We start from the raw sequence: 57,671 nt of genomic DNA on the forward strand, positions 1-57,671 counted from the left end.
CTAATTTTTGAGTTTGGCTTGCGACACCATTCTCATTTTAGCATAGGAGGCTTTTTATTTATATCTTACACGCTCCTGCTTACTCCATTCTCCCCAGCATAGCTGGGGGATTAGACCTTTCATTCAAAACGTCAGAATGCTTTTAATCTCCCGGATCAGCCTCTCGTTCTCCTCCGCCGTACGCACGGCGATCCGGTACCACCCTTTCCCGAGTCCCCGGTAATCCGAACAGTCCCGGATGAGAATCCCGCGGCTCTCCAGAGCGTGAAACAGATCTTTATCGCTCCGAAAAAGAATGAAATTTGCGTCTGAAGAAACGAATTTAATTCCAATCTTCTGCAATTCTTCTTCCATGTGCCGCCGTTCTGTTCCAATCATCCGGGCCGTCCTCTCCACGCGTCCCGCCTCCGCATCCTCCAGCGCGGCAAGTCCTGCCTCCTGGGCGGGAACGGACACGCTCCACGGCTGGCGCACCTGAGAGATCTGCTCCAGCAGTCTCTCATCCGAGCTAACGCCGTATCCGAGACGCAGCCCCGGCATGGCGTGAATCTTCGTAAACGCCCGCAGGATAAAGAGCGTCCGGAAGCGGCCTGTCTCGCGGATCAGACTGCGTTTTTCCCCGTCCGGAAGAAATTCAAGGAAACATTCGTCCAGCACAAACCGGATTCCCAGTTCCTCACATCTTTCAGCCGTCCTCAGAAGAACTTCCCTTTCCGCTGCTCTTCCTGACGGGTTCGCCGGTGAGGCGAGAAACAGGATATCCGTCTCCCTGCTTAAGCGATCCGGAAAATGTTCGTCTATCGTAAACCCGTTCTCCCGCTTCGTCTCTTCATACTCCACGGTACATCCCGCCGTATTTAAAGCCTGCTCGTATTCCGAGAAGGCGGGAACCGGAAGAAGGGCTTTCTCCGGCTTCCCGGCAAGGGTGAGCGTATAGATCAGTTCCGCGGCTCCGTTTCCGAAGACCAGATGATCCGCCGGAACTTCCAATCGTTCCGCCAGACGCCTTCCAAGCGCCCGGCATCTGATGTCCGGATAGGCCGAAATGTTCGCGGCACTTCGCTTCACCGCTTCGATCACGCGCTCCGACGGCCCCATCGGATTGACATTGACTGAGAAATCCAGCATGTCCTTTTCATATGTATAAATGTCTCCTCCATGTCCGTACAACATGCCGTTCCTCCCTGAACCTTTTCATACCGTCTTTATACCGCCGCACAGATCAGCAGTTTCACAAGCCCGAAAAACAGGAGCACAAGGACTGAAGTCACATACATCAGCCGCCCGGCTCTTCTGATGTCTTCCGGCTCTACGGGACGCCGGTCATCCCCGATAAATTCCTTCTTATGCACCTTTCCGAAATAGACAGCGTCCCCTGCGAGCCGCACTCCGAGCGCGCCCGCACAGACCGATTCCGTCTGCGCCGAGTTCGGGCTTGCGTGTTTTCTCCTGTCTCTCTTCCAGATGTGTCCCGCGCCCTCTGCGTCCTGCCCGGTCAGAAACGCCGCCGCGATCATAAAGACAGCCGTAATCCGGGACGGGATGTAGTTGAACAGATCATCCATCTTCGCCGGAATCCGGCCGAAATACTCATATTTTTCATTCCGGTAGCCAAGCATGGAGTCCATCGTATTGACCGCCTTGTACAGAAATCCAAGCGGGGCGCCCCCGATTAAAAGAAAGAGAAGCGGGGCTGTCACCCCGTCGGACGTATTCTCCGCCACAGTCTCCACAGCCGCCTTTGTCACGCCCTCCGCGGTCAGGTTCTCCGTGTCCCGCCCGACGATCATGGACACGGCCTTTCTCGCCCCGTCTAAGTCGTTCTCTTTCAGTTTTTCATACACTTTCATGCTCTCGGACAGAAGACTTCTCGCCGCGACGATCTGGAAGCACCAGAAGGTCTCTGTCAGAAAATACACCGCCGGATGGATCCGGTACGCAGCCAGAAGAACCAGCGCCGGAACAGAGAATGAGAGCAGAACTGTCAGAATCCACAGGATTCCGCCTGCAAGAATCTGCATCCGCGCGGCGCTTTTTCCTTCTCCTGTACCTCTGCGCAGATGCCTTTCGAGAAACGCGGTCAGATTCCCGATGATCCGTACCGGATGGTACAGCCATGCCGGATCTCCGAAAAAGAAATCAAGAAGAAAGCCCGCTGCACAGGCCGCCAGAGAGAGCTGTGCGAGCTGCGTTATTTCTGACATTTTTTCTTCAGCCCTTCATACATTTTCTCGGACACAGGCATGTCAACCCCGTATTTTCTGCCCTCCCGGACAATATACCCGCTGAACGTATCAAGCTCCGCCTGCTTTCCTTCCCGGACGTCCCTCTGAAGAGAGCTTGTGGCGTCCTCTGCCAGTTCATAGTAAAACCGGTGTATCATCGCGTCGAGATGTTCCTGCGTGACTTTTACTCCCTTTTCCCTTGCGACCAGATATGCTTCCCCCAGAAGAGCTTCGTATTCCCTCGCTTTCACCGGATCGCTGCGAAGCTGCCCGATCGTGTTGTCGTAGTATGCACTGGCAACATTGTAGGCACAGTTCAGGATATATTTTCTCCATATCTCCCGCTGAATGTCATCCGCAGTCTTATGATCGATCCCCGCCCCGGAGAGAATCGCCGACACTTCCGAAATCTTTGCCCGCTGCTTCTCGTCCGCATTCTGAATCCCGATTCTCAAATTCGCGAAATCGCCCTGCTGGGTGATGGAAAAGTCCTCGTTCGCAAATGCAACGATATAGATCAGAGAATCCACAACAGTCCCTTTTCCGATGAGGCTTCGGATATGGTCTCCCGGATCCGCGCCGTTCATCACCGGTACGATCACCGTATTCTCAGATACCGCATGCTCCATCTCCCGGCACACTTCGTCCAGGGAATAGTTCTTCACACAGACAAAGATGCAGTCCTGCTCTTCCATCTCACTGACCGGAACAACATGTTCCGGATGCACACAGATCTCTCCGCTGTAATCACTGTGAAGGACAAGCCCGTGCTTGAGAATCGCCTCTCTCCTTGCCCCTCTCGCCGCCAGTGTCAGGTGGGGACATACTTTTCCCAGCATTCCCGCCAGGTATCCTCCCACTCCGCCGATCCCGACAACAGCGATTCTGCGGTTTAATAATTCCTTTTCTCTCTGTTCCATTATATTGTCTCTCCTTTGCTGTATCTCCATTTCACGGCATCCGTCCGCTCTCCCGGTTTCTGTCCGCCTTCTCACAGTTCAAATCTCATCCCGGAGCGCAGCCTCTTCACCCGTTCTCCCAGTTCATCCTTAAGGATCTCATATCCCTCCTGCCCGGTGCAGTGACCGGTGTACAGTATCGTGCTCCCTGTCTGCCGGAGCCCGCCGGCGAAATTCCTTATATAATTCTCAGATTTGTTGTACAGGTGGAAGCCGCCGATCAGCGCACGGACCGTCTGTCCCGGATATGCCGCCTGCACCTCCCGGATAACGTTGTCCGCTCCGGCGTGACAGCAGCTGTTGAACACGACAGGCCCCTCCGCGGTCTCAAATACGAGGCTCTGCTCATGGGCGAAGCAGTCAGTAACCCACCTGTTTCCTTCTCTTATATACATCTTCTCCCGCGCTCCCGCCTGAGCGAGTCCCGGCGTAGTATGGGGAAGGAGCCGTATCCCTTCACTGATCGTATAATCCCCTGAAACACGGATGATCCGTTCTCCGTACCGGTCGAAAAATCCTTTTCTGATCCCGATATATTTCATCCGTTCCCCGGACGTTTTGCTGTCGCTGATCCGGCAGCAGTTTTCCCCGCACGCTTCCCTGAGGTATAGTTTCGCCGTCCGGTTCCGCTCAAAAAATGTCTCCATCCCGTCCGCATGATCGTAATGTGCGTGGGAGAGAACCGCGGCGTCCACCTCTGCAAGGGAAGTGCCGAGTTCATCCGCATTGTCTGCAAAATGACCGGAGCCTCCCGCATCCAGCAGAACCTTCCGCTCTCCATATTCAATGTAGAAACTGAGCCCCCACTCGCTGTACAGGGGAGGGGTTCCCGTCCTGCGCGGAAGCCTCTCATTTCCGATATTATCGATCAGAACCGTCACTTTCATATTTCTTTATCTTCTTTTTCCTTTCTGTCTGTGTGATATAGCAAGAATCACAGCAGTGATCGCCGCAGCCCCCAGGAGTACGCTCACTGCCCCCGGAAATATCTGATCTTCCAAAACATGCGAAAGGAAACCGTCCTCCCCGGCTGCCTGCTCTGACTCACTCAGCGTAAATACAAACTCTCCTTCCGGAAGGGAATCAAACGAAAATGTATATCCTTCCTGCCTGGTCTCTCCCTCTCCCATATTGCTCTCCGTCATAAAATACGGCGTGTTCACCGATATCTCAAGTGTCCCGAACCCGTTCCACGTCTGGGCCGGTGAGAGAAGGTAAGTGTAGGTATATTCGGGCGTCTGATCCGCATCCTGCACAGCGGGATATACCGGAGCCTCCACCCGGTTCACAATCCGCTCTCCCGGCCCCAGGGTAATCTCATACTCATACCAGCGCATCAGGGAGTCCATTAGATACCGGCTGCTGCTGAAAAAGTCGCTCATAATCACGCCGCAGTCCTGCTCATATACAGTCAGAGCCTCCGTCACCGCATGGTAAAGATCCGTCTCATATGCTGGATCCGGTGAAGGGCAGATCATACGGACAAACTCTTCCATTGTAAGCTGTTCCGTCCCTGTAAGGAGCGCCTCCCCGTCAATGCGCTCCTCCATGGACCCGTCGCTGCAGAAGTACCATTCCGGCATTTCCCCGGGCTCTTCCCCCAGAACATAGACTGAGAGCGTCTCACCGTTCTGCGCCCATGCGCTGATCTCCGCCCCGTCCTCTTTCCGGGCATAACCCGACATGTTTTCAAAAAAGAGCTTTGTCCGGGTTCCGTCACCCCGGATCACTGCTCCCGCACTTGCCGCATCGTACTTCTCTTCGTCAATGCCGCTGATCTTATACGTGTACCGCACAACCGGAAGATCCGGGGAATAAAAGGAATCTCCGTCCGTCTCTGCGCGGAGTCTCTCAAGCCCCTTTTCCAGATCAAACTCCCCGCCTCCGGCCCACGTAAGGCGAAGCTTCTTTTCGATCGGAGCCCCGTTCACCGTAATCTCCAGATTCTCCGCGTCCGCCGCCGGGTATGCAGTCTCTGCCGCGTCGTCATAGGTATATCCATAATCCGGAGATTGTCCGAAAGGAAACATAAGCACCGCGCGCACCGTATCGTCCGACGGATTGTAAAACGTGTACTCGGCATTCACTCTTCCCGGATACGCAAGATATTCATCCAGACTTGAATAGTACATTTGAGGAAATTCCGAAATGTCAAAAGTCAGTTTTTCGTTTTCCACCACAACAGGGCAATCGCCGTCTCCCGAGACGACACCGTACGCGTCTGTCCCGCTCCAGTCCGACTGGGCTGAATTGGCGAATACCCTCATGATTCCGTACTTTTGCATAACGGATCACCCCCTCTTTCTCTTCCGGCTCTCAAAATAGAGAAACCGGTCGATGGAATCCAGTATATCCTGAAAATCCTCCCTCGGCGCCGCTTCAATATACTTTTCCAGTATCTCCCGCTCACACTCCCGGTATCTGCCGTAAAAGATATCGTACAGATTGTGGCCCCTCACATGGATTTTGATCTCCTCCATATGATCTCTCATGTCATCCGGCGACTCAAAGTCCCGGCCAAGCACCTGGATCAGTTTCTGTCCGCTTTTGAGACGGTGCAGATACTCCTGCCATTTTTCAAACAGGATCTCATAGAATCTCTCTTCCGACTCCACCACTTTGATCTGCGCCATCACTTTCGGATCAAGGAAATAGTTCTCAAAAGAATAGTATTTCAGAATCAGAACATTTTTCTCTGTCACCCGGGGCAGCCGGTCAATATCTTCCTCATCTCTCCGGGCATAATAGCTGCACAGCTGGTTTTTCAGCTCTTCACTGTCGCGCCCGTCCCCGTCCCGGATCATGAGGAAATTGTCTTTGATGTAAATCTGGTTCATATATTTCAGATTGGCATACGTCTTGATGTTCGTACAGCTGTTTGTCGTAATAATCGCGATCCGCGAAAGATTGCCTTCACTGTCAAACGTCTCGGAATAATATTTCCGAAGGAGAAGAGGCAGGCGGTTCTTGTCCTGTTTTCCCTCCACAATGAATACAAAGTTTACATTCATCAGATCATTTGCCGAATATCCCAGATCATCCAGCACGGCACTGATATCTGTCTTCTCCCTTACTGCCGGACGGCCGTCTTCATCCAGATAAACCTGACGGATCTGTCTGCTCGTAAAATTGGAGAGCAGATTCGGCGAGTGGGTGGAAAAGATCACCTGGCTCTTCCGCGAGAGACGGTAGAGGATGTCTCCGGAAACCTTCTGAAGTTTCGGATGGAGAAATATTTCCGGATCTTCAACAACGATCAGGTCTGCATTTCTGCGTCCCTTTTCCTCGTATGTCTCGAGGAGTGACAGCATATAGATGCTGCGCATTCCCTTTCCCATGTCAGAGACAGGACGTTTTGCCGCGCTTCCCGCCTGCTGTATCTCCGTGCGGACTGCAAGCGTATTTTCTATATCAAGATTGATGGAATAAACAATCCGGTCCCGTCCGCCGTTGCCGATGAAATTTTCGTTGACCCGCCGGGAAAACTCATCCAGATTCAGATTATACAGCTTGTATTCCAGAAGCTTTGCCGCCTCAAACGCGTTCAGCTCCTCTGTCGTTTTTTTCTGAATCAGGCCGATGCAGGAAAAACAGTGGTTGCACTCCTTCGCCATATCAAACATACAGCACCCGGCGCGCATCTGTTTGAGAAGATCATCTTCCTGCATGAGCAGAATATCCGCCTGAAACTTCTCAAGGTTTCTCTGCGTATCCATATAGTAAATATGGGGAATAATCTGCCGGATAAACCGGTTGTTCTTCTGAACGCCATCCCCGTACCGCCCGTGGCCTTCCCTGTTCACCGAATACTCGAAGGTCAGCTCTCCGTCTTTATAAGAAGGCAGCTTTTTCTGAAAATCTCTGTACCATGCCTCATATCTGCGGTAGGAACTCACCGCGCCGAACCTGTGGAAGCGACGCAGATCATCCTCCGTGATCTTCAGCGTCACCATAATCTCCACATTGGGATAGCTTTCCTGAAAATCCGCTTCCCTCACCTCATAGTCTCCGCCCACAGCGCGCAGGGCGTCGAGAACGGCGGTCTTCCCCGTATCGTTCTTTCCGACAAGTATAAGGGCATTCTCAATGTCCCGGATGTGCATATCTCTGATTGATTTAAAGTTCCGAATCCAAAGATCTGTAATCTGCATGCTTCAGTTATCTTTCTCCATCACATAATTGGTAAGCGGTTCAAGATATTCCGGATCTGTCCAGTCGCATTTCTTCCCGACAGCACTCATCAGAGCCCTCTCCCACGGTTCATACTCTGCCGGATCTTTCTTCGCCACCGCCTTCTGGAGGATTCTGCACAGGGTGCGGTCTTTAAAAGACATCGCCTCCTCATCCCATGCGCCTCTTCCGTAAAATACCGGGATCTCCTTCAGGCCTTCCTTCATGTTGTGTGCCGTCACTTCGTTCAGCGCCTTCTCATCAAAGGGAGACGCTCCCACACAGAAAACAGCTGTCCTTTTCCCCTTCAGCAGTCTCTGATTCTTCCGCAGAAATGCCAGTCCGGCAATGCCTGACGCATAGATTCCTCCGCAGAGCACAATTACTTCATGATCTCTGATCTGATCCGGCACCGCCTTTGCAGTCTGAACCGCGTCGAATCCGGTCTTATCACTGAGCCACTTTGCATATTTCTCTGCAGCGCCGTATTTTGACTGATAAAAAATAATGCCTCCGGTCATATTTCCCTCCCTGCAGCCTTTACTACTTCATCCAGACGGTCCATATCCATGAAATTCATATCAAACCACCGTGCCGCAAGGATCAGGCTTACGTCATCCCCGCGGAGTTCCTTCGGGATTCTGCTCAGCTGCATACCGAGGAACCTCATCATCAGCTTGTGTTTCAGACTCAGCTTCTTGTAGTCAAAGTTCCCTCTGAGATGAATGTACTCTGCGCGGCCGCGAAGCGCTTCGGGGAGCTGTCCTTCCACACTCTCCCTGATCTTCTCCGCCTTTCCTTCGCCCTCCGGGTTAAACATACCGACAGTAACGATGATGAGTTTTCTGCAGCGGTCTGCATCCAGCTTCTGCGCGGTCTCCTCCAGCCCAAGCGCGCGTTCCGAATAAAGCGCTCCCACGTAGATCACCGTATCATACTGCCCGGGATCTTTCACCGAGCTGTACCGTTCCGCCTTAAGGTTCATCCGCTCTGCCAGCGCCTCCGCATATTTCTTCGCAGAGCCGTACCTGCTTCCATATATAATCGCTGTTCCCATTCTCTCTTTCTCTCCTTTGTACTCCTCTGATTCCACACGCCTTTTCATACACTGACGCTGCTTTTATTATGCCAGAAATCACAGAAATTGTGAATACCGACATTCGCAGGAGCCACCCCTGGGGTTCTCTCCTCCCCGGGTTTCTGCCGTATCCGCACTGATATCTTCACTGTCAGCCGATTTTCGGGAGAGGACGGATATTTCTCAGCAGGCGGAGTCCGGAGCGCCATTCCTCCGGATGTACCTCCGCCACATATCCGCCTCCGTTTTCTGTCTGCCACCGGTAAAACTTCTCCCCGGCCTGCCCGCTGCCGTCTGTCCCTGATATTTCTTCCGCCAGGAAAGAGAGCGCCGCCATAATCGTCCCTCCGTGTACGGCAAAAGCCGCCGACTCCACTCCCTCGTCCAGCCATTTTTCAATCCAGCGTATCGTGCCCTTTACGCACCTCGCCCGGAATTCCGTCTGCGATTCCCCTCCCGGAAACGCCGTCATTCCCCCGGACTCCATCCATCGGATATATTCCGGTTCTTCTTTGAGTTCCTCGTACGTCTTCCTCTCATATGCTCCGAAATCGCATTCCCGGAGCATCTCTTCTGTCTGAATCTCCTGCCCCGGCCAGATCAGCTGCGCTGTCATAACACACCGCTTCATCGGGCTTGCAGTGATACGTTCTGCCGCGGGATAGACTCTGCCCCCTCTGCCGCTGTCACAAAATGCGTTCACCGCACGTTCTGACAGCGCCTCATCCGTTCTGCCGATATACTGTCTCTTTTCATTTCCCGGCGTGCTTAAATGCCGGACAAATATCACTTTCACCGAACCATCCCTCTCTGTAACACGCTTTTTGTACTCCACGCTCATGCGCCGGCGTCTGCCTCTGCCTTACCTGCATCACGCAGAACGGATCTCCGGGTTCCTATCCGATCATGCCATGCCGGTGAGGAAACCTGCCAGAACCACGCCCGCCAGCATGGCGAGCTCACATACCTGAAGGAAATATCCGGCCAGATCTCCTGTCGTCCCGCCGAACTCTTTCCCGCACAGCCTGTAATAGTAGAAAAAGACAAGCGCTGCTGCAAGAAGAGCTCCCGCCGCAGAAAAAACTGACAGGGAAAGCATGATTCCCGCACAGACACATACCCATATGATCAGCACCACCCGGACTCTTCCCCTGTGCGCGCCGTCCTGAAACGTCTTTAAAAGCCCGCTGTTTCTCGCCGCAGGGAAAGTCACAACCGAGATTCCGCTTAAAGACCGTGACAGCACATATGTACAGGCGATGACCGGCAGCATCTCTTTTGACACCTCACTCCACAGCGCAGCACTGGCGGTAAAATACACGCACAGCCCGATCACCGCGAAAGCCCCTGTATGGGTGTCTTTCAGTATGGACAGCTTCTTCTCCCGGTCGCCCCAGGAGCCCAGTGCATCCACAGTGTCCGCGTACCCGTCCAGATGAATCCCTCCCGTCACCGCTGCCGGAATCAGTGTCATCGCACCGGCAAAGAACAGACTCCCGGCGGATAAAACATCGAGAATCACCCACCCCGCAGCAAGCTGAATAATGCCGATTACCCCGCCGATTACCGGGAAAAAACACATAGCATACTTCATATTTTCTCCCGTCCACTCCACTCGCGGAGCCGGAATTTTAGAATACATGGATATGGCAATTGCAAATGAATTTAACAGTCGTCGCATTGTTTTCTTCTCTCTATTTCAGTTCTTCATACTGTTCCACGCTGATCTCCTCAAAGGTGGACATATTCTGGTACACGGACAGCCCCATTTCAAGGAGCGGCATGACCGCCACCGCGCCGGTCCCCTCTCCCAGATTCATTCCGCAGTCGATATACGGGGAGAGTCCAAGCTCCTTAAGGACCATCTCTCCTGCAGGTTCTTTCGAGCGGTGAGATGGAAGAATATAGTCCAGTGTATCCGGCGCCATGCGCACCGCGCAAAGGGCTGCCACAGAGGAGATGAATCCGTCAATCACTACAGGGATCCGGCAGAGCGCCCCTCCGAGGAACACGCCTGTGAGTCCGGCGATATCAAGACCGCCTACTTTCGAGAGCACATCTACCACATCCTCTCTGGCCGGGCCGTTCTTCCCGATTGCTTCCCGGATCACGCTTATTTTTCTTGCAAGCCCCTCTGAATCAAGTCCTGCTCCGCGGCCTGTAACTTCCGCCGGGTCCCTGTCAAGAAGCACGGAGGCTGCCGCGCTGCTTGTAGTTGTATTTCCGATTCCCATCTCCCCGGTAGCGAGAATACCGTACCCTTCCGCAGCGAGTTTCCTGACAATGCAGATCCCGGTAAGAACCGCCCGGGCCGCCTGTTCCCTTGTCATGGCGGGCCCGTTTTTCATATTTTCCGTCCCGTATGCCACCTTGTATTCCGGCACGGTCACACCGGGCACGTCCCTTGCCACTCCGATATCGACAGGGAAGAGATCCACCCCCGCTCTCTCGGCCATCAGACATGCGCTTGTCTCCCGGCGGGTGAAATTCTCCGTCACAATGGCAGTCACTTCCTGTCCGGTCTGAGTCACGCCTTCCGCCACCACGCCGTTGTCCGCGCACATGATGACAAGTCCTTTTTTCTCCAGAGAAAACTCCGCACTGCCGCGCATTCCCGCGATCTTAATGACAGCGTCCTCAAGCTTGCCGAGACTGTGCAGCGGTTTTGCCACCGTCCTCCAGCGCTCTTTCGCCCGCTCCATCGCCTCCCGGCCGGCAGGTTTTATCTGTTTTATCAGCTCTCTTAATTCTTCCTCCTGGCTCAACTCATATTCCTCCCTTTTTTTCGTTCCACTGTGCGCAGCTTTCTGCGAACCGCTCTGCAAACGCCGGAAGAGACGGCAGATACAGGTGAGGATATCCGGCAAAGAGATTTTTCTTAACATGGATGCACTTCCACTGTCTCCTGCCGTCCGGCTTCACTGCCAGACAGTCCCCTCCGCTGTCTGTGCTGTCCCAGTAGTGGAACTCGTGTCCCCTGATTTTCTCTCCGGGCAGGAGCCAGGGTGTCTCCTGCATTCCGCTCTCCTGTACGGCACTGACAGATATATAGCCAAATCTCACCAGTCTTCCGGCCGGATACGCGCGCCCCTTTATCAGTCCGGCCATCGGATACCTGTTTCCGTCCCCGTCTTCCAGTTCCTCGTGCAGATACATAAATCCCCCGCACTCTGCCAGACAGGGCATTCCGCTGTCCGCCTTTTTCCGGATATCCGCAAGCAGGGAGCCGTTTTCAGACAGCCGCTCTGCATAGAGTTCCGGATAGCCGCCGCCTAAGATCAGCCCGCAGACTCCATCCGGAAGCTTCTCATCCCTGAGGGGGCTGAAAAACACCGGCTCACATCCGCATCTTTCCAGCAGTTCCAGATTGTCCGGATAATAAAAGCAGAACGCCTCATCCCGCGCGACCGCCACGCGCACCATGATTTCATTCCTCCGGCCCTCACTGTTCTCCTGCGCTGACTGCTTTGCCCGTGCTGTCTGCACTGACTGCTTTGCCCGTGCTGTCTGCTCCGCCTTCCCTTCCCGGGCGCATTGAAGCAGCCGGTCAAGATCCACCGTGCGGGAAAGAATCTCCCCCGCCCGCTCCATCTGTTCTCTCAGATCCCGGATCTCCGCCGGCGTCACAAGCCCCAGATGCCGGCTTTCAAGGGCAAAAGCTCCGTCTTCCGGAAGATACCCGAGCACCGGGATCTCATACCCCATCCGCTTAAGCTCTTCCTCCAGCATCGTCTTCAGACGGGGATAGAGCATCCCGGATACCCGGTTTAGAAGAATCCCCCGGATATTGCTGTCTTTTCGGAATCCGCACATGCCGCTGACCGAAGCGGCAAGGGAAAGCGCAGCCCCTCTGCACGGGAGAACAAGGATCACAGGGAGGCCAAGCGTCCTCGCCACATCATAGGAACTGCCCCGGTCCGTATCGACAGACATGCCGTCATAATATCCCATAACGCCTTCCGTCACTGCAATATCCGCCCCCTGCACATGGCGGCGGTATGTATATGCAAGCTCCTCCGGGGAGGAAAAGAAAAGATCCAGATTCCGAGATTCCACCCCCAGCACTTCCCTATGGAACATCGGGTCAATATAATCCGGACCGCATTTCAGCCCGCGCACCTTAAGCCCGCGGCTTAAAAACGCCGACATCAGCGCGCAGGCCGCCGCTGTCTTTCCGCTCCCGCTGGCAGGAGCCGCAATCATAAATCCCGGGCTACTCATCGGCCTGTCTCTCCTTTTTCCCGTCCGGAACTCCTTTTCCCGCAGAGACAATATACACCGGGTTCTGCGCGGTCATCATATGATGGCTTCCCAGCTTTCTCGCCCTCGCCGCGCTGACACAGGTGATCTCCGGTTCTCTTAAGAGCCCCTCTTTTTCCGCTTCCATAATCTCTGCCATCGTGTCCAGCGAAATGGCGTTGATCACGATGCGGACGTCCGGATTCTTCTTCTGTACCGTTCTTAGAATCTCTTTTAAATTTCCTGCGCTGCCGCCGATAAACACATGGGTCGGCGGCTCCAGCTCCTGAAGTACATCCGGAGCCATTCCTTCCACGATGCGGATTCCGTCCGCTTTAAACTTCCTTCGGTTCTGCCTGAGCAGCTCCGCAGCCTCCGGATTTTTCTCCACCGCCCAGACACGGATCCGGCTGCCGCAGCGCGCCGCCTCCACAGAGACAGACCCGGTGCCCGCGCCGATGTCATAGACCACCGCGTCTTCCGTAAGCGAAAGCCGTGAAAGACTGACCGCGCGCACCTCTTCTTTCGTCATCGGGACATTTCCCCGGATGAACGCATCATCAGGAAGGTGGGGGGCGGCCCATTTCTCAGGCGCCGGGTTCCATATCATCGCCGCACAGAGCCCCTCCGCGTCAGACTCCTTAAGTTCTCCCGGTTTTCCGGCCAGAATTCTCTCGTCCGGATACGAAAGCCTGCTGCCGATACAGACCGTCACATGATCCATTCCATATTCCTTCAGTCTGCCAAGCATCTCTCTTCCTGAATCCCGTCCTCCGAGCAGCAGAAACGTCTTTGTATTTCTGCTGACAGTCTGGATAAAATCCGTCTCCTTCCCGTGAAGGCTCAAAAGGGCGGCGTCCTCCCACCCGGTTTTCAGCCTCGCGGCAAGAACAGCGACAGAGGAAAGACCCGGCATCACTTCAACTTCGATCCCTGCTTCCTCTTCTCTGAGCCGTTCTGTCAGCGCCTTCGCTCCGCTGTAAAATCCGGTGTCTCCGGAGAGAAGCACCGCAATATTTTTCCATTCTTTCCTGTTCTGTATATACCCGCAGATCCGTCCTGCGTCATATTCCACGAAAACCGGAACTCCCGCTGCCAGACCCGCCTCTTTCGCAAGCTCGGTCATGCGCTGCGCCCCGATCAGGCAGTCGCACTTCCTGATCCGCTCTTTCGCCTGGCAGGTAAGCATGTCCGGCGCTCCCGGGCCGATTCCGATCAGTGATACTCTCTGTTTTTCCTCAGACATCTTTATATCCTCTCGGCGTCACCATCCTGCCGTTTAACTCCTTTGTATTCGAGTTTCCGACAAACACCGTCGTAAACATATCCGCTTTCGTCTCTCTTAACTCTTCCAGAGAGAGAACCGAGTATGCCTCCCCCTCTCTTCCGATATTTCTCACCGTGCCGCATACTGTATCCGGGCTGCGGTATTGTAAAATGATCCCGCATGCTCTCGCAAGGTAATCCGCCCGCTTTCTGCTGGCCGGATTGTACAGGCAGATCACAAAGTCCGCCTCCGCGGCAGCTCTTAATCTCTGCTCGATAGTCTCCCAGGGCGTCAGAAGATCACTCAGGCTGATCACCGCAAAATCATGCATCAGCGGCGCCCCGAGCACCGCTGCGCCGCCGGACGCCGCCGTAATTCCCGGAACAATCTCAACCTCTGTCTTAGGATAGTCCTTCCCGATCTCGAGAATCAGCCCGGCCATGCCGTAAATGCCTGCGTCGCCGCTGCACACCATGGCCACGTCATTTCCCTTTTCCGCTTGCTCAAATGCCATCCGGCACCGCTCCGTCTCTTTTCGCATGGGGGTGCTCAGGTATCGCTTGTCCGGATAGTCTTCCCGGATCAGATCGATATACACTGTATAACCCACAATCACGGGGCAGTGCTCCAGCACTTTCCGCGCTTTCTGCGTCATCTGGTCCGCGGCTCCAGGCCCCAGCCCTGTCACATATATTTTACCCATCTGTCCGATCCCCCTTCCGAAATCCGGTGGTAAAGGATGGATCGTAGAGCTTCGACCGCTCATACTCTCCTTCCAGCACCCGGCCCACCACGATCAGTGCGGTCTTTGTCACACCTGCCTCTTCTGCCGTCTGCGCAAGCGTTCCGACCGTACACCGGAGCACCTTCTCATCCGGCCACGTCGCCTTGTACACGACCGCTGCCGGGGTGCCCGGGGCATATCCTCCCAGAATCAGTTCCTCTGAGAGTTTTTCAAGCATTCCGGCGCTCAAAAATACCGTCATCGTGGCCTGATGTGCGGCAAAGCTCCGGATCGACTCCCGCTCCGGGACAGGCGTCCGCCCCGCCATCCTTGTAATTACAACGGACTGGGAGACACCGGGCAGCGTGTACTCTGCATGAAGCGCGGAAGCCGCGCCGCAGAACGAGCTGACCCCGGGGCACACCTCATAGGCGATTTCCCGCTGTTCCAGCGCGTCCATCTGTTCCCGTATCGCCCCGTAAAGGCACGGATCTCCCGTGTGAAGGCGGACAGTCTCTTTTCCCTGCGCCTCTCCCTGCACCATTACGTCCAGCACTTCCTCCAGTGTCATCTTCGCACTGTTGTAAATCCTGCAATCTTCCCGGCATACCGACAGAAGTCCCGGATTCACAAGAGAGCCGGCATAGATAACGATATCCGCCTTCTTTAAAAGATTCTGTCCTCTCACTGTAATGAGATCTTCCGCTCCCGGTCCCGCTCCGACAAATGTGATCACCTGACATTTCCTCCTCTTCCGCTCTTTTTCTCTTTCACAATCAGAAGGGAATAATATCCCGCCTCATCCGGAATCTCCTCCGCAGATGAGAAGATACGTTCCCCGTCCATTCCGCAGTTTTCCACCATCACAGCGTCCATCTCTTTTCTCTTAAGCAGCTCTCTGACCACGCCGATTTTTCTGCCGGCCTTCATAAGCACCTTTGTGCCGGAGAGCTTCAGACTCTCTTCCACATCGTAGGCAGCCGGCAGGATATGAAGCTCCTGACGGTTCTCCGCAAGGGGAATGTCCAGGCGGGCCGCCGCTGCGCAGAAAGACGGAATCCCCGGCACAATCTCTGTCCGGTATTCCATCCGTTTCAGCCGCTTCAGCACATACATGCAGGTCGAGTATACGGTCGGGTCGCCAAGTGTCAGGAAGACCACAGCCTTCCCTTCCTCAAGAAGAGCAGACACAGCCTCCGCGTCTCTGTCATGGAGCGCTTTCAGCCGTTCCCCGTCCCGGATCATCGGCATCGGAAGATAGATCCTCTCCTTCTCCTGCGCCTCCGGGCAGGCCTGTACCGCGATCTGATACGCCACACATTTCTCCATGTATTTCCTGTACACCGGATGTTCTTCTCTCTCTGTCAGGCGCTCATACACCGGCTCTTTCAGCGACTCGTCCGACACCGGAACCGCGATCACCGCGCACTGCCGGATTGCGTTCACCGCCTTGATTGTCATAAGTTCCGGATCTCCCGGCCCTACGCCTACTCCCGTAAATATTCCGCTCATGCTCTGCCCGCTCCTTCTTCTGTCTTCTTTTTCTGATCTTTCTGCTCTTTCCGGATCAGAGGGAGCAGCTTTTCCGCCTCCGCTGCCCGGATCAGGATTCCTTCGGACTCCGAAAATACGAGAGCGCCGATTGTCAGGCCGCTTCCGGCTCTCTGTTTTAAATAAAATCCGATCCTCTCTCCCACCGTCTCCATAACCGGCTCCAGCAGATGACGTTCTTTCAGAATGCCGACCGCCTGGGAAGTGTTGATGCATTCCATAATCCGCCGCACCGTGTCCGTATCCGCCCCGGCCATGGCAGCGTGGGCGGAGAGCACTTCCATCCTGCAGTCCGCCTGGGCGGAATGGGTATTCATCACTCCTGCCGCAAGTTTGACAAATTTCCCGATATGGCCGATCAGAAGCAGCCCGCTCATTCCCAGATATTTCGCATCGTCAATGGTCTCTCCGATATAGTTGCTGCACTTTACCGCCTGCCCCGCATCCAGGCCAAGTCTGTCCCTTAAGAAATCGCTTCCGTAGTTTCCCGGAACCGCACAGCAGCAGCGCCTCCCCTCATCCTTTAACATCTTCATTTCCAGGTAAATCGTGTCTGTGAGCGCCTTTTCACTCATCGGCTCCACAATTCCCGTCGTCCCGAGCACCGAGAGTCCTCCCTCGATTCCAAGCCGGGAATTCATCGTCTTCTCTGCGGTCTTTTCCCCGTCCGGGATGAATATGGTCACTTTCACAGTGCCGCAGAATCCGTACTGCCCGCATATCTCTCTGACCGCTTCTCTGATCATACGGCGGGGCACACGGTTGATGGCCGCCTGGCCCACCTTTTGTTCCAGTCCCGCCCTCGTCACGCGCCCGACGCCGGCGCCCCCGTCGAGAAGAACAGCCGGAGAATTTCCGTCAGGGGAGACTTTCTCCACACGGGCAAAGATCAGAAGCCCGTCCGTCACATCCGGATCATCCCCGCTGTATTTCCGGACTGCACACTGTACATACCCGGATGTCCGCTCTGTCTCCTCCACGTCGAGATACAGTTCGATCCCCTTCGGCGTCATAAGCCGCACATGCCGGACCTCCGTCTCTGAGAAAAGCATCTGCGCGGCTGCCTTCGCCGCAGCTGCAGCGCAGCTCCCCGTCGTGTATCCGAGCCGGAGCCCGGACCTTGTCCTTCCAATCTCCGGAGCCATCTCTGCATTTCTCCTCTCTACAGTTCTCCCAGCATCTGCGCCGGATTGTCCGCCGCCTTCACTTTTCCGAACGCCTTAACGATAATCCCCTCTTCATCGATGAGATACGTCGTTCTCACTACACCCATCGTCTTTCTGCCGTACATATTTTTTTCCTTCCACACGTCGTACGCCTGAATGCATGTCAGTTCTGTGTCGGAGAGAAGGGTAAACGGAAGTCCGTACTTCTCCTCAAACTTCTTGTGGGAAGCAACGCTGTCTTTGCTCACGCCGAGCACGACCGCCCCTTTTTCCATGAACTGGGGATACAGCTCCCCGAATCCGCACGCCTGCTTTGTGCATCCCGGCGTATTGTCCTTCGGGTAAAAATACAGGACAACTTTCTTTCCTCTGTACTCCTCAAGTGTGTGCATGTCTCCGTTCTGGTCCGGCAGCGAAAATGCCGGTGCTTTTGTTCCGATTTCAAGCATGTTTTCTTCCTCCTTTTGCTTTCTTTGTACGTTTCAGACAGCCGCAGCTTCGATATGCTCTTCCAGTATTTTCCGGATTCCCTCAAACTCTCCGAGCCCCTTCATGATAACCCGAACCTCGTAGCCCTCTTCCTCCAGCTCGCTCTTCCAGGAATCTTCTTCCCCTGCCATGTCGTTTTTCGCGTGGTCTCCCGCCACAAACATAAACGGCATCAGGGCGACTTTCTTCTCTCCGGTGATGGCGAGTTTTGCCATCACATTTCTGAGCTCCGGGAAACTCTCCACCGTCCCCACAAGCACCTGGCTGTAGCCGAGAGCATGGAACGTATACTCCAGTGTCGGATAGGCGGAATTTGCATGATGGTCTGTTCCGTGTCCCATGAGCACAAGCATCTCCCCATCTGCAAGAGGCGTCTCCGCCATCACTGCGTGAATGGATTTCTTATAGTCGTCCACACTGCTAAGAAGCGGTTTTCCCACACGGATCCTGCGGAACAGTGACATATTTTCCATAAGGTCTGCCATCATCCGGTCATTTTCAATCCCGTTTATGATGTGCGTCGGCTGGACGATCACGTCCTCAATGCCGTCCCCCGCCATCCGGCGCATAGCCTCCTCCACGGTATCGATCTCAATCCCGTTCACGCTCTTCAGTTTCCGGATAATCATCCGGCTCGTGAAAGCGCGGTACACCGGACATTCCGGGAATTTCGCCGCGATATCTTTCTCCATCACCGCGATTGTCTTCTCCATTGTATCAAGGTGGCTCGTCCCGAAACTCACCACAAGAATTCCTTTTTTCATTCCGTCTCCTTCCTGCTGCCGGACGCTGCTCGTTTAAGAAGCCTCCGCAGTCTTCCCCTTTCCTGTCAGCCGCTTTCTGTCATCCTCTCGCTATAAGAGCTTCCAGCTCTTCGATGCTTTTCGGCGGTTTCTCCCGGAGCTCAATGAATCCTTTTTCCGCCATCTTTTCGTAAAGTCTGAGCACGGCAGGCCTGACAAGCCCCGCGGCTTTCAGAAGCGCTTCATCCGAACACACTTCCTCCGGCGTCCCCTCTTTCAGAATACGCCCGTTTTTCATGAGAACAATCTGATCCGCCCACCGGTATGCATAGTCGATATCGTGGGTCGCCATAAGCACAGTGATTCTTCTCTTTGTCAGATCTTCCACAATCCGGTGCACCTTTTCCGTGTGAGTTACATCCAGCGCCGCGGCAGGCTCATCGAGAATCATCACCTCCGGATGCATCACGAGAATGTCCGCGATAGCCACCTGTTTTTTCTGCCCTCCGCTCAAAGCATGGGCCGGCCGGTCCCGAAACGGCGTGATATCCAGCTCCTCCATCACCCGCTCCACCTCCCGGCGGGCGGTCTGTTCCTCCACACCCAGATTCATAATTCCAAATGAGATCTCCTGATATACGCTTGCCAGAAAGAGCTGGCTGTCCGGCTCCTGAAAGACAATCCCCACCTTTTTTCTCACGTCGAGCAGGCCTTTTCTCGTGTAGGTGATCTTTTCTCCGCCGATAGATATTTCCCCGGAATCCGGCCTGTGTATCCCGTTCAGGCAGAGGAAAAGCGTGGACTTTCCGGAGCCGTTGTCACCCATGAAAGCCACTTTATTTCCTTTTTCAATTTTAAGATTTACGCCGTCCAGAGCTTTTATCCCGCTGCCCTCGTACGTGTAGGAAAGACCGGCAAGCTCCACGGCAGGCTTTTTTCCCTGATTCATCTATTATACTCCATCTTCTGAAAATCATCTACTCATGTCAGCAGGGTCAGAGCGATCAGTATGGTTTCAAAGGCGGCGATTCCCGCAATCTCCCGCTTTCTCGCCGGATGTTCCTCTGCAAGCACGCGCAGCTCTCCGTCATAACAGCGCGACTCCATCGCATCATAGAGTGCATTCGCCCGTTTCATGGCCCGGATAAACAGTGCGGACGCCATGCCGCCGAATGACCGCACTCTTACGGCAAAGTTCCGGTTTCCCAGCCTTGACTCCTGGGCAGTCATAATCGCAGACGCCGTCTCAAGCAGTATAAAGAGAAAACGGTAGATCAGCATCATCAATTCGATCAGAAGAGACGGCAGATGCATCCTGCGAAGCACCCCGAGTATATCCGTCATCGTCGTGTTCAGCGACAGAAAGTAAAGGCATGACACGGAGGCAAATGCAGTGGCGCACAGATTCAGCCCCCAGAGGATGGACGCCCTGCTTCCGGTGAGATACCATTCTCCCACGGAGAGGGCGAACGCATCCATCGGGTTTCGGGACAGATTCACAATGACCGCCGCCGTCCCGACGATAAGAAACACTGCCGGAACAAGGAGCAGCCTGAGATAGCGCAGAAGGGGAATTTTCCCCTTCCATACCGTCAGAACACCGTTTGCCGCAAACGCAAACACCGCTGCCGTCCACGAACGCCCTGCAACGCAGATGCACAGAGTCAGTACGGCATACACGAACTTCTCCGCAGCATTTGCATAACGCAGAGCGGACTGGCAGCACAGTTTGTCAATGGACAGCATCCGGCGCTCCTTCCTCCGCCTCTTTTCCGGTCAGTTTCATCCACTTTTTTCTCTCCACAAATCTTCCCATAAAGAATGCGATCACGCCCACGCCGATTCCGGTCTGAACGCAAAATATCAGGCTCTCCACCTCGCCCGGAATTTCTCCTCCGAGGGCTGTTTCCAGCACAGGCGTAAACCAGGGTTCATATTCCCCGTGTATCTCTTCCACCATTACGCTTCCCGCGTCGTCCGATCCGCCAAACTCCGCTCCTTTTAAGGCGAAAAGAGGGATAAGGGCGATCAGCACGGCGGCCGCGAGAAGCAGAATCACTGTTCTTGTATTTTTGGACATCTCAGTATACCTCCTTCTTTCCGCTTAAAAATCCGATACTTCTAAGTTCCGGCACCGCGTACGTCTCCATCCCGATCACAATCACAACTGTCAGTATTCCTTCAATCACGGCGAGAGGCAGCTGAGTCGGCGCGAACACCCCGAGGAATTTCACAGCGGAGGCCGCCACGCCTCCTGCCTCGGACGGGTAAGCAAGCGCCAGCTGCACACTGGTCACACAGTATGTAAAAAGGTCGCCCGCACATGCGGCAAGAAAGACTCCGACTCTTCTGTTTACTTTTGTTTTTTCACACAGTTTATAGATTCCGTAAGAGACAAGAGGCCCTGCAATCGCCATGGAAAACGTGTTCGCCCCGAGCGTCGTCAGACCGCCGTGGGCTAAAAGCACAGCCTGAAAAATCAGAACGATAATTCCAAGCACACTGACGGCTGCCGGGCCGAAAAGGATTGCCCCAAGTCCCGTTCCCGTCATGTGTGAACAGCTCCCCGTGACAGACGGAATCTTCAGTGAAGATATCACGAAGATAAACGCGCCTGACATGGCGATCAGTGTTAAATTTCTCCGGTTTTCTCTTGTCTTGTTCCTCAGTGAGATAAATCCTGCAATCAGAAACGGCAGGCAGACGACTCCCCACGCCACGCAGTAACCCGCGGGCAGGTAGCCTTCCATGATGTGCATCGCATTGGATACAGGTGCGACGGCAAACATTGCAGCGAATGCAATGGACGCCTTCAACAGTAACTTTTCTTTTTTTGTTTTTGGCATTTTTTCTCTCCTTTTGATTATATTCCCGTAATCCCCAGATCCATTTAAAAGTGAATATTCTGACTTAGGCATCAACGCAGACGCTTCGCCTTCCCACAGTCTTATGGACCGCAGTGACATTATGAAACGCCGCTCCTCCAATACAGCAACGGGTATTGTGCAGGATTCTCACCTGACTTCCTCATGACCTGTCGGTCATTGATCTTTTAAATGTATGCCGGATCTGGTCTGCAAACCGGCCCTTGCGGGCCGGGAAGCATGCTTGTCCTAGTATTCAATCCCTCTTCTCGCCGGAATCCCCCGGTCAAAGGGATGTTTCACCTTGCGGATTTCCGAGACATAATCCGCAAGATCCAGAAGTTCATCGGAAGGATTCCGCCCGGTGAGGACAACCTCCAGTCTCTCCGGCTTCTCTTTCAGAAAACGGAGCGCCTCCTCCCGGCCGATCAGCCCGTAATTATACGCAGCCATGAACTCATCCATGACAAGTATATCATAAACATCCCCCGCAGTCATCCCACAGATCTGTTCCCACAGATCCCGGTACATCCTCCTCACTTCCTCTTTTTCTCTGTCCGTAAGCGTCTGAAAAAAGCCGTAGGATTTATTCAGATGAAGTACTTCAATCTCCGGGACAGCATCCAGGATTTTCAGTTCTCCCGACTCTTCATTCTTGAGAAAACGGGCAAACAGCGTTTTCCTCCCGCATCCCGCCGCTCTCACGGCAAGCCCGATGGCCGCAGACGTCTTTCCCTTTCCGTCCCCGCAGTATATATGGATCAGTCCATTCCTCATCGCAATGATTCCTCCTTTTGTCACGTTCATGCAGACTGGCTCTGTCAGTTGTTCTGTACTTGTGAAACAGTATAACACAGCCTTCTGAAACTGCAACTAAAAAGCGTTGCTTTTTTTGTTTCATAATGTTTCATTTTGTTTTATGAAACATTATGTTTCACATATTTCATATCGTTCTTGCCAATACGAGATCATTTTAGTATCATATTTACAGAGCCATCTGACCTTATCACAATTTTAGCACGAATTTCAGTCATTCAGATGCAGTTGGCACAACAATTGCTTATATTTTTTTATTAAAAGCACAAAAAAGGAGAGATGAGTATGAACACGAAACCAGTACTTGGAATTATGCTTGGTGACGCTGCCGGTGTCGGACCGGAGATCATAGCAAAAGTCGCTGCAAGCGGATTCCTCACAGAACAGTGTGATCCGATTATTATCGGAGACGTTCGCGTACTTGAGCGCGCCCTTAATGTCACAGGGGGAAATGTTGCACTTCAGGTGATCGACAATGTGGACGACGCAGACTGGTCTAAAGGAATCCCGGTTCTCGACCGCAAAAATCTTGATCCTGAGAAAGTTCCTTTCGGCACACAGACAACAGAGAGCGGTGCCGCATGTCTGGACATGCTTGACACAGGAATCGATCTGTATCAGAAAGGCAAAATCGAAGGCTTCTGCTTTGCACCGCTTAACAAAGCAGGCATGAAAGCCGCAGGATGCCACTATGAGAGCGAGCATCACTACATGGCGCACCTGTTAAACCACACAGATCCGTTCGGTGAGATCAACGTTTGCGAAAACGTATGGACAACAAGAACAACAAGCCACATCCCGATCAGCGAGGTCAGCAACAATCTTACACTCGAGAGCATCGGAAGAGCAATCCGCCTTTCCAACTACACACTGAAAAATGCGGGAATCGAAAAACCGAGAATCGCTGTAGCAGCTCTGAATCCTCACGCAGGTGAAAACGGAACATGCGGACGCGAGGAGATCGACGTAATCAAACCGGCAATTGAGGCTGCAAGAGAAAACGGCATCGACGCCAACGGCCCGTTCCCGTCAGATATCCTTTTCATCAAGGCATTCCGCGGCGATTACGACGGAGTTGTGACAATGTATCATGATCAGGGACAGATCGCTCTTAAGTTAAGAGGATTCGATCAGGGAATTACAATCGCAGGAGGATTCAAGCCTCCGATCGTGACATGCGGACACGGAACAGCTTACGACATCGCAGGAAAGAATATCGTAAAGACATCCGCATTTGAAAACGCTGTCAAGATGGCCGTAAGAATGGCAAACGCAGCGAGAAACAAATAAGAAAAAGTCACCAGACCCAATCATACATATCCCGGCCCCAGGGAAACCAGGGAACCGGGACCGCTCCGGGACAGGAGGGCAAAACGCCCTCCTGTCTCTGTCTTTTTGCCCTCCTGCCTTTTCCACTCCTCTCTCTTCGCTCTTTCCGCTTTGTCTATCCGCCGCCCATACGAACTTTCTCTTTCCCGCCGCCGGCAAAGATGCTATACTGATTTTGCCGCCGATCCGTCAGCGGCATTATAATCACCCATAAAACCTCAGGATTAAGGAGACACTGTTTATGAAATTTACATTTGCACACAACAATCTGAACGTCTATGACCTGCAAAAATCGCTTGCGTTCTACAAAGAAGCGCTCGGCCTCACCGTAACCCGCACAAAAGAAGCAGATGACGGCAGTTTCACGCTTGTGTATCTGGGAGACGGCACAACACCGCACCTTCTCGAGCTCACATGGCTCCGTGACATGAACCGTCCCTACGATCTCGGCGACAATGAGATCCATCTCGCCTTTGAGGCCGATGATTTCGATGCCGCTTTTGCGAAACACAAAGAGATGGGCTGCGTCTGCTTTGAGAACCCGAAAATGGGGATTTACTTTATCTCTGATCCCGACGGGTACTGGCTGGAGATTGTGCCGGCGAAAAACTAAGGGACCGGCACGTTCATTTTTAAATTAATGGAGCGGCACGCCGTATTCGGTCAGAAGGCCATCTTCTTTCCCCGGCGTGCCGTATTTTTATCTTTCATTCAGGTCTTCACTTTTCCGCTTTTCTTCCTTCCACTCTTCTGCCAGCCGAAACACCTCTTCCGGATCAAGAGCCAGGAATTCCGCAATCTCTTCCGGGGAACTTCCTCTTTCCAGGTTTCTTCCAACAAGCTTCAGAATCGCAAATCCCTGACAGCCTTTTCCCTCAGTTCATACTCGATCTTCTTCTGCTCATCCAGGCTCAGCTTTTTCAGCTCGTCGTATGCCTCTCCGATATACTCGTCTCTCTCTGCCATATGCTCAAACTCCTCCAATCGATTGAATGTGCTCACAATATCACGCAGCCCCTCCTCATGCAATACCTGAAAGCAAGAAAACAGCGTTATCAACAAACTTACGTGAGTTGTAAAAAGTTATCCCCACGAAAGGCAATCATCCCGGCCTCTCAGGGCATTTTCTTCAGATACTCTGCAATTTCTTCCATCCGTTTCCCGCATTTATCGAAAAACATGCGGTATCCCTCGCAGAAATAACTCCTGTATGTATCCGTGTCCTCTTCCCTGACACGGCTTCTTCTGCATCCGCCCCGGCACAGTGCGTAGTGGGGGCACTCCAGGCACACACGGCTGATCTTTTTTGACTCCTGCACGAATCGTTTCGCCGTTTCCTCCGCGAAGAAATCTGTAATGCCACCGTCGTTAAAATTCCCAAGCCGGTATTCATCCACCGCATAAAAGTCGCACGGGTAAACGCTTCCGTCCGCTTCTGTCACACACTGAATGCTGCACACACCGCTCTGCTCGCACGCTTCCGGCGGATACCCCATAAGGATTCCGATATAATTCTCAAACTGGCGGATATAGGGCGCTCTTTCCCTGCGCCAGTCCTTATACCAGAGATCAAAAAGTCCGGTCAGAAACTTCCCGTATCCTTCCGAAGTCAGGGAATATTCCCGCCCTCCCCACTGTTCCCCCAGAGGGTCGAGGCAGGCGATATACTGCTGATAGCACCAGCCATTTTTCTTATACTCGCTGTAAATCTCCCGGATCGCCTCTGCCGTCTGCCTGTTTACAACGGTCAGGATATTGTACTCCACACCATGCTTTTCAAACATGCGGATCGTCTCCCGGACCCGCTCATATGTGGGCTCGCCGCCCCGGTCATGACGGTAGCGGTCATGCAGCACTTTCGTCCCGTCAAGAGAGACGCCGATGAGGAAGTTGTTGTCGTGGAAAAATCTGCACCAATCCTCATTCGTCTCCAGTCCATTCGTCTGAAGCGTATTCATCACCTGTACCCCGTTTCGGTTGAACCGCTGCTCAAACTCCAGCACTTTTCTGTAAAATTCAATTCCCCGCAGTGTCGGCTCCCCTCCCTGGAACGCGAAACAAACGCTCCCCTCTGCCTGAAACAGGACTTTTCTTATCACCTTCCGTATCGTCTCCTCCGACATCATTCCATAAGATTCTGTCTCCCTCTTTGCAATTTCATCGCAGTAGAAACAGTAGTCGCAGTGCATATTGCAGAGACCGGAAGCCGGTTTGATCAGTATTGTCTGAAGCGGCATCATTTTCCCTCCCATTTCGCGCACACAGTCTGCAGCCGCCTGACATACAGCGGCCTTTCTTCACACATGCATGCAGTTTCCTGTCCTTAAGAATAGCATATATCCGATTGTCCCCGCAAGTTCAGCGTTCTCCTCTACTCTCTGCAGGAATTCTCTTGATTTTCTTTCTTCTGTTTTCTACAATAAAATCATCCTTTATCGGAACGGAGGCGTATACCATGCAGTACATCAGTCATTATGAATCCCCGCTCGGCAGCATCCTGCTGGCAGCGGATGATACCGGTCTGACCGGATTATGGTTTGAAGGGCAGAAATATTTCGCCCTTCACCTGGACAAAGAACACGAAGAGAAAGAGGTTCCGCTGTTTGAGACAGCAAAGCACTGGCTTGACATTTACTTTTCCGGCCGGGAGCCTGATTTTTCTGTGCCGCTTCACTTTACAGGCACGGCATTTCAGAATGAAGTATGGGCAATCCTCTGTACGATTCCTTACGGGAATACAATGACTTACGGGGAGATCGCCGGAAAGATTGCAGCAAAAAAAGGGCTGCCGCACATGTCCGCACAGGCAGTCGGCGGAGCAGTTGGACATAACCCCATATCCATTATCGTACCCTGTCACCGTGTTGTCGGAACAAACGGGAGTCTGACCGGATACGCCGGCGGAATCGATAAAAAGGTGAAGCTTCTGACACTTGAAAAGACGGATATGTCATCGTTTTCTGTCCCGAAGAAAGGGAGCGCACTGTAGACGCTCCCTCACTTTTACAAAATCCCCTGCCGAATTATCCGGGTAAAGTATTCTTCGTCACTCAGGACTTTCTGCTTCACCATACTGTTTTCCCGTCTTCCACTCTTCCGTCAGCCGGTACACTTCTTCCGGGTCAAGCTCAAAAAGCTCTGCAATCTCTTCCGGAGAGAGACCTCTCTCAATCTTCTTTCCGACAAGCTTCAGAATCGCAAGATGCTGTCCCTTCTCTATTCCCCCGTGGGAAGCATGATAAAATTTTCATTCGTTTTCTCATCGATACTCGTCATATCTTCTTCCTCCCTATTTTAACACGAGACTCCTGTATGCGAAACACCACATCGATAAAACATCTGTTTATCCAGTCGCTTGAATGTACTCACCATATCACGCATCGATTTCTTCTGCAATACGCGAGAGCGAAAAAACAGCGTTATCAACAAACTTACATGAGTTGTAAAAAGTTATCCTCCGGAAGGCAAAACGCATACAGAAAAAAGCAAAACGCATGCAGAAAAAATCCCGCGGCCAAAACCGCGGGATTTCTAATTTCAATTCATTCAAATTTCAAACTGTTCTGTTTAGTAGCGAACATAGATCATACCGCTCTGTACCGGTCCGATCTTTACAACATCACCGCTCTGCGGAGCATGTATCATCTGTCCGTTTCCTATGTAAATACCACAGTGGGTGGAGCTTGTACAAATATCACCGGGCTGCGGATCGCTCACCTGAGGCCAGCCCATGAATGTGTACGTCGTACCAAGTCTTGTGTAACTTCCTGTCAGGCAGTAGCTTACAAGTCCTGAGCAGTCGAACGTGTCCGGTCCGCATGCTCCCCATACATAAGCGCATCCAAGCTTGCTGTATGCCCTGTCAACAATCGCATTTCCCGTCACAGCGTCATACCCGGAATCAGAAGAACCCGATGATCCGTTGTCTGCAGAACCCCCATCGGTTGTTCCGCCGCCTGTCGTACCGCCGTTATTTGTCGTTTCTCCGCCAGACTGAACTTCTTCCGCAGCAGCTGCAGCAGCTGCAGCCGCCGCTTCCTCCGCTGCTTTTCTCTCAGCCTCTTCCTGAGCCTTTCTTGCCGCTTCCTGAATCATCTCATCCAGATTAGCGATTTCGTCCTGCTTGGATGAAATTGTATTGTTCAGTTCTGTCTGCTGCTCCTGATACTGAGTTTCCAGAGACTCAAGATTCGACTTTTCTTCCTCAAGTGTCTGCTGGAGATCTTCAATCTCATTGATCGTGTTGACATATTCATCAAGCTGGTTGCGGTCATACTCCTGTACCTGCTGCGAATACTCAACCTGTGTCAGTATGCTTGTAATATCTCCGGATTCCATCACCTTCTCCACCGCAGCAGTTCCAGTTCCGGATTCATACATGTATTTGATGCGAAGCTTCATCGCTTCATACTGCTCTTCCTTCTTGGCGTTCGCCGCCTCCAGATCCGCCTCAGCCTGTGTAATCTGCTCACCTACGTCAATCAGCTGAAGCTCCAGTTCATTCGCCTTTGTGATCAGATCATTCAGCTGTGTCTGAAGGTCACTCAGCTCGCTCTGCGCATCCGCTTTCTGATCTTCCAGATTCGCCTGATCCTCAGCAGGTGTCGCAAAAACAGGAGTAACTGTAAGCGAGCACGCAAGCACTGTCGCTATAAATGCACTATGTACTTTTTTTAACTTCATCTCGTCACCTTTCCTCAAATATTAATTATTCAATTCCCCACATATATGCATAATACAACAGAAATGCATCTTTTTCAACAGCATTTCCCCTAAAAATTGCATTTGCGGGGCCGAACAGGCGCTTTCCTCAATCAGCATGTAAAAATTATAATAAATTTTGCCCGAAATTTCAATACATTTTTAACATTTCTGTAATATTTCACAAATCTGTCTTTGTCACAGAGACATTCCTGAAGCAGATAAAACGGATTGTTAAGCCATTCGCTTCGGCAAAGCAGCTTTCGGTGCAGGACAGACTGCCGGGAATTTTCCTCAGACGGCACCTCCCTTTGCTCCGCAGGAAAACAGAGTCGAAATAAAAAGCTACATATTTGAAGAAAGAAGATGCCCGCCGAAACTGTGTTGCATGAACGGCGAGTGGAGCGCGTACGCGCGACTTTGAGCAAGGGAATGCAATCACAGTTTCGGTGGGCATCGCAATATAAGCCACATTTTGTTTTTTATTCTTGATGTATTTTATCTGCCGGACAAAGCCAGCTTTCTTCTTATTGAATTGTCAGATTCGTATATCCCATCAGGCTCTCGTCCACCTCTCTGGCAGCCTCCCGCCCCTCGCGGATGGCCCACACGACAAGCGACTGTCCTCTGTGCATGTCTCCGGCTGTGAATACATGCTGTACATTGGTTGCATATTTTCCGGGCTCTGTCTTCACGTTTGTGCGCTCGTTGACGTCCACGCCGAACGATTTTGTCACATAATCCTCACTGCCGAGGAAGCCCGCCGCGATCAGCACAAGGTCCGCATCCACGGTGTACTCGCTGCCCGGGATTTCGGCCATCATCATCCTTCCGGTCTTCTCGTCCTTTTTGCTCTCAAGCTTCACAAGCACAGCCTTGCACAGCTTTCCTTTCTTGTCCTTTACGAACTCTTTCACTGTTGTCTGGTAGACTCTCGGATCGTGGCCGTACAGCGCAATTGCCTCCTGCTGGCCGTAATCTGTCTTGCAGACACGGGGCCACTCCGGCCACGGGTTCATGGCGGTTCTCGCATCCGGCGCCTTCGGCATCATCTCAAGCTGAAGCACGGATTTCGCTCCGTGACGGATGGACGTTCCCACACAGTCGTTTCCTGTATCTCCGCCGCCGATGACAATGACATGTTTCCCTTTTGCGGAGATATATGTCCCGTCCTTTAACTGCATGTCATTGGCCCAGAGCGCCTTTGTCGTCGACTTGAGGAAATCAACCGCAAAAAAGATTCCTTCCGCCTCGCGTCCCGGCGCCTTGATGTCGCGCGGATTGGAAGCGCCGCACGCAAGGATCACCCTGTCGTACTCTTTCAAGAGCTCTGCGGGTTTCACGTCTTTTCCCACATTGCAGTTCACCCGGAACTCCACGCCTTCCTCTTCCATAATTTTTAACTTGCGGTCAATATACTGCTTCTCCAGCTTCATATTCGGAATGCCGTAGCGCAGCAGTCCTCCCGCCTTGTCCTCCCGCTCAAAGACCGTTACCGTATGTCCCCTTCTGTTTAAGAGATCCGCAGCGGCAAGTCCGGACGGACCGGAACCGATAACCGCCACCTTTTTCCCGGTGCGCACCTTCGGAGGCCGCGCTTTCGCATATCCTTTCTCATAGGCGTTCTCTATGATCGCGTATTCGTTGCTCTTGCTTGCAACCGGGTCTTCATTGAGTCCGCATGTGCAGGCATTCTCACAGAGAGCCGGGCAGACTCTGGAAGTAAATTCCGGGAAGTTGTTCGTCTTCGCCAGCCGGTAGTATGCTTCCTCCCAGTTGCCGTTATAGATCAGGTCATTCCACTCCGGCACAAGATTGTGAAGCGGACATCCGCTGGCCATCCCCATCAGGTTTAAGCCTGACTGGCAGAAGGGCACGCCGCACGCCATGCACCGCGCGCCCTGGAGTTCCTGCTCTTCCTTGGAAAGAGGCGTATAGAACTCATTAAAATGTCTGATTCTCTCAAGCGGCTGCTCTGCCGTCTTGTCTTTTCTCGCATAATCCATAAATCCTGTCGGTTTTCCCACTTTTCACGCCTCCTATCTTCCGTTTTTGATCTTGTTGAACGCCTCGATCTGCGCCTTTTCCCTGCTCAAGCCTTTCTCTTCCATCTGGAAGATCGCCGCCATCATCTTCTCGTAGTCTTCCGGGATAATCTTTTTGAACTTCGGAAGATATTCTTCAAAATGATCAAGAATCCGTTTTCCCACCTCAGAATTTGTGTAGGATACGTGCTCCTGAATCATTCCCTTTAATTCCTGTACATCATATTTATCCGTCACGCGCCGGATCTTCACCATGGCCTTGTTCACTCTCGTATAGAGCGTGCTGTCCATGTCGAGCACGTATGCAGTACCGCCGCTCATTCCGGCCGCAAAGTTCTTGCCGACCTGGCCCAGGATGACAACGCACCCTCCGGTCATGTACTCACATCCGTGGTCTCCTACGCCCTCTACGACCGCGCGGGCGCCGGAGTTCCTCACACAGAATCTCTCTCCTGCCACGCCGCCGACGAATGCCTTGCCGCTCGTCGCGCCGTAGAACGCAACGTTTCCTATAATAATGTTCTCATCGGACTTAAACTTTGTGCCGTTCGGCGGGCATACGACGAGCTTTCCTCCGGAAAGTCCCTTTCCGAAATAGTCGTTGCTGTCGCCGACCAGCTCCAGAGTCAGCCCCCTCGGGATAAACGCGCCGAAACTCTGTCCGCCCGCGCCCTTGCACTTGATCACAAAGCTGTCTTCTTCCAGTCCGTCCGGATATCTTCTTGTGATCTCAGATCCGAAGATCGTGCCGAAGGTCCGGTCCACGTTGCTTACATCTACCTCAATACTTCTCTTCTGTCCCTTCTCAAGGGCAGGCAGAAGCTGTTTTACAAGAACCCTCTCGTCCAGCGTCTTTCCAAGTTCAAAGTCATAGACTTTCTTCGGATTGAAGATCATTCCTTTCTTCTGTTTAGCGTACGGATTATAGAGGATTCCGCTCAAGTCAAGCGTCGCTGCTCTGTCCGATGTAGGAACATCCTTCACCTTCAGAAGATCCGTGCGGCCTACCAGCTCGTCCACCGTGCGCACGCCCAGCTTTGCCATATATTCTCTTAACTCCTGCGCGATAAACCGCATGAAGTTGACAACATACTCCGGTTTTCCTGCAAACCGTTTTCTCAGCTCCGGATTCTGTGTTGCAACACCCACCGGGCACGTATCCAGGTTGCACACGCGCATCATCACGCACCCCATCGTCACAAGCGGAGCCGTCGCAAATCCGAACTCCTCCGCGCCGAGAAGGGCTGCAATCGCCACATCACGGCCGCTCATAAGTTTTCCGTCCGTCTCGATGCGGACACGCTCGCGCAGTCCGTTCTGAATCAGTGTCTGGTGCGTCTCCGCCAGTCCAAGCTCCCACGGAAGTCCCGCGTTCTGGATGGAACTTCTCGGCGCCGCGCCGGTTCCCCCGTCATATCCGGAGATCAGGATCACGCCCGCGCCTGCTTTCGCAACACCGGCCGCCACAGTTCCAACTCCTGCTTCCGATACCAGTTTCACCGAGATTCTCGCGTTTTTGTTCGCGTTTTTACAGTCATAAATGAGCTGTGCCAGGTCTTCAATGGAATAGATGTCGTGGTGCGGCGGCGGTGAGATCAGGCTCACGCCGGGGGTAGAGTGTCTCGTTTTTGCGATCCACGGGTATACCTTTCCTCCCGGAAGGTGTCCGCCCTCTCCGGGCTTCGCTCCCTGGGCCATCTTGATCTGAATCTCCTGGGCGCTCACAAGGTAGCGGGACGTCACGCCGAAACGGCCGGATGCCACCTGCTTGATTGCGGAGCAGCGGTCCGTGTCAAGGCGTTCGATATCCTCGCCTCCCTCACCGGAGTTTGACTTTCCGTGAAGCCGGTTCATGGCGATGGCCAGTGTCTCGTGGGCCTCCTTTGAGATCGAACCGTAGGACATGGCTCCCGTCTTAAATCTCGTCACAATGGAGTCCACGCTCTCCACCTCGTCAATGGATACGCCTTTCTTCGGATAGTTGAACTCAAGCTGTCCTCTTAAGTTGATCTTCTCTCCCTCTGCGTCCACCATCTGCGTATACTGTTTGAACATGTCATAGTCGCCGCGTCTCGTGGACTGCTGGAGCATATGAATGGTCTGCGGGTTGTACAGATGTTCCTCCCCGCCGCTTTTGTATTTGTGTCTTCCCACGCTGTCAAGCGTCATATCCCCGTCCAGTCCGAGCGGATCAAACGCCTGTGTGTGGAACGCCGTATAGTCCTCGGCGATCTCATCGATTCCGATTCCGCCCACACGGCTCACTGTATCGGTAAAGTACCGGTCGATAAACTCCTTCTTCAGTCCGATCGCCTCAAAGATCTTCGCGCCCTGGTACGACTGGATCGTTGAGATTCCCATCTTGGATGCAATCTTTACGATTCCGTGAATCACCGCGCTGTTATAGTCATTCACTGCCGCATAGTAATCTTTGTGAAGCAGTCTTGACTCGATCAGCTGGCGGATGGACTCATGCGCCAGATAGGGGTTGATCGCGCAGGCCCCGTATCCGAGCAAAGTCGCGAAATGATGAACTTCTCTCGGTTCGCCGCTCTCCAGAATCATGGCCACGGAGGTTCTCTTCTTCGTGCGGACAAGGTGCTGCTGCAGTCCGGAGACAGCCAGGAGCGACGGAATCGCCATATGGTACTCATCCACATCGCGGTCCGTCAGAATCAGAATATTCGCGCCGCCGCGGATCACTCTGTCGACTTCCACGAACAGGTACTCGATCGCCCGGGAAAGACTCGTGTTTTTGTAATAGGTAATCGGAATCTCCGCAACCTTGAACCCGTCCACCTTCATATTTTTGATCTTTAACAGGTCCGTGTTCGTCAGAATCGGGTTGTTCACCCGGAGCATCTTACAGTTTTCTTCCTTTTTCTCAAGCAGATTTCCGTCTTTTCCCACGTAAATAACCGTGGATGTCACAATCTCCTCGCGGATCGCGTCGATCGGCGGGTTTGTCACCTGTGCGAAAAGCTGTTTGAAATAACCGAACAGCGGCTGGCGCTTCTTTGAAAGCACGGAAAGGGGCGTGTCGATTCCCATGGCCGCGATCCCTTCTCCGCCGTTCTTCGCCATCGTAAGAATGGAAGTCTTCACATCCTCGTACGCATAGCCGAACGCTTTCTGAAGTCTTGTGCACTCTTCCTTTGTATACTTCGGAATATCCTTGTTCGGAATCGGCAGATCTTTCAGCTGGATCAGGTTGCTGTCAAGCCATTCTCCGTAAGGCTCCTCGTTTGCATATTTCTCTTTCAGCTCCTCGTCGTCGATTACTCTTCCGGCAACCGTGTCCACGAGAAGCATCTTGCCCGGATGCAGCCTCTCCTTTACAAGGATTTTCGACGGGTCAATATCCAGCACGCCGACCTCAGATGAGAGAATCAGGTTGTCGTCATCCGTGATGTAATATCTGGACGGACGCAGTCCGTTTCTGTCCAGAACCGCTCCCATCACGTCTCCGTCAGAGAAGAGGATGGACGCAGGACCGTCCCACGGCTCCATCATCGTCGCATAATACTGATAGAAATCCTTCTTATTCTGGGACATGCTGCGGTTGTTCACCCACGGCTCGGGGATGGCGATCATCACTGCCAGCGGAAGCTCCATACCGCTCATGACCATGAACTCGAGCGCATTGTCGAGCATGGCCGAGTCGGAACCGGATGTGTTGATGGCCGGAAGTACTTTGTGAAGTTCGCCTTTTAAACATCCCGCCTCCATCGTCTCCTCTCTGGCCAGCATCTTGTCCGCGTTTCCGCGGATCGTGTTGATCTCTCCGTTGTGCACGATGAAGCGGTTCGGATGCGCCCTCTGCCAGCTCGGCGCTGTGTTGGTGCTGAAGCGGGAGTGAACCATGGCAATGGCGGACTCATAGTCCTCGTCCTGCAGGTCACCGAAAAACTGTCTCAGCTGGCCTACAAGGAACATACCCTTGTACACGATCGTCCGGCTCGAGAGAGAAACAACATAGGTATCGTCACTGCTCTGCTCAAACACACGGCGCACAACATAGAGCCTGCGGTCAAAATCAATCCCTTTCTCCACCTTCTTCGGTCTCTCGATGAACGCCTGCATGATGCACGGCATACAGTCCAGCGCCGTCTTTCCGAGCACGTCCGGATGCACCGGAACTTCTCTCCATCCGAGGAAGTTAAGTCCTTCTTTCTTTACGATGACTTCAAATATGTTTTTCGCCTGATTGCGCTTTAACTCGTCCTGGGGAAGGAAAAACATGCCCACGCCGTAATCCCTCTCGCCCCGGATATTGATACCGAGCGGTTTACAGACTTTCTGGAAAAATTTATGCGAGATCTGCAGAAGGATTCCGACACCGTCTCCGGTCTTGCCTTCCGCGTCTTTTCCTGCCCTGTGCTCCAGGTGCTCTACAATCTCAAGGGCCCCGGCGACTGTGCTGTGGCTCTTTACGCCTTTAATATTGACGATAGCGCCAATACCACAGTTATCATGTTCAAAACTCTCCCGGTACAGTCCCTGCGGATTCTCATTTGCTCTTCTCATGGTCGCTGTCCTCTCCTTTTCACTTTATGTTCAAGACTATACACGATTTCAGAAGATTTGTAAACAGGAAATTCTTTTAAATTGTCAGATAATTAGATTATATGATATTTTTAATATTATTTTCAGATAATTATTCGTTTTTAAAAACAAAAAGAATGGTTACTAAAATAGCGGAATATGCCTTTATTTCCATACTTTTATCAGTAAATCAGGCAGTAAAAAGCGGCAGGATCAACATCCTGCCGCACACAATTCAAATCCGTTTTTTATTTATTTTTTTGACTCTCAGTGCCTCTTCTCCCACCTATTTCAGCGGAACATATCGAGCGTACTGTTCTTTTCCTCCGGAGGATTCTCTTTTTCCTGTCCCGGTATTCTCTGAATCACAACAAACACCGCTGAACAGACAAACGCTCCTGCAATTGCCGCGACTCCCAGCCGGAAGGCGTCTGATCCGAGCCACGCGAACACGCCCAGTTCGGTAAAGACAAGGGAGCATATATTCATCACCGCATGGAGAAGAACAGGAGCCTTGATTGTTCCAAACTTCTCATACAGATACGAGAGCATGAGTCCGAGGCAGAACGTATAGATCACCTGCGTCATGCTCGTATGCATCATCGAGAAAAACACGGATGACCAGATCGCGGAATACCAGAATCCCTGCCGTTCCCGATAGCGCTTGTACATGATTCCCCGGAACATCATCTCCTCCGCAAGGGGAATGATAATACCAAGTCCGATGATCTGAACCGGAAGGCTCGCCGCGTACATGGACTCAGCCGCCTGCTCATACCGGATATCATAAAACGCCATCTGCGCCATCGCCATCAGACAGGTTGCCGCAATGCTCCCCACCGCGCCGAACACCAGGATCGTCCAGTATTTTGACGCCGGAGCCTTTACCGCGGGCGGAATCCCGTACTTCTTCTCCAGTTTCCGGTCCCCGGAGAAGAGGACTCCCGTCAAAGCCAGTGTTCCCAGGCTGGCTGCAGACGCGATTTCCACCTGGTACCGGACAAGCGACTCGAACGCCGGTCCCAGCACATTGATATAGGCTTCCGTGACCGCTTCCATCGTCGGTTCAATCACACCGTTCACCATATCCGAATAGATCTGCATCACGTAAGGAATCTCGATTCCCAGCTGGATCACAAACTGGATGGCGCCCCGGATCACGAGATACCCGAGCAGCGGTCCCGCCAGACTCCAGAAGGGTCTTTTTCTGTATATCTGATTCATTCTGTCTCCTCCGCCTTTTCAAGAATCCATGAAGTGATCGCATCCTCAGAGCCGGACACCGTTCCCTGTACCATCTCCGGGCGTCCGCCGCCCTTGCCGCCGAACGCTTCGTTGAACGCTTTCGCCAGAGGCCGCATGTTCTTTGTCCTGCTTCCGATCACGTAGCGGTACCCGTTTCCGCTGTCTCCGTGGAACACGGCGCAGAGCGAGTGTCCCGCTTCCAGCACACGGTTCATCAAAAGCCGCATGGACTCTCCGCCCAGATCTTCCGTAAAAATGCACACGGCGCCGGGTCCCTCCGGCACTGCCGCAGCCCTGCACTCGATCAGGCGTTTCTCCTTCTCTCCCAGCTCATACTTAAGAGCCGTATTTTCCTCTTTCAGGTGGCGCACCGCCTCTGCGGTCTCATTCACCTTTGCGCAGAGCATCGCCGAAACCTCCCGGGCCTGCCTCTGCTTCACCGCATAATCCGACAGCGCTCTCACTCCGCAGAGCATCGACACCCGGACGCCTCCCTTATACCGCTGAACCCCGGTCAGCTTAATAACGCCGATCTCCCCGGTCCGCTCCACATGGGGCGCACAGCAGGCGCAGGTGTCATATCCCGGAATCACGATGATGCGCACCTGGCCCTCGATCTCGATCTTGCTCCGGTATCTGATCAGAGAGAGTTCTTCCTCCGACGGCCAGAGGGTCTTCACTTCCAGGTTTTTCCACACCGCACGGTTGGCCTCCAGCTCAATCTCCGAGAGTTCTTCCTCTGTGATCTCCCCGCTGAAGTCCATCGTACAGTCCTCGCTTCCGAGATGGAAGCCCACGTTGTTGTACCCGAACCGGCTGTGGACAAGGCCGGAGACAATATGCTCCCCGGTATGCTGCTGCATTTTCATAAAGCGCTCTTCCCAGTCGATCCGGCCCTTCACCTGCGTTCCCGGTTCAAGAGGCTCCTCCGTAATATGGAGAATTTTCTCCCCTTGCTCCTGCACGTCAAGCACTTTCACGCCTCCGAGGACACCGGTATCCGCGTACTGTCCTCCGCCCTCCGGGAAAAAAGCAGTGCGGTCAAGCTCTGTCTCAAAGCGGCTGCCGTTCTGCACGCATGACAGAACGCAGGCGTCGAACTCTTTCATATGACTGTCCCGATAATACAGTTTCTCCGTCATCGCAATTCTTTACATCCTTTCCGGCGCTTCAAATCCGAGCAGGTCAATACACGTTTCAAGCACACGCTTGGACAGCGAAAGAAGCGCGATGTAGCCCGCCTTTTTCTCCTCGTCTTCCTCAGAGAGGATCTTTGTCTCATGATAGAACTTGTTAAACTCATTTGCCAGCTCGTAAATGTAGGCGCAGAGTTTATGCGGCGCCGTCTCCTCGCAGACCGCGTCGAACACGTCGTTGAATTTGAGCACCTGAAGCATCAGCGCCTTCTCGTACTCATTTTCCGCCGGGCGGATGACAAGTCCGTCCGGATTTCCGCCTGCTTCCCGGTATTTATTCAGAATGGACTTGATACGCACAATCGTGTAGAGGATATACGGGCCGGTATTTCCCTCAAAGGACGTAAAGCGGTCCACGTCAAAGACGTAATCCTTTGATGCCTGGTTGGAAAGGTCGCCGTACTTGATCGCCGCAAGTCCCACGATCTGAGCCGTGCGCTCCGCTTCTTCCTCCTCCACGGTGCGGTTGTCCATAATCTTTCTGTACATCTCGTCATCGATCTCGCGGATCAGGTTCTCAAGGCGCATCACACCGCCTTCACGCGTCTTAAAGGGCTTTCCGTCCTTTCCGTTCATCGTACCGAATCCGAGGAAGTCAAGCTCCGTCTCCTGCGGCATAATTCCTGTCTTCTTCGCGCAGCGGAACACCTGGATAAAGTGCAGCTCCTGACGCTTGTCCACCACATAGATAACCTGATCCGGGTGATAGTCTTCCTCCCTCTGCACAAGGGTTGCCAGATCTGTCGTATCATAGAGAGCCGCTCCGTCGGATTTTAAGATCATGCAGGGCGGAACCTCTTTGTTGTCTGTTTCCTCCTGCACATCCACCACAAGAGCGCCCTCGTCATAGCGGGCATAACCCTTGTCCTTCAACATCTGCACCATATCCGGAATGTATTTCTGCGCGTCCGCCTCTCCTTTCCAGAGATCGAACTCCACGTTTAAGTTCTCATAGTTTCTCTTAAGATCTGCCACGGACACGTTCATGATATGGTTCCAGACCGCCCGGTATCCCCGGTATCCGTTCTGGAGCAGATAAGTCGCATGCAATGCTTCTTCCCTGTAATCCTCGTGTTCTTTCGCATATGCGCTTGCCGTAGGATAGATCTCTTCCAGCTCTCCGATTGTAAACGGCGCCTCCTCCGGGTACTCCCCCTCATATGACTCGTCAAAATAGGGAAGCTCCGGCTTTCTCTTCTTAAGTTCCGTGATGATCAGTCCCATCTGGTATCCCCAGTCGCCCAGATGGATATCGCCCGTGACGTCATGGCCTTTGTACCTTAAGATCCGCTTGATGCTCTCTCCGATGATGGCGGAGCGCAGATGCCCCACATGGAGCGGCTTTGCCACGTTCGGCCCGCCATAGTCGATAATGATTTTCTTCGGCTTCTCCGCCTCCGAGACTCCCAGCTTTTCCTCCTTCGCCATATCGTTTAAGTAGGACGCCACGCACTCCGCCGAAAGCTTCAGGTTGATAAATCCGGGTTTTACTACGTCCACTGACTCGAAATATTTACTGTCATTCAGATTCGCGGCCACATCCTCCGCAATCACAAACGGCGCCTTTTTATATTTTTTCGCACCCGCAAGCGCCCCGTTGCACTGGTATTCGCACAGATCGGGACGGTTTGAGAGAGTCACTTTAGCAAGCTCTTCGTCATATCCGGCCTTCACAAACGCCTCTCTCATCTCTGCGGTGATCAGTTCCAGCAATGTCTTCAATTCTTTCCACTCTCCTTTAAGTTTGCCTGTTCACTCCTGCACAGTGACAGCGCCGGCATGCAGGCGGACTTTCCCCGTCTGCGCGCCGACGCCACTATTTTACCATGTATCATGGGCCACGGCAAGTTTTAGTAGTATTTCGTATTCACCGTTCTGCCCATCTCCTCCGCCGTGCGGATCAGCTGATCCACAAGATTCTGCCTCATACTCAGGTCAAAGTTCAGTTCCGACTCGGTGTGCGCCGCGTTGACCGCCGTTCCCACAAAGAGATTTAACTCCGTACACTCCTCGATGAGAAGCTTTGCCAGTTTTGAAGCGCCGTTGTCTTTATCCAGCTCCTCAAAAAATTCCGCGTCAAACTCATCCCGCACATATTTTTTCAGAAGCTTCAGGCTCTTGCCCAGAGTAAGGACTCCTTCTGTCACAAGATCAATCCCTTCAATCGTCGCCATGGGCGGCACGTCCGGGTTCCGGCTGTCAATCTTTGTCACGATCTCTCTGCCGAGCACGCGCGCCGCAATGTTGGCGCTCGTTCCCCCGGCCACAACCTTCTTTCCTTCCGCATGCATGAAGTCGTACATCAGCCGCTCGTCATCCGCCTTCTCCTTCGGCGGGCCAGTGAAAATATTCACCACTCTGCGCTCGATCACCCTCACCACAGCGACCGTGGTGTCGTCCCCGGGTTTCTCCTCGTAGAGCTCGTCGCAGGCCTGGCTTAACATGACGGCAAGCCGGGATGCAGAGAGCGTTTTTTTCGTGCATTTCAGCGTATATTCCGCCATGGCGTCCCACGTCCATCCCTGCAGGTTCAGAATCGATCCCGCACCTGCATAGATCACGCCGTCGCTCATGAGCACAAAGCAGTCGTTCTTCTTCACCGTGAAGCGGTACTCATGGATCTTCTTTCCTTCAATCTCGCGCACCTCATACGGATAGTTTACGATCTTTCCTTCCCGCACAAACACACAGGACGGATTGTCGAACTCTACAAGATACGCCTCCCCGCTGCGCGAAATCTGAAGAATGGAAAACGTGGCATAAGCGACTTTCCTCACCTTGCAGATGGGAAGCGTCTTTGCGACCGTCTCCACACACGACTCGATCGCCGCCCCCTCGTGGAGCATCGTACCCAGAATCTTTGACGTCAGCGTGGCGAGAATGTTGGCTTTCACACCGCTCCCCATCCCGTCCGCCAGAATCACAATATCCGAGTCCGCAGTCTTTATGATCTCCACTTTGTCGCCGCACAGTTCTTCCTCATGTTTATTCAGGCTTTTCCATGCCGCATCGATACTAAAACTCATAGGCTTAATCCTCCTCGTTCAGAATCGAATCACGCAGCTTCGTAAGCGTCACCTTCGTCTCCGCCGTCGTCTCCCCGAGCAGTCCCGCAATCTCCTGGGCCACCATCATCTGCTTCTCAATGACTTTCTGGGCCATCTCCACGGTTTCCACCTTGAGATTGTAGTGCTGCTCTTTTACCTTTTCCTCCCGTGTCACATCCTGGAAAGTGACAAGCACTGCGTCGAGATTCTCAATGTACACGATGGTCTCCTCCGCAATGATCTTTCCGCCTTCCAGCTCGATTTTCTTATGGAGCACAGGCTCTCTCGTGAGAAGCGCCGTCTCGATATCGTCTGCCTCGATAAACTCAAATATGTACCGCTGCACCGCCTCCTCGCGCCCAACTCCGAGAAGATCCTGCCCCTTCCGGTTGCAGTCCAGTATCTTCATGTCGCTTCCAATGACAAAGATCATATTCGGCGTCACATCCATAACCACATTGGACATGGACTCCGCCTGGGTCAGAGCATAAGGCATGCACATGGACAGCTCCGCCTTGCCCTGGAATACGGCGATGGCCTTCTCCCGGCATGTGGAATATCCGCAGGCCCCGCAGTTTAGCTCATCTTCCTTTGAATATTTTCCGGTAGACCTTAAAATTCTCTGAATCTGTTCTTCCGACGGCATCGGATCGGTCAGACTGCGGTCTCCAAACTGCTTGTAAAGCTCCTGCGTTGTCATATCCGGCAGATCTCTTGCCGCTTTATAAGAGACAATATTTTCGATTTTCACTTTCGTCTTCACATAGGAAGTATTCCAGTGCGCCGAGGCAGGTCCCTTCGCGCATCCGCCCTCGCACACGTTCGCTTCGATAAAGCAGTGATCCAGTTCTCCTCTCCGGAGACACTCCAGCATCTCCATACAGTTCTCAAGACCGTCCACGAACACTTTGTGATACCCGTCCGCATCTTCCTCCGTAACGACAGACTGAATCACGCCTCCGCTGACCGGATAGAGACGGTTGATCTTCGGATCCGGATTTCCCATCGGCCTGTCTTCACAGGCGCGCAGATCAATTCCCGCTTCTTTAAGCCATACGGCAAGCTCTTCAAATGTAAGAATCGCATCGACCGCTCCTCTCACCCGCTCGTCCCCAATGGCCTCCTGCTTCTTCGCAATGCAGGGGCCGAGAAAGACGACCTTCACGTCCGGTCCGTAGATCTTCTTAATGTAACGGCCGTGTGCAACCATCGGAGATACAACAGGAGCCATCAGCTTCGCGCAGTCCGGATAATACTTTTCGATCAGGTCGTTCACGCTCGGACAGCACGTAGTGATAATGTTCGGCATCTCCCCGCTTCTCACCAGCTTCTTGTACTCGTCCGTCACAAGAGCGGCGCCCTCCGCCGTCTCTCTCACCTCATAAAACCCGAGCTTTGAAAGCGCGTCCACCACCTGACCGGGGCTGTCGAACTCCAGCACTCCCGCATAGGACGGAGCTATAGATATGACAGTCTTAAGCCCCTGGGCGAGATACCCTTTTACCCGCTCCAGATCACTGGCGAACGTCTTCGCATTCTGGGGACAGACTTCCAGACACCGCCCGCAGTTAATACAGTGATCCACGATAATACGCGCCTGCTCATCCTTGACCGATATGGCCTTCACCGCGCAGTGGCGCACACATTTGTAGCAGTGACGGCACTTTGCATCCTTAAAGTCAATAACTCTCATCCGGCAAACCCTCCTGTAAAATTTTCATTTCCGCCCGCTAAAACTGACGGGCCGCAATCTCCTGCATGCTCTCCCATTTTTTCTCCATGTCCCCGACCAGCTTAAACTGCGTGCGGCACCGGTCCAGGTTATGGCCGTCTCTGTGGATCTTAAAATACTGATCTCCTTCCAGGTAGTCTGTGAGGAAACGCATTCCGCACTCGAACGTCATAACCTTCGCTCCCATCGGCAGAAGCTCCGTCTCCTTCTTCGTCAGCTTTCCTCCGCAGCCTTTTAAGAATCCCCGCGTATAAGTTTCAAACAGTCCGAGGTCGAGCTCTACCCTGTCCAGATCTCTTTCATCCTCCGCTCCTGTGCTGGCGCCGAACCGGATGGAATCCCCGAAGTCATTTACCGCGAGTCCGGGCATCACCGTGTCAAGGTCGATCACGCAGATTCCTTTTCGTGTCTTATTGTCAATCATAATGTTGTTCAGTTTTGTGTCATTGTGCGTAACCCGCAGAGGGATCTCCCCCTTCTCCTGAAGGTCCCCGAGCACGTGAGCCACGTCTTCGTGAGCCAGCACAAAATCAATCTCCTTCTGCACATGCGCCGCACGCTTGCACACATCCCGCTCCACTGCTTCCTTAAACACGCGGAATCTCGCCTTCGTGTCATGGAAGCCCGCAATCGTCTCATGAAGCGTATCCGCCGGAAAATCGGCAAGCAGTCTCTGGAACCGTCCGAAAGACAGCGCGCTCTCGTAGAAATCTTCCGGCCTCTCCACCTTATCATAACACGTTGCGTCCGTAATAAAAATATAAGAACGCCAATATTCTCCTCTGTAATCAACAAAATACGGCCTTCCGTTCCGCGCGGGAATGACATTGAGCGTCTCCCTGTCCGGATCTCCGCCGTTCTCCACAATCTTCTTTCTCAGATGTGACGTGACGGCGATGATATTTTCCATCAGCTCTACGGGCTGTCGGAAGATCTCCTTGTTCATCCTCTGAAGGATCACCTTCAGATTCCCCATCTCCCGGATTTCAAACGTCAGCAGGTACGTGTCATTGATGTGTCCGTTGCCAAACGGCCGCACATCCGTCAGGCGCCCTTCGTATTCAAAGTTTTTGATTGCCTCGTTAAGCTGTGCCTCAGATACTCGATTCATAAATAATTCCTCCCTCTGTTTCATATATTGACCGCCGCTTCTATGATGCGGCAAGTCCGAATTTCACCGCGTTCCATATATTGATCGCCACAATTACCGCCATAAGAGCAATGAACAGCTTGTTCACGCTCTCGTCATCAATCTTTTTGTTAATTCTGCTGCCGAGCATGCCGCCCAGCATTCCTCCCGCCACCATAAACACGAGATAGACTGCCTTCACATCCGGTATCGTCCCTGTCACGCATGTCTGCGCAAGACTCGTTATCTGCGAGAGCATAATAATATACAGGGAGCTTAAGGCAGCCTCTTTTGTGGACATGGAGAAAAACCACGCCAGGACAACAAGATTAATGGGTCCGCCCCCGATTCCAAGGAAACTGGACATCACGCCGAGCAGCAGCCCGATTACAACACAGAGCCACACGCTCTCGTATTTTCTTGTGCGGATGTGCTTCTGATTCAGTGTGTAGACAAGCGTTCCGAGCGTGATGAATATAAGCACCACAGCCTGCGTCATTCCGACCAGGTTATCGTTTCCGACCGCGGTTTTGAGCGCCTGGAACATACTCTTCCCCGCGACGCCTCCGGCCGCCGCACCCAGCGCGAGAAAGGTCGCGATCTTTACATTGAGCTTCGCGGCCCCTGCCCTGATATTTTTGTACACTGACACAACCGACATGGCCAGCACCGTACACCCCGACAGGAAGCTGATGCTGCTCACATCCATAATCCCCGTAGCATCCAGAACCGGTTTGATGATCACTCCGCCGCCGATCCCACAGATCGACCCGATGATCGATGATAAAATGCTGACTGTGAAAAATATTCCAACTGTTGCCATTCTTCCATTCCTCTTTTGCTTTTTCTTCTGCTGCTTCTCTAAATTGTCTCCCGGTTTTCCGGCATAGGGTTCCTGCTCTTTGCGAGATCTTCTCTTGCTTTTCTTTCTGCCTTGTATTATCGTGTAAGTATCACACAAAGGAGCAAAAAACATGGACAGACCAAAACAGCCCAATATCATACTCATCATGACAGACCAGCTCCGCTGGGACTGCCTCGGTTACGCCGGACATCCGGACGTCAAAACACCGTATCTGGACACCCTTGCCTCCCGCGGGGTTGTCTTTGATTCCGCTTACAGCGCGTGCCCCAGCTGTATCGCTGCCCGCGCAGCGCTCCATACCGGCAGGGAGCAGAGCCATCACGGCCGGGTCGGGTACGAGGACAACATTCCGTGGAACTATCACCACACCATGGCGGAAGAGCTTTCCCGGGCGGGATACTACACACAGTGCGTCGGAAAGATGCACGTCCACCCGCTCCGTAATTATCTCGGCTTTCACAACGTGGAACTGCACGACGGATACCTTCACAGCGCGAGATACGCAAGCGTCCCCTACCGGGAATCCCAGTTTGTCGCAGACGATTACTTCTACTGGCTCAAGGAGAACCTGGGAGTCAGCGCAGATGTCACCGACACCGGAATCGACTGCAACAGCTACCTGGCCCGTCCCTGGATGCACGAGGAAAAATATCATCCGACCAACTGGGTTACAGACAGGAGCCTCGATTTCCTGAGAAGAAGAGATCCGCGCAGGCCCTTCTTCCTCATGGCGTCCTACCTGCGTCCCCATCCGCCCTTTGACGCGCCCGACTACTACTTCCGTCTCTACCGGGACATGGAGCTTCGTCCGCCGTTTACAGGGGACTGGGAGACAGACGAATACCTGAGACGGGACGGCCGCATCTTCGACTCAAAAACAGGTCCCGCCGATCCGGAACTGGCCCGTCAGGCACAGATCGGCTACTATGCATGCATCACTCATCTCGACCATCAGATCGGACGGCTGATCATGGCGCTCGTCGAGCAGGAGCTCTACGACGATACGGTGATCCTGTTCACTTCCGATCACGGGGAAGAACTCTGCGACCACCATATGTTCCGCAAATCCCGTCCGTACGAGGGAAGCTGTCATATCCCCCTGCTGATCAGCGCGGGGAAAAATGTGCTTCCCGGGCTTAAGCCCCACAGCGTCTGCCGCAGCATTGCGGAACTGCGCGACGTCATGCCCACGCTTCTGTCCATCGCGGGAGCAGACATCCCGGAGTGCGTGGACGGAATGAACCTGCTGCCGCTCGCGGAAAACCCGGAGAAAACCGGCCGTTCCTGGCTCCACGGAGAACACTCCTACGGCGAGTTTTCCAACCACTGGATCGTGACCGGAAAGGATAAATACATCTGGTACTCCCAGACCGGGGAAGAACAGTACTTCCGTTTAGACGACGATCCGCACGAGCTTCACAATCTGATCGGCTCTGACTCCTGCCGGGAGAGAATCGGGTACCTCCGTTCCCTCCTGATTAATTCTCTGACCGGCCGGCCCGAGGGATTCACCGACGGAACCCGGCTGATTTCCGGACGCCCGTATCCTCCCACGCTTCCGAACGCCTCCGGAATCTGAAGGGCCAGTGCTTCTGCACAGACGCGGAATACTTTCCGGCTGATATACAAGACTCCCGCCGTATATCGAAGATATGACAGCGGGAGTCCTTTTTGTATACAGATCTCTCATGTATACGAGTCTCTTATGTGTGCCCGTTCCTCACTTATATCTTCTGTTATAGAGATACAGCAGGACAAGCAGTCCGGCCAGACCGGCCAGCTCCATTCCAAGCCCGGCAGCGCTGATATTCTTCTGTCCCATTATAACAAGGGCGAGGCAAACAATAAAGACAACAACCATAATGATATTTCTCACTGCACTGTTCATTACTATTTCCTCCTATCCTTTCAGTCCGCCAAGCGTCATGCCCTTTGTCAGCTGCTTCTGCAGGCAGACGTAGAGCACTAATACAGGTATCATAACGATGACAAGTCCGGCGTACATGATACCATAGTTCGTCGCCGTTCTCTCGACTGCCATCAGGTTTTTCAGTCCCACAGCAAGCGTGCTGTGCTCATCCATGAGAGTGAAGGCGATGATATACTCGTTCCAGAAGGAAAGGAACTGGAACAGGATAACGGTCAGAATACTCGGCTTCGCCATCGGTATCATGATCTTTACCATCGTCTTTAAATATCCGCAGCCGTCAATGTAGGCCGCCTCCTCAAATCCTTTCGGCAGCGTCTTAAAATAACTGCTCAGAAGGTAGATGGAGAACGACAGGGAACTTGCCGCATATACAAGCGCCAGTATAAACCTGTTGTCCAGGAAAAAGTCCACTCCCAGCGCACGGTTCGCGCCGCTTAACATCAGGAAGATCGGAACTACAATATAGCTGATATTCACGAACAGCCCGGCCATAAACGCCGCGTTTAATATCTTCTTTCCTCTGAACTCAAAACGGGACAGCGCATAGGACGCCGGCAGAGCAAAGAGAAGCAGAAGCACAAGCGCCAGTGCGGTCACGATCACGGAATTCAGGAAAAACTTGCCGATCTCCGCATCAATGAATGCGGTGATGTAGTTCTGATACTGCAGCTGTTCCGGCAGCGCCCAGGGATTGACCCCTTTGCCGATAAATTCGGCATTGCGCTTAAAACTTGCCATAAACACCCATGCCACAGGCACGATAATGGAGATCGTCATTGCGATCAGGGCGATATAGATGACAATTTTCAAAATAATGCCTGATACTTTTACATCTTTTTTCATACTGTCTCCGCCCCCTTTAGAATTCCAGAACTTCTCTGTCAGTGATCTTATTTACGATCGCCGCCAGCGCAAACGAGAAGACAAAGATCACAACGCCTATCGCCATACCATAGCCGTACACGCTCGCTCCGTATGCCTGTTTGTACATATAGTTCAGCACAACTTCCGAGTGTCCGTTCGGTCCTCCGTTGGACATGATCTGTACAAACTGGAAGCTCAGGTTAATCGTACTGATAATGTAGAATGTCAGCGTTGTCCGAATATTGCTCCAGATCAGCGGCAGAGTCACCTGGAAGAAGATCTTCATCTCCGAAGCTCCGTCCAGAGACGCGGCCTCATACAGATCCTCCGGGATCGCGGCCATGCTGGCCATATACATTACCATATAGTAACCGATCGCCTGCCACACAAGCGCGAAAATAATCGAGTACAGTACAATCCTCTGGTTTCCCATCCACTGCTGCGTAAGAAAATCAAGTCCGATGGCCTCCAGAAACGTGTTCAGAAGACCGGTGCTCGGATTGTAAATCGCACCGAAAATACCCGCGATAACTACAATACTCAAAATATTGGGGATGTAGAAAATCACGCGGAAGAAGTTTTTCCCTTTTACATTGCTGCGCGACAGAATCGCCGCAAACAGCACCGCGAAAATAATCGTACAAATTGTTACCAGAACGATAATCGCAATTGTATTCTGCATTGCCTGCAGGAAATTCGTATCGTTAAACAGCGACTTGAAGTTATTCAGCCCGACAAAAGTCTTCCTGTTCGTGATCCCTCCCATACGGTACAGGGACATTCTGAATACATTGATCGTCGGAATAAATACAAAAAGCGTAACCAGTATAGCCGCCGGGGCTATACAGAAAAAGACAAATCTGCCCTGTGCCCGTTTTCTGTTCATAATCCCTCTCCTTTTCTTAAAAACGGTGAGCTTAATAAACTCACCGTTTCCCGTAACACTTTCCTCTTACTTTTTTATTCAAGTGCGCCAGCACACTGCTCCCATACTCCTACGAGCTGCTCCTGCCACTCTTCAACACTCATATCGCCTGTGCTGATGGAGTCGATCGGTTTGTAAACCGCGTCTTTCATGTTCAGACCTTCGATCGGAGCCGTTGTTGCCCATGTACCTGTGACAGCTACAACATCATCTGCTGTTGATGCAGCGTAAGAATCTTTTGTCACGCCTTCCGGAAGCTTGTCAGCAGCGCCCTTTACAGGAACTACGATCGGAGCGTCAGACTCTTCGCCTGTCTCTGCATTCGTTGTCTTGTTAGCGAGGCAGAGATCAACTACTGTATCAGAGTACATAAACTTAATAAATTCTTTTGCAAGATCAATGTTCGGAGCATCTGCCGGAATCCACATCTGCTCTGTGAATGTGTAGACAGCCTGTGTCTCGTCTGCGCTCCACTTCGGAACACCCATCATTCCCCACTCGTAATCTGACGGTGTGGAGTTTGCCATCTCACCAATTACCCAGTTTCCGTTCGGCATAAACAGAGCATCGCCGTCGATAACCGCCTGCTGATTGATCTTGAATCCGCCGTCTGTGTTCGCGTTGGATACTGTATCAGCGAAGAGATAATTGGATACAAGCTCTGAGATTGTCTCAAGCACTTTTGTTCCCTCTTCGGAAGTCCATGTATCCGCATCGTACTCAAGCGCGCTGTTGTAGTAATCCAGTCCGCCTGCCTGAGCCAGCATCGCGTAGATTGTTGCGTCAAAGTAACCCGGCTGCGGATATGTGAAGAGCGATCTTCCGTCCGCCTTCGCCTGCTCACCCAGTGCGAAGAACTCGTCCCATGTTGTCGGAAGCGCATACTGTTTTCCTTCACCTACCAGAGTCGCATTGTACCAGAATCCTGTCGGTGTATAGAAGATCGGTGCAAGATAGATCTTGCCGTCTCCGTAAGGCTGTGCGTCTGTACCGTCGAGGATACCGTCCAGCATCTTGCCTCTCAGTTCATCGTCGAACACATCAGAGATATCAGCTACAGCCTGCTCCTTGAGCATTGTCTCTGTGAATCCGCTCTCCTGTCCCAGGTTGTAATAAACAACGTCCGGAACATCTCCGTTCTGAATGTTCTTTGTCAGTACCTGGTCAAGCTCGGATGATAATTCAAGCTCAACCTCACAGTCATACTCTTCTTCAAACGCTGCTGTGATCTGCTTCCAGATCTCTGCGCCGTTACCGCCCTCGAAAGCCGCAACCTTCAGCACGTTGTCGCTTGAACCGCCGTCCGAGCTTCCACCGTCTGAGCTTCCGCTGCCCGAGTCACTTCCGCACGCTGCAAGCAGTCCCACTGTCATCGCAGACACGAGAGAAACTGCCAGCACTTTCTTGACTACTTTCCTTTTCATAAATTTTACCTCCTTTATTGATATGTTCATCATCTCTCTTTTCCTGTTGATTTTCTATACATTTATTGTCTTTTCTTTTATAAATATTGCTATTTTCTCCATTTTGGGGTTAATTTTTATATATTTTTTCATCACAAATAACTAATTTCACATCGGAGATTCCGCTTTTCATTTATGGATTATTCACAATATTTTCCTTCCAGCACTCTTTCCACCGTTAAAAAGACAGTTTTTTATATTTGTTGTTCCCCTGTCCGCTTTTGTACTATAATATCTTATAAGGGATTCCTGATTTCATGCAGAAAAGGAGAAAAATACACGATGAGCCACCGCCATTACTCGATCGGAGATACAGATATTGAAAAACTGAACGTACATCTGCTCTATGTCTCTCTGTCAAAATACGAAAAAGACTGGAGCAGTCTGCTGCACACCCACGAATTTACCGAACTGTTTTTCGTTGCAAACGGCAGCGGCAGTTTCCGCTTCCGTGACGAATCCCGCCCGATCAAAACCGGAGATCTCGTCATCATTCCGCCCTATCTCGAACACACGGAGCAGTCCTCGCCGGAAGATCCTCTGGAATACTATTCTCTCGGGATCGGCGGGGTCACCTTTCTGCCGGAAGACCAGCAGAAAGGCCCGCAGATTTTCTGCAATATCGAACACCGTTCTTTTTTCGCCGAACTGTTCGACCAGATGCTGTATGAGATACGGAACAACAAATACGGCGCGGACAAGATCTGCCAGAATTTCCTGGAAATCGTGATCCTGCGTCTTATCAGAGCCCAGCATCTCGTCCCGGTCCCGATCCGTTCCGGACATATGTCCAAGGAATGCGCGCAGATCAAATCTTATCTTGACGCCAACTATTCAAAGCATATCACCCTGGATACGCTGGCCGAAATGACGCACATGAACAAATACTATATGGCACACTCATTCACGCGGTACACCGGACTGTCTCCAATCCAGTACCTAAATCAGCGCCGGCTGGAAAACGCCTGTACTTTATTGAAAGATACCGATCACTCCATCTCAAACATCGCCGTTTCGACCGGTTTTTCTTCTCAGTCGTATTTCACACAGATATTCCGGAAAAAATACGGCGTCACCCCAATGAAGTACAGACAGACACATTCGAGGAAACAGGACTCCTAAATCTCATACCAGTAGATTCCGTTGGCCTCAAGGTCCAGGTCAAAGCTGCTTCCGTCTCCCCTGTACACCGTGGTCGACTGGGGCACATATGTGTTGTTGACCACACAGAATTTATTATTTTTCACATATGCGTGGACTTCCACATTAACGTTCGTACTGAACCATCTGTTCAGATTCTCCTCGTCGTGGGATGACCAGAGAATCGAGCGGTACAGAATGCGGCTGTTTTCAAAGCTGTAGGGAAGGCCGCTGATGTAAACGCATCTTCCCTTTCCGAACTCGTTTACCGCAAGCTGTACTTCCCTGTCTCTCTGTACAAGAACCGTCGTTCCGTCAAGCGCATAGATGTTTTTCTTGCCCTCTCCGAAGTCAATCTCGCCCTCACAGTCCGCCGTGATAAAGTGATCGTGCTCTTCCCAGTTGTATTTGTCCACATTCAGTGTAAATCCTGTCTCTTTTTCCACTCCCATTACAGTGGCAAGCTGGAAGAAGTGTCCCTCGTACTGGTGCGCCGCAGGCTCGCCCACTCCGATATATCCGCCGCCGTTGTAGATAAATTCTTTCACGGCTGTGACGATTCTCTCATCCGTCCACTCTTTTCCGCCCGTATATGCTGTGTCTGCGTCGCCGATATTCAGCACAACATCCACATCGCTTAAAATCTCCGGATTTTCACGGATATCGTCAAAACTGATAAATTTCACATCAAACGGAGCGCCGCTGAGCGCCTCGATCACTCCCGCATAGGAGTAATTCTGTTTGTAGTAGATCGCGTGGTGAACCATATGATTTCCCCATGCGCGCATTTTGCCCCAGCAGTTGAGGACAGCCACTTTCCGGATGCAGTACGGCGTCGTTCCCTTGATGTTTTCATACAGAGTGCGGAATTCCCCGCACACACTCTCCACATAATCGATGAAATCCGGGAACTGCATTGCCAGTTTCAGGTATCCGCCGTAACCGATGCGGTCGATCGGCTTTCTCAAAATCGCCCTTCTTGCCGTCACCCAGTTCACTTTGGCCTCCTTCACCGGATCGCCGCCCTCGTGGAACGTATCCGGGAAGAAATAGGGAAGAAGACGTCCTTCCGTGTATTTCACGCCTTCGATGTCGCTGATCAGGCGCAGCGTCGATCCGTTTCCGACGCTTCCCACAACCGCGTCCAGGCCGATCTTCTTAAATTCATCCATAAACGGCTCCATGCCGATCCAGTGGTCGCCGAGGAACATCATCGCCTCTTTTCCGTATTCATGGGTGATATCCACCATCTCTTTGGCAAGGCGCGCCACCTCACGTCTCTGGAACGCCTGAAAATCCAGAAACTCTTTGGAGGGAATCCGATACGGATTGTTCATATATCCCTGGTCGATGATAAATTCCGGACGGAACTTATATCCCGCTTCCTGCTCGAACTGCTCCAGAATATACGGGCTCACTGATGCGGAGTATCCGTACCAGTCCACGTATTTTTCTCTTGCCAGTTCATCAAAAATAAGTGTAAACTGATGGAAAAAAGTCGTAAAACGGATCACATCCACATGGGGATTCTCCTCCAGATATCTGCGCAGGCGTTTCATGGAATATTCCCGCGTCTTCGGCTGGCGCACATCGAAGGTGATCTGTTTCTCAAAATTTGTCCAGCCATTTGTCACCGCATTGTACATATGCACCGGATCCCACATGATATAAGCCAGAAAACTTACCGTATAGTCATGGAATTTCTTCGCACGATGGATGGTTACGTCGCCTGTGCCCGCGTCGTAGCTCCAGTCGGAACACGGAACCGTCCCGCCTGTTGTACGGTCTGTCACTTCCCACCATCTCTGAATGTCATCCCTGTCGTTGACTTTCAGCATGTCCGGATACAGATGGTTCATAAGGTGAATGGAAAGTTCATCATCCACCGCCGTGTAAAACGGAGTCATGATGTACATCTGCTGGATCTCGTCCGGATTTGCCTTCGCCCACTCGTTGTCCTTGCGCGTTGTATAATAGGTAGAATATACTTTCGCGTCTACATTTTTCAGTTCCTCCGGATAGTCCGTTCCGTCGCAGTCGCGGATCGCGTCCGCTCCCCAGCGTTCCACAAGTTCCAGTGTCTCCGGTACTACGTCAACATCTGTCGGTATGGTCACTCTTCCTCTCGTACACTCTTTCACAATGATTCCCCTTTCTTCCAAATCGAATTGCACCGCTTTATTTATTTACAGCATACGTGAAAACAGAACTATCGTCAATTTGCATTTTGCTCATATTTTTAGAATTCTTGCTTAAGCAAAAGCAAAAATAAAAGGAGGCATTCCGCCTCCTTAAACTTCTCTGTCTGTTTCATTTCCCGCGGTTTCAGGCAGGTTTTTTTCTTTTCTGGGGAACTGCATTTCAATCCGTGTTCCCCTGCCGGGTTCACTGTCCACACTCACTTTCGCTCCGTGAAGCAGAGCGCCGTGCTTTACAATGGAAAGTCCCAGTCCGGTGCCTCCGCGCTCCTTGGAGTGGCTTTTGTCCACTCTGTAAAACCTCTCGAAAATCCGTTCATGATGCTCCCTGGGAATACCGATTCCGGTATCTCTTACACTCACCTTCGGCCCTTCCAGTGTGTCTCCCACCCAGACAGACACCCGTCCGCCGTCATTATTGTATTTGATGGCGTTTTCGCACACATTGTATATCATCTCATCGAGAATCTGACGGATCCCGACATAGATAACCGGCTCACCGGAGATCTCCATCCGGATATTTTTCTGCAATGCCTGAGGCGCCAGACGGCTGATCGTCTCCCGTGTCAGATCGTAGAGATCCACCTCTTCTTTTTCCAGTTCCACAGATTCCTCGTCCAGCTTGGAAAGCTTGATAATATCTTCCACAAGAGTAATCAGACGGCGCGCCTCTTTATAAATCCGTTCTGAAAATACCGGGATATCCGCCGGACGCACCATACCGTTTTTCATAATCTCCGCATAGCCGGAGATGGAGGTAAGAGGAGTCTTCAGCTCATGGGAGACATTTGCAGAAAATTCCTTGCGCATGTTCGCGACAGCTTCCTTCTCCTTATTCTGACGGTCCATGGCCTCGAGGAACGGGGTCAGTTCCTCATAGACTGTATTTTCCAGCGGATGTTCCAGATCCAGTTCATTGATCGGCCGGATCAGTTTCTTTGTCTGCCACTTTGCGAGGAAAAACGCGACAAGAAGCATCACAGCCGCAAGTCCCGCCATCACCGGCAGGATATCCAGCGCGGTTCCGGCGAGGCTGTCCATGGATCTGGCAGCGCGCAGAATGGTACCATCGTCCAGAAGAATCGCATAGTAATACATCTCCTGCCCGAGTGTATCCGACATTCTGACATCTTCTCCTTCTCCGTCAGCCAGCGCCTCTTTTACTTCTTCTCTCTCACTGTGATTGTCCAGCTCACTTCCGTCGCGCCCGGTATCATAGAGTACTTCCCCGTCTTCCGTAATCCGGGTTACACGGGTATCCCAGTCTACTCCGTCCATCACATCCAGATACTGGGGTCCCGATATATTCACCGCCGTCTGAATATACCGCGCCTCCTGGCGGACCTCCGACTCCAGAATCGACAGGTTCCTGTTATACATAATCACTGTCAACATTATAAAAGAGAGAAGCAGAGTAACCGATAATATCAGCACCATACTTCTCTGAATTTTCTTTCTCATGCAGCCCCTCCGACACGATATCCGACGCCGCGCACAGTCTGGATAATCTCGCCTTTTTCTCCCAGCTTCTGCCGCAGAGTCCGGATATGCACATCAACGGTTCTTGTCTCTCCGTCAAAGTCGTACCCCCATATCTCCGTCAGGAGCTGATCTCTTGTAAGAACAATTCCCTGGTTCCGCATCAGCTTTTCGAGAAGCTCAAATTCCTTAAGCGTAAGCGCAACTGCCTTTCCGTCCACCGTAACCTCATGTTTTTTCACATCCACATGAACTCCCGACGTCTCCATATCCATCCGGTCCTCGACTTTTCCGCTCCGCCTTAAGACCGCCTTAATTCTGGATACAAGTTCCATCATACCGAAAGGTTTTGTCACATAGTCATCCGCACCGGAATCCAGCCCTACCACCTTATCGTACTCGGATCCTTTTGCCGTCACCATAATCACCGGAATCCCTTTTGTCTTGGGTGAGGATTTCAGCTTTCTTAAAAGCTCCAGCCCGTCGTCTCCCGGCAGCATGATATCCAGCAAAATAAGCTCCGGCGTATCAAACGCCAGAGCCTCCATAAAAGCAGAACCGTCTGCAAACCCTCTGGCCTTAAGCCCGGTTGTTTCCAGTGTATATATTACAAGCTCTCGGATGTTGTCGTCATCTTCCACGCAATATATCATGCTCTCAGTTCTCCTTCATCTGTTTCCTTAACTTTCGTGTATCACTGCGCTGTCTTTGTGAACGCCTGTGATGGAAAATTCCACCCACTCGGCAATATTCGTCGCATGATCGCCGATACGCTCCAGATATTTTGTAACCATGATCAGGTCGAAAATTCTCTTGCCGTTCTCGCCTTTTTCTTCCTTGATAAAGTCAATCATTTCATCGCGCACTTCGTCGAAATACAGGTCGATCTGATCGTCCGCCTTCATGACACTTCTGGCCAGTTCAAGATCTTTGTTTACATAGGCAGTCACACTGTTGCGGACCATCTTGCTGACCTCGGAAGCCATGTTTCCGATCACGTGGATCTCATCAGTCGCTGCGACTCCTTTTGACGAGATAATGATCTCCGCGATATCCGAAGTCTGATCGCCGATCCGTTCCATATCCGTAATCATCTTAAGCGCGGCGGAAATTCTTCTTAAATCCTTTGCCACCGGCTGCTGCTGGAGCAGAAGCTTTAAGCACAGTCTCTCAATATCTTTCTCGATCTGGTCGATCTCCTCATCTTCCTCAATAATAATTTTCGCCTGCTCGATGCTGCCGTCTTTAAGCGCCTGAGTCGCCTTGGAAATTGCAGTCTCGCAGAGTTCTCCCATATGTGTGAGCTGCACTTCGAGAGAATGCAGCTGCTCATCAAATCTGTTGCGCATAATTTAACCGAACCTCCCTGTGATATAGTCTTCTGTTCTCTTATCAGACGGTATAGAGAATAATTTTTCCGTATCATTGTACTCTACCACTTCTCCGAGAAGGAAGAAGGCCGTATTGTCGGATACACGGACTGCCTGCTGCATGTTGTGTGTAACCATGACTATAGTATAGTCTTTTTTCAGCTCCATCGCAAGATCCTCGATTTTGGATGTGGAAATCGGGTCAAGGGCAGATGTCGGCTCATCCATCAGAAGGACTTCCGGCTCCACCGCAAGCGCTCTCGCGATGCAGAGTCTCTGCTGCTGTCCGCCGGACATGCCGAGCGCGCTTGTCTTAAGACGGTCTTTGCACTCGTCCCAGATTGCCGCATTTCGAAGAGAACGCTCTACGATATCATCCAGCTTTGCCTTGGAACGGACACCGTGTGTTCTCGGTCCGTATGCAATATTGTCATAAATGCTCATGGGGAACGGGTTCGGCTTCTGGAACACCATTCCGACACGTTTCCTTAACATGTTTACGTCCATGCCCTTGAAAATATTCTCGCCGTCCAGCTCAATCGTACCCTCGATCCGGCAGCCTTCCACCAGGTCGTTCATACGGTTGATGGACTTGAGCAGAGTCGATTTACCGCATCCGGAAGGGCCGATGAACGCGGTGATCTTGTTCGCTTCGATTTCAAGATTTACATCTTTGAGAGCCTTGAAATCTCCGTAATATAAATCAAGATTCCTGATACTTATCTTTGACATATCCTTTACCTTTCTTCATTTTGGGACGTACCCAAATTCAATTTCACTACGTCCCCTTTCACAGTTTTTTCACAATTTATACAGTTGTAAGCTTTCTCGCAATCACACTTGAAATCGCGTTGATTCCCACGACAAGCACAAGCAGGATCACCGCTGTCGCATAGGCCTGGTCCATGTAAAGTCCTTCACTCGAAAGCACATACATGTGAAGCGCCAGGGTACGCCCGGATCCGAACACACTGTCCGGGATCTGCGCGACGGTTCCCGATGTGTACATCAGAGCCGCCGTCTCGCCGACAATACGTCCGATTGCCAGGATCACGCCGGCCAGGACGCCCGGGATCGCGGACGGGAGCACGATGCGGAACACGGTACGCAGTTTTCCCGCGCCCAGTCCGAAGCTTCCCTCGCGGTAGGAGTCCGGCACAGCTTTTAATGCCTCTTCCGTCGTCCTCATGATCAGCGGAAGAATCATAATTGCGATTGTGAAAGCGCCTGCCAGAAGGGAGAAGCCCCAACCCAGCGCGTTTACGAAGAACAGCATACCGAAAAGTCCGTATACGATGGACGGAATACCGGAAAGCGTTTCTGTCGTAAGACGGATCACTTCCACGAATTTATTTCCTCTCTTCGCGTACTCCACAAGGAAGATCGCGGAGAAGATTCCGAAAGGTACTGCAATGACCAGTGAGAGCAGTGTCATCACGATCGTGTTGACGAAGGCCGGCACAACCGATGCGTTCTCCGAGCTGTACTCGAGTGAGAAAAGCGACGGTGTGATATGCGGCACGCCGTTTACAAGAATATAGGCGATCAGGAAGATCAGCACTGCAAATGTGATGAACGACGCCAGCATCACGAGCAGCATCATGATAAATGAGCCCGGATGCTTCAGATAAGTCTTCAGCTTATCCTGAAAAGTTGTTTTATTCACCATCTTTTCCTTATTCATGATCTGCCCCCCTCTTCAGCAGCGCAACGCTGAAATTGATGATAAGGATAAATACGAAGAGAACAACTCCCGTAGCGATCAGCGCTTCCCTGTGGAGCCCTGTTGCATATCCCATCTCAATTACGATGTTTCCGGTCAGTGTACGGATTCCCTGGAGGATGCTGCCTGTCAGCCGCGCCTGGTTTCCGACGATCATAATAACCGCCATGGTCTCGCCGATTGCACGGCCGATTCCGAGCACGATGCCGGCGATCACACCGGACTTCGCAGCGGGGATGATAACGCGGAAGATACTTCTCTCCTTTGTCGCCCCCAGAGCAAGAGAACCTTCATAATAATGTGCGGGCACTGCGCGCATGGCGCTCTCTGTCGTACCGATGATGGTCGGGAGGATCATCATTCCGAGGATCAGGGAAGCGGTCAGGATACTGTTTCCGTTTCCGGGATTGTCCACAAGCCCCGCTCTGTACAGCATCGTACCAAACTGACGGAT

The 57,671-nt window shown here is 52.3% G+C and carries 52 protein-coding genes and 1 riboswitch (1 of these 53 running past the window's edge); of the genes, 5 read left to right on the forward strand and 47 right to left on the reverse strand.

Annotation, left to right across the window (positions count from 1 at the left end):
* Window positions 1–123: 123 nt before the first annotated feature.
* The 24 genes from LKD70_RS10925 to LKD70_RS11040 all read right to left on the reverse strand — a co-directional run bounded on the left by LKD70_RS10925 (window position 124) and on the right by LKD70_RS11040 (window position 22,252).
* Window positions 124–1,173 carry a pyridoxal phosphate-dependent aminotransferase gene (locus LKD70_RS10925; protein ID WP_227708065.1) on the reverse strand — a complete coding sequence of 350 codons (1,050 nt, stop codon included), beginning with the start codon at window positions 1,171–1,173 and terminating at the stop codon, window positions 124–126.
* 32 nt (window positions 1,174–1,205) lie between these two features.
* Window positions 1,206–2,204: an adenosylcobinamide-phosphate synthase CbiB gene (cbiB, locus tag LKD70_RS10930; protein WP_227708066.1), complete on the reverse strand. Its 999-nt coding sequence runs from the start codon at window positions 2,202–2,204 to the stop codon at window positions 1,206–1,208.
* Window positions 2,192–3,145, reverse strand: a complete 954-nt coding sequence (locus LKD70_RS10935; RefSeq protein WP_227708067.1) for a ketopantoate reductase family protein — start codon at window positions 3,143–3,145, stop codon at window positions 2,192–2,194. Before LKD70_RS10935 ends, cbiB begins: the two co-directional genes overlap by 13 nt.
* Before the next feature lie 71 nt (window positions 3,146–3,216).
* Window positions 3,217–4,071, reverse strand: coding sequence for an MBL fold metallo-hydrolase (locus tag LKD70_RS10940; RefSeq protein ID WP_227708068.1), 855 nt, complete (start codon window positions 4,069–4,071; stop codon window positions 3,217–3,219).
* 6 nt (window positions 4,072–4,077) lie between these two features.
* The gene (locus tag LKD70_RS10945) at window positions 4,078–5,469 is read right to left on the reverse strand and encodes a hypothetical protein (protein ID WP_227708069.1); all 1,392 of its coding nucleotides are present in this window, start codon (window positions 5,467–5,469) and stop codon (window positions 4,078–4,080) included.
* A 6-nt stretch (window positions 5,470–5,475) separates the two neighbouring features.
* A complete protein-coding gene (locus LKD70_RS10950) occupies window positions 5,476–7,335 on the reverse strand; it encodes an ATP-dependent nuclease (RefSeq protein WP_227708070.1) in 1,860 nt (619 codons plus the stop codon).
* A 3-nt stretch (window positions 7,336–7,338) separates the two neighbouring features.
* The gene (locus LKD70_RS10955; RefSeq protein ID WP_227708071.1) at window positions 7,339–7,875 is read right to left on the reverse strand and encodes a flavodoxin domain-containing protein; all 537 of its coding nucleotides are present in this window, start codon (window positions 7,873–7,875) and stop codon (window positions 7,339–7,341) included.
* On the reverse strand, window positions 7,872–8,459 hold the full coding sequence (locus LKD70_RS10960) for a flavodoxin domain-containing protein (protein WP_227708072.1): 588 nt from the start codon (window positions 8,457–8,459) through the stop codon (window positions 7,872–7,874). Before LKD70_RS10960 ends, LKD70_RS10955 begins: the two co-directional genes overlap by 4 nt.
* A gap of 124 nt (window positions 8,460–8,583) precedes the next feature.
* The gene (locus LKD70_RS10965) at window positions 8,584–9,273 is read right to left on the reverse strand and encodes a histidine phosphatase family protein (RefSeq protein WP_227708073.1); all 690 of its coding nucleotides are present in this window, start codon (window positions 9,271–9,273) and stop codon (window positions 8,584–8,586) included.
* Window positions 9,274–9,336: 63 nt separating this feature from the next.
* A complete protein-coding gene (locus LKD70_RS10970; RefSeq protein WP_227708074.1) occupies window positions 9,337–10,113 on the reverse strand; it encodes an adenosylcobinamide-GDP ribazoletransferase in 777 nt (258 codons plus the stop codon).
* 13 nt (window positions 10,114–10,126) lie between these two features.
* Entirely contained in the window at window positions 10,127–11,197 is a 1,071-nt protein-coding gene (gene cobT, locus LKD70_RS10975) for a nicotinate-nucleotide--dimethylbenzimidazole phosphoribosyltransferase (protein ID WP_227708075.1), read from the reverse strand.
* Window position 11,198: 1 nt separating this feature from the next.
* The gene (locus LKD70_RS10980) at window positions 11,199–12,653 is read right to left on the reverse strand and encodes a cobyrinate a,c-diamide synthase (RefSeq protein WP_227708076.1); all 1,455 of its coding nucleotides are present in this window, start codon (window positions 12,651–12,653) and stop codon (window positions 11,199–11,201) included.
* Window positions 12,646–13,917 (reverse strand): precorrin-6y C5,15-methyltransferase (decarboxylating) subunit CbiE, encoded by a 1,272-nt coding sequence (gene cbiE / locus LKD70_RS10985; protein ID WP_227708077.1) that lies wholly within the window; start codon window positions 13,915–13,917, stop codon window positions 12,646–12,648. The genes LKD70_RS10980 and cbiE overlap by 8 nt, the downstream gene beginning before the upstream one ends.
* Window positions 13,910–14,641, reverse strand: a complete 732-nt coding sequence (gene cobJ / locus LKD70_RS10990) for a precorrin-3B C(17)-methyltransferase (protein WP_227708078.1) — start codon at window positions 14,639–14,641, stop codon at window positions 13,910–13,912. The genes cbiE and cobJ overlap by 8 nt, the downstream gene beginning before the upstream one ends.
* A complete protein-coding gene (gene cobM / locus LKD70_RS10995; protein WP_227708079.1) occupies window positions 14,634–15,398 on the reverse strand; it encodes a precorrin-4 C(11)-methyltransferase in 765 nt (254 codons plus the stop codon). The genes cobJ and cobM overlap by 8 nt, the downstream gene beginning before the upstream one ends.
* A complete protein-coding gene (locus tag LKD70_RS11000) occupies window positions 15,395–16,174 on the reverse strand; it encodes a precorrin-2 C(20)-methyltransferase (RefSeq protein WP_227708080.1) in 780 nt (259 codons plus the stop codon). The genes cobM and LKD70_RS11000 overlap by 4 nt, the downstream gene beginning before the upstream one ends.
* Complete coding sequence (cbiD, locus tag LKD70_RS11005) at window positions 16,171–17,358, reverse strand: cobalt-precorrin-5B (C(1))-methyltransferase CbiD (protein ID WP_227708081.1); 1,188 nt, start codon at window positions 17,356–17,358, stop codon at window positions 16,171–16,173. Before cbiD ends, LKD70_RS11000 begins: the two co-directional genes overlap by 4 nt.
* A gap of 17 nt (window positions 17,359–17,375) precedes the next feature.
* Window positions 17,376–17,828: a thioredoxin-dependent thiol peroxidase gene (gene bcp / locus LKD70_RS11010; protein ID WP_227708082.1), complete on the reverse strand. Its 453-nt coding sequence runs from the start codon at window positions 17,826–17,828 to the stop codon at window positions 17,376–17,378.
* 33 nt (window positions 17,829–17,861) lie between these two features.
* Window positions 17,862–18,632: a sirohydrochlorin cobaltochelatase gene (locus LKD70_RS11015; RefSeq protein ID WP_227708083.1), complete on the reverse strand. Its 771-nt coding sequence runs from the start codon at window positions 18,630–18,632 to the stop codon at window positions 17,862–17,864.
* Between the two features lie 79 nt (window positions 18,633–18,711).
* Complete coding sequence (locus LKD70_RS11020; protein WP_227708084.1) at window positions 18,712–19,560, reverse strand: energy-coupling factor ABC transporter ATP-binding protein; 849 nt, start codon at window positions 19,558–19,560, stop codon at window positions 18,712–18,714.
* Between the two features lie 32 nt (window positions 19,561–19,592).
* Window positions 19,593–20,357 (reverse strand): cobalt ECF transporter T component CbiQ, encoded by a 765-nt coding sequence (gene cbiQ / locus LKD70_RS11025; RefSeq protein WP_227708085.1) that lies wholly within the window; start codon window positions 20,355–20,357, stop codon window positions 19,593–19,595.
* Window positions 20,344–20,691, reverse strand: coding sequence for an energy-coupling factor ABC transporter substrate-binding protein (locus tag LKD70_RS11030; RefSeq protein WP_227708086.1), 348 nt, complete (start codon window positions 20,689–20,691; stop codon window positions 20,344–20,346). The genes cbiQ and LKD70_RS11030 overlap by 14 nt, the downstream gene beginning before the upstream one ends.
* A 1-nt stretch (window position 20,692) precedes the next feature.
* Entirely contained in the window at window positions 20,693–21,457 is a 765-nt protein-coding gene (locus LKD70_RS11035; protein WP_227708087.1) for an energy-coupling factor ABC transporter permease, read from the reverse strand.
* Between the two features lie 32 nt (window positions 21,458–21,489).
* Window positions 21,490–21,680, reverse strand: a riboswitch (cobalamin riboswitch).
* Between the two features lie 44 nt (window positions 21,681–21,724).
* A complete protein-coding gene (locus tag LKD70_RS11040) occupies window positions 21,725–22,252 on the reverse strand; it encodes a cob(I)yrinic acid a,c-diamide adenosyltransferase (RefSeq protein WP_227708088.1) in 528 nt (175 codons plus the stop codon).
* A 324-nt stretch (window positions 22,253–22,576) separates the two neighbouring features.
* On the opposite strand from LKD70_RS11040, the gene LKD70_RS11045 reads away from it, so the two are divergent.
* Window positions 22,577–23,581 carry a PdxA family dehydrogenase gene (locus tag LKD70_RS11045; protein ID WP_227708089.1) on the forward strand — a complete coding sequence of 335 codons (1,005 nt, stop codon included), beginning with the start codon at window positions 22,577–22,579 and terminating at the stop codon, window positions 23,579–23,581.
* A 280-nt stretch (window positions 23,582–23,861) separates the two neighbouring features.
* Entirely contained in the window at window positions 23,862–24,233 is a 372-nt protein-coding gene (locus tag LKD70_RS11050; protein WP_227708090.1) for a VOC family protein, read from the forward strand.
* Window positions 24,234–24,463: 230 nt separating this feature from the next.
* Here LKD70_RS11050 and LKD70_RS11055 read toward each other — a convergent pair whose 3' ends face one another.
* Both LKD70_RS11055 and LKD70_RS11060 read right to left on the reverse strand, forming a co-directional pair.
* Entirely contained in the window at window positions 24,464–24,622 is a 159-nt protein-coding gene (locus LKD70_RS11055) for a hypothetical protein (RefSeq protein ID WP_227708091.1), read from the reverse strand.
* Window positions 24,623–24,735: 113 nt separating this feature from the next.
* The gene (locus LKD70_RS11060; RefSeq protein ID WP_227708092.1) at window positions 24,736–25,857 is read right to left on the reverse strand and encodes an anaerobic sulfatase maturase; all 1,122 of its coding nucleotides are present in this window, start codon (window positions 25,855–25,857) and stop codon (window positions 24,736–24,738) included.
* 218 nt (window positions 25,858–26,075) lie between these two features.
* Between LKD70_RS11060 and LKD70_RS11065 the strand changes: the two genes are divergently transcribed.
* Window positions 26,076–26,609 (forward strand): methylated-DNA--[protein]-cysteine S-methyltransferase, encoded by a 534-nt coding sequence (locus LKD70_RS11065; protein ID WP_227708093.1) that lies wholly within the window; start codon window positions 26,076–26,078, stop codon window positions 26,607–26,609.
* A gap of 578 nt (window positions 26,610–27,187) precedes the next feature.
* On the opposite strand, the gene LKD70_RS11070 is transcribed toward LKD70_RS11065, so the two are convergent.
* The 10 genes from LKD70_RS11070 to LKD70_RS11115 all read right to left on the reverse strand — a co-directional run bounded on the left by LKD70_RS11070 (window position 27,188) and on the right by LKD70_RS11115 (window position 44,083).
* Window positions 27,188–28,303, reverse strand: a complete 1,116-nt coding sequence (locus tag LKD70_RS11070) for a coiled-coil domain-containing protein (protein ID WP_227708094.1) — start codon at window positions 28,301–28,303, stop codon at window positions 27,188–27,190.
* A gap of 545 nt (window positions 28,304–28,848) precedes the next feature.
* The gene (locus LKD70_RS11075) at window positions 28,849–30,348 is read right to left on the reverse strand and encodes a glutamate synthase subunit beta (protein WP_227708095.1); all 1,500 of its coding nucleotides are present in this window, start codon (window positions 30,346–30,348) and stop codon (window positions 28,849–28,851) included.
* Between the two features lie 12 nt (window positions 30,349–30,360).
* Window positions 30,361–34,893 carry a glutamate synthase large subunit gene (gene gltB / locus LKD70_RS11080; RefSeq protein WP_227708096.1) on the reverse strand — a complete coding sequence of 1,511 codons (4,533 nt, stop codon included), beginning with the start codon at window positions 34,891–34,893 and terminating at the stop codon, window positions 30,361–30,363.
* Window positions 34,894–35,202: 309 nt separating this feature from the next.
* Window positions 35,203–36,135, reverse strand: a complete 933-nt coding sequence (locus LKD70_RS11085) for a CPBP family intramembrane glutamic endopeptidase (RefSeq protein WP_227708097.1) — start codon at window positions 36,133–36,135, stop codon at window positions 35,203–35,205.
* Entirely contained in the window at window positions 36,132–37,298 is a 1,167-nt protein-coding gene (locus LKD70_RS11090; RefSeq protein ID WP_227708098.1) for an alanyl-tRNA editing protein, read from the reverse strand. The genes LKD70_RS11085 and LKD70_RS11090 overlap by 4 nt, the downstream gene beginning before the upstream one ends.
* Window positions 37,299–37,307: 9 nt before the next feature.
* Window positions 37,308–39,074, reverse strand: a complete 1,767-nt coding sequence (gene argS, locus LKD70_RS11095; RefSeq protein WP_227708099.1) for an arginine--tRNA ligase — start codon at window positions 39,072–39,074, stop codon at window positions 37,308–37,310.
* A gap of 128 nt (window positions 39,075–39,202) precedes the next feature.
* A complete protein-coding gene (locus LKD70_RS11100; RefSeq protein WP_227708100.1) occupies window positions 39,203–40,378 on the reverse strand; it encodes a SpoIIE family protein phosphatase in 1,176 nt (391 codons plus the stop codon).
* A 4-nt stretch (window positions 40,379–40,382) separates the two neighbouring features.
* Window positions 40,383–42,092: a [Fe-Fe] hydrogenase large subunit C-terminal domain-containing protein gene (locus LKD70_RS11105; protein WP_227708101.1), complete on the reverse strand. Its 1,710-nt coding sequence runs from the start codon at window positions 42,090–42,092 to the stop codon at window positions 40,383–40,385.
* 37 nt (window positions 42,093–42,129) lie between these two features.
* Window positions 42,130–43,242 carry a phosphotransferase enzyme family protein gene (locus LKD70_RS11110; RefSeq protein WP_227708102.1) on the reverse strand — a complete coding sequence of 371 codons (1,113 nt, stop codon included), beginning with the start codon at window positions 43,240–43,242 and terminating at the stop codon, window positions 42,130–42,132.
* A 40-nt stretch (window positions 43,243–43,282) separates the two neighbouring features.
* Window positions 43,283–44,083: a sulfite exporter TauE/SafE family protein gene (locus LKD70_RS11115; RefSeq protein ID WP_227708103.1), complete on the reverse strand. Its 801-nt coding sequence runs from the start codon at window positions 44,081–44,083 to the stop codon at window positions 43,283–43,285.
* Window positions 44,084–44,234: 151 nt separating this feature from the next.
* On the opposite strand from LKD70_RS11115, the gene LKD70_RS11120 reads away from it, so the two are divergent.
* Entirely contained in the window at window positions 44,235–45,704 is a 1,470-nt protein-coding gene (locus LKD70_RS11120; protein ID WP_227708104.1) for an arylsulfatase, read from the forward strand.
* A gap of 141 nt (window positions 45,705–45,845) precedes the next feature.
* Here LKD70_RS11120 and LKD70_RS11125 read toward each other — a convergent pair whose 3' ends face one another.
* The 4 genes from LKD70_RS11125 to LKD70_RS11140 all read right to left on the reverse strand — a co-directional run bounded on the left by LKD70_RS11125 (window position 45,846) and on the right by LKD70_RS11140 (window position 49,268).
* Complete coding sequence (locus LKD70_RS11125) at window positions 45,846–46,013, reverse strand: DUF6903 family protein (RefSeq protein ID WP_227708105.1); 168 nt, start codon at window positions 46,011–46,013, stop codon at window positions 45,846–45,848.
* 12 nt (window positions 46,014–46,025) lie between these two features.
* Window positions 46,026–46,898, reverse strand: coding sequence for a carbohydrate ABC transporter permease (locus LKD70_RS11130; RefSeq protein WP_227708106.1), 873 nt, complete (start codon window positions 46,896–46,898; stop codon window positions 46,026–46,028).
* A 16-nt stretch (window positions 46,899–46,914) separates the two neighbouring features.
* Window positions 46,915–47,805 (reverse strand): carbohydrate ABC transporter permease, encoded by an 891-nt coding sequence (locus tag LKD70_RS11135; protein ID WP_227708107.1) that lies wholly within the window; start codon window positions 47,803–47,805, stop codon window positions 46,915–46,917.
* Between the two features lie 74 nt (window positions 47,806–47,879).
* Window positions 47,880–49,268 carry a carbohydrate ABC transporter substrate-binding protein gene (locus LKD70_RS11140; RefSeq protein WP_227708108.1) on the reverse strand — a complete coding sequence of 463 codons (1,389 nt, stop codon included), beginning with the start codon at window positions 49,266–49,268 and terminating at the stop codon, window positions 47,880–47,882.
* Between the two features lie 321 nt (window positions 49,269–49,589).
* Between LKD70_RS11140 and LKD70_RS11145 the strand changes: the two genes are divergently transcribed.
* Window positions 49,590–50,429, forward strand: a complete 840-nt coding sequence (locus LKD70_RS11145) for an AraC family transcriptional regulator (protein WP_227708109.1) — start codon at window positions 49,590–49,592, stop codon at window positions 50,427–50,429.
* On the opposite strand, the gene gnpA is transcribed toward LKD70_RS11145, so the two are convergent.
* The 7 genes from gnpA to pstC all read right to left on the reverse strand — a co-directional run.
* Window positions 50,426–52,588: a 1,3-beta-galactosyl-N-acetylhexosamine phosphorylase gene (gene gnpA / locus LKD70_RS11150; protein WP_407690962.1), complete on the reverse strand. Its 2,163-nt coding sequence runs from the start codon at window positions 52,586–52,588 to the stop codon at window positions 50,426–50,428. The two genes, LKD70_RS11145 and gnpA, sit on opposite strands and share 4 nt — an antisense overlap.
* 150 nt (window positions 52,589–52,738) lie before the next feature.
* Window positions 52,739–54,106, reverse strand: a complete 1,368-nt coding sequence (locus LKD70_RS11155; RefSeq protein WP_227708110.1) for a sensor histidine kinase — start codon at window positions 54,104–54,106, stop codon at window positions 52,739–52,741.
* Window positions 54,103–54,777, reverse strand: coding sequence for a response regulator transcription factor (locus LKD70_RS11160; protein WP_227708111.1), 675 nt, complete (start codon window positions 54,775–54,777; stop codon window positions 54,103–54,105). Before LKD70_RS11160 ends, LKD70_RS11155 begins: the two co-directional genes overlap by 4 nt.
* Before the next feature lie 27 nt (window positions 54,778–54,804).
* A complete protein-coding gene (phoU, locus tag LKD70_RS11165; protein WP_227708112.1) occupies window positions 54,805–55,473 on the reverse strand; it encodes a phosphate signaling complex protein PhoU in 669 nt (222 codons plus the stop codon).
* Window positions 55,474–55,476: 3 nt separating this feature from the next.
* Window positions 55,477–56,226 carry a phosphate ABC transporter ATP-binding protein PstB gene (gene pstB, locus LKD70_RS11170; RefSeq protein WP_227708113.1) on the reverse strand — a complete coding sequence of 250 codons (750 nt, stop codon included), beginning with the start codon at window positions 56,224–56,226 and terminating at the stop codon, window positions 55,477–55,479.
* 76 nt (window positions 56,227–56,302) lie between these two features.
* The gene (pstA, locus tag LKD70_RS11175) at window positions 56,303–57,163 is read right to left on the reverse strand and encodes a phosphate ABC transporter permease PstA (RefSeq protein ID WP_227708127.1); all 861 of its coding nucleotides are present in this window, start codon (window positions 57,161–57,163) and stop codon (window positions 56,303–56,305) included.
* Between the two features lie 7 nt (window positions 57,164–57,170).
* Window positions 57,171–57,671, reverse strand: partial view of a phosphate ABC transporter permease subunit PstC gene (pstC, locus tag LKD70_RS11180; protein WP_227708114.1) — the 3' portion only. Its footprint extends 393 nt past the window's final position; 501 of the gene's 894 nt are visible here — the last part of the coding sequence; its start codon lies beyond the right edge, outside the window — the gene reads right to left on this strand; it ends in the stop codon at window positions 57,171–57,173.

Origin of the sequence: Ruminococcus turbiniformis (assembly GCF_020687545.1) — a bacterium.
GTDB lineage: Bacteria > Bacillota > Clostridia > Lachnospirales > Lachnospiraceae > Mediterraneibacter > Mediterraneibacter turbiniformis.

Excerpts from the sequence above, each read along its gene's own strand:
- cbiB (WP_227708066.1), bottom strand. The coding sequence starts at position 2,204 with ATGTCAGAAATAACGCAGCTCGCACAGCTCTCTCTGGCGGCCTGTGCA.
- LKD70_RS11045 (WP_227708089.1), top strand. The coding sequence starts at position 22,577 with ATGAACACGAAACCAGTACTTGGAATTATGCTTGGTGACGCTGCCGGT.
- LKD70_RS11060 (WP_227708092.1), bottom strand. The coding sequence starts at position 25,857 with ATGCCGCTTCAGACAATACTGATCAAACCGGCTTCCGGTCTCTGCAAT.
- LKD70_RS11110 (WP_227708102.1), bottom strand. The coding sequence starts at position 43,242 with ATGAATCGAGTATCTGAGGCACAGCTTAACGAGGCAATCAAAAACTTT.
- LKD70_RS11070 (WP_227708094.1), bottom strand. The coding sequence starts at position 28,303 with ATGAAGTTAAAAAAAGTACATAGTGCATTTATAGCGACAGTGCTTGCG.
- bcp (WP_227708082.1), bottom strand. The coding sequence starts at position 17,828 with ATGCTTGAAATCGGAACAAAAGCACCGGCATTTTCGCTGCCGGACCAG.
- cobJ (WP_227708078.1), bottom strand. The coding sequence starts at position 14,641 with ATGGGTAAAATATATGTGACAGGGCTGGGGCCTGGAGCCGCGGACCAG.
- phoU (WP_227708112.1), bottom strand. The coding sequence starts at position 55,473 with ATGCGCAACAGATTTGATGAGCAGCTGCATTCTCTCGAAGTGCAGCTC.
- cbiQ (WP_227708085.1), bottom strand. The coding sequence starts at position 20,357 with ATGCTGTCCATTGACAAACTGTGCTGCCAGTCCGCTCTGCGTTATGCA.
- LKD70_RS11065 (WP_227708093.1), top strand. The coding sequence starts at position 26,076 with ATGCAGTACATCAGTCATTATGAATCCCCGCTCGGCAGCATCCTGCTG.
- LKD70_RS11090 (WP_227708098.1), bottom strand. The coding sequence starts at position 37,298 with ATGACGGAGAAACTGTATTATCGGGACAGTCATATGAAAGAGTTCGAC.
- LKD70_RS10960 (WP_227708072.1), bottom strand. The coding sequence starts at position 8,459 with ATGAAAAGGCGTGTGGAATCAGAGGAGTACAAAGGAGAGAAAGAGAGA.
- LKD70_RS10940 (WP_227708068.1), bottom strand. The coding sequence starts at position 4,071 with ATGAAAGTGACGGTTCTGATCGATAATATCGGAAATGAGAGGCTTCCG.
- LKD70_RS11040 (WP_227708088.1), bottom strand. The coding sequence starts at position 22,252 with ATGAGGAATGGACTGATCCATATATACTGCGGGGACGGAAAGGGAAAG.
- LKD70_RS11115 (WP_227708103.1), bottom strand. The coding sequence starts at position 44,083 with ATGGCAACAGTTGGAATATTTTTCACAGTCAGCATTTTATCATCGATC.
- LKD70_RS10970 (WP_227708074.1), bottom strand. The coding sequence starts at position 10,113 with ATGCGACGACTGTTAAATTCATTTGCAATTGCCATATCCATGTATTCT.
- LKD70_RS11035 (WP_227708087.1), bottom strand. The coding sequence starts at position 21,457 with ATGCCAAAAACAAAAAAAGAAAAGTTACTGTTGAAGGCGTCCATTGCA.
- LKD70_RS10965 (WP_227708073.1), bottom strand. The coding sequence starts at position 9,273 with ATGAGCGTGGAGTACAAAAAGCGTGTTACAGAGAGGGATGGTTCGGTG.
- LKD70_RS11120 (WP_227708104.1), top strand. The coding sequence starts at position 44,235 with ATGGACAGACCAAAACAGCCCAATATCATACTCATCATGACAGACCAG.
- LKD70_RS11030 (WP_227708086.1), bottom strand. The coding sequence starts at position 20,691 with ATGTCCAAAAATACAAGAACAGTGATTCTGCTTCTCGCGGCCGCCGTG.
- LKD70_RS11015 (WP_227708083.1), bottom strand. The coding sequence starts at position 18,632 with ATGAAAAAAGGAATTCTTGTGGTGAGTTTCGGGACGAGCCACCTTGAT.
- LKD70_RS11145 (WP_227708109.1), top strand. The coding sequence starts at position 49,590 with ATGAGCCACCGCCATTACTCGATCGGAGATACAGATATTGAAAAACTG.
- LKD70_RS11140 (WP_227708108.1), bottom strand. The coding sequence starts at position 49,268 with ATGAAAAGGAAAGTAGTCAAGAAAGTGCTGGCAGTTTCTCTCGTGTCT.
- LKD70_RS11085 (WP_227708097.1), bottom strand. The coding sequence starts at position 36,135 with ATGAATCAGATATACAGAAAAAGACCCTTCTGGAGTCTGGCGGGACCG.
- LKD70_RS10925 (WP_227708065.1), bottom strand. The coding sequence starts at position 1,173 with ATGTTGTACGGACATGGAGGAGACATTTATACATATGAAAAGGACATG.
- LKD70_RS10935 (WP_227708067.1), bottom strand. The coding sequence starts at position 3,145 with ATGGAACAGAGAGAAAAGGAATTATTAAACCGCAGAATCGCTGTTGTC.
- LKD70_RS11000 (WP_227708080.1), bottom strand. The coding sequence starts at position 16,174 with ATGAGCGGAATATTTACGGGAGTAGGCGTAGGGCCGGGAGATCCGGAA.
- LKD70_RS11105 (WP_227708101.1), bottom strand. The coding sequence starts at position 42,092 with ATGAGAGTTATTGACTTTAAGGATGCAAAGTGCCGTCACTGCTACAAA.
- pstA (WP_227708127.1), bottom strand. The coding sequence starts at position 57,163 with ATGGTGAATAAAACAACTTTTCAGGATAAGCTGAAGACTTATCTGAAG.
- LKD70_RS11020 (WP_227708084.1), bottom strand. The coding sequence starts at position 19,560 with ATGAATCAGGGAAAAAAGCCTGCCGTGGAGCTTGCCGGTCTTTCCTAC.
- cbiD (WP_227708081.1), bottom strand. The coding sequence starts at position 17,358 with ATGGCTCCGGAGATTGGAAGGACAAGGTCCGGGCTCCGGCTCGGATAC.
- LKD70_RS10980 (WP_227708076.1), bottom strand. The coding sequence starts at position 12,653 with ATGAGTAGCCCGGGATTTATGATTGCGGCTCCTGCCAGCGGGAGCGGA.
- LKD70_RS11135 (WP_227708107.1), bottom strand. The coding sequence starts at position 47,805 with ATGAACAGAAAACGGGCACAGGGCAGATTTGTCTTTTTCTGTATAGCC.
- gltB (WP_227708096.1), bottom strand. The coding sequence starts at position 34,893 with ATGAGAAGAGCAAATGAGAATCCGCAGGGACTGTACCGGGAGAGTTTT.
- LKD70_RS11125 (WP_227708105.1), bottom strand. The coding sequence starts at position 46,013 with ATGAACAGTGCAGTGAGAAATATCATTATGGTTGTTGTCTTTATTGTT.
- LKD70_RS10950 (WP_227708070.1), bottom strand. The coding sequence starts at position 7,335 with ATGCAGATTACAGATCTTTGGATTCGGAACTTTAAATCAATCAGAGAT.
- pstB (WP_227708113.1), bottom strand. The coding sequence starts at position 56,226 with ATGTCAAAGATAAGTATCAGGAATCTTGATTTATATTACGGAGATTTC.
- LKD70_RS11160 (WP_227708111.1), bottom strand. The coding sequence starts at position 54,777 with ATGATATATTGCGTGGAAGATGACGACAACATCCGAGAGCTTGTAATA.
- LKD70_RS11050 (WP_227708090.1), top strand. The coding sequence starts at position 23,862 with ATGAAATTTACATTTGCACACAACAATCTGAACGTCTATGACCTGCAA.
- LKD70_RS11100 (WP_227708100.1), bottom strand. The coding sequence starts at position 40,378 with ATGAGTTTTAGTATCGATGCGGCATGGAAAAGCCTGAATAAACATGAG.
- LKD70_RS10945 (WP_227708069.1), bottom strand. The coding sequence starts at position 5,469 with ATGCAAAAGTACGGAATCATGAGGGTATTCGCCAATTCAGCCCAGTCG.
- LKD70_RS11155 (WP_227708110.1), bottom strand. The coding sequence starts at position 54,106 with ATGAGAAAGAAAATTCAGAGAAGTATGGTGCTGATATTATCGGTTACT.
- LKD70_RS11130 (WP_227708106.1), bottom strand. The coding sequence starts at position 46,898 with ATGAAAAAAGATGTAAAAGTATCAGGCATTATTTTGAAAATTGTCATC.
- cbiE (WP_227708077.1), bottom strand. The coding sequence starts at position 13,917 with ATGTCTGAGGAAAAACAGAGAGTATCACTGATCGGAATCGGCCCGGGA.
- LKD70_RS10955 (WP_227708071.1), bottom strand. The coding sequence starts at position 7,875 with ATGACCGGAGGCATTATTTTTTATCAGTCAAAATACGGCGCTGCAGAG.